Source organism: Sulfurospirillum sp. SCADC (assembly GCF_000743525.1).
Classification (GTDB): domain Bacteria; phylum Campylobacterota; class Campylobacteria; order Campylobacterales; family Sulfurospirillaceae; genus Sulfurospirillum.
On sequence record NZ_JQGK01000001.1, the window covers coordinates 230,687 to 286,506 of the forward strand.

63 protein-coding genes and 1 other RNA gene (2 of these 64 running past the window's edge) are annotated in these 55,820 nt (G+C 42.3%); 31 read left to right on the forward strand and 33 right to left on the reverse strand.

Annotated elements, in window-relative coordinates:
- Both JU57_RS01150 and JU57_RS01155 read left to right on the forward strand, forming a co-directional pair.
- A protein-coding gene (locus tag JU57_RS01150; RefSeq protein ID WP_037955832.1) for an ABC-F family ATP-binding cassette domain-containing protein crosses the window boundary here: on the forward strand, positions 1-117 show its final stretch. Its footprint begins 1,716 nt before the window's first position; 117 of the gene's 1,833 nt are visible here — the last part of the coding sequence; the start codon falls outside the window, past its left edge; its stop codon occupies positions 115-117.
- 34 nt (positions 118-151) lie between these two features.
- Positions 152-454 (forward strand): hypothetical protein, encoded by a 303-nt coding sequence (locus tag JU57_RS01155; protein ID WP_037955838.1) that lies wholly within the window; start codon positions 152-154, stop codon positions 452-454.
- A 3-nt stretch (positions 455-457) separates the two neighbouring features.
- Here JU57_RS01155 and JU57_RS01160 read toward each other — a convergent pair whose 3' ends face one another.
- From JU57_RS01160 to JU57_RS01170, 3 genes are all read right to left on the reverse strand, one after another.
- The gene (locus tag JU57_RS01160) at positions 458-1,198 is read right to left on the reverse strand and encodes an MBL fold metallo-hydrolase (RefSeq protein WP_037955840.1); all 741 of its coding nucleotides are present in this window, start codon (positions 1,196-1,198) and stop codon (positions 458-460) included.
- 9 nt (positions 1,199-1,207) lie between these two features.
- Positions 1,208-2,311, reverse strand: coding sequence for a methyl-accepting chemotaxis protein (locus JU57_RS01165; protein WP_037955842.1), 1,104 nt, complete (start codon positions 2,309-2,311; stop codon positions 1,208-1,210).
- A gap of 244 nt (positions 2,312-2,555) precedes the next feature.
- On the reverse strand, positions 2,556-3,626 hold the full coding sequence (locus JU57_RS01170) for an HD domain-containing phosphohydrolase (RefSeq protein WP_051906443.1): 1,071 nt from the start codon (positions 3,624-3,626) through the stop codon (positions 2,556-2,558).
- Positions 3,627-3,862: 236 nt separating this feature from the next.
- On the opposite strand from JU57_RS01170, the gene JU57_RS01175 reads away from it, so the two are divergent.
- Positions 3,863-4,135, forward strand: a complete 273-nt coding sequence (locus JU57_RS01175) for a helix-turn-helix transcriptional regulator (RefSeq protein WP_051906444.1) — start codon at positions 3,863-3,865, stop codon at positions 4,133-4,135.
- 123 nt (positions 4,136-4,258) lie between these two features.
- On the opposite strand, the gene zupT is transcribed toward JU57_RS01175, so the two are convergent.
- The 6 genes from zupT to JU57_RS01210 form a co-directional block, all read right to left on the reverse strand.
- The gene (zupT, locus tag JU57_RS01180; RefSeq protein ID WP_294875052.1) at positions 4,259-5,104 is read right to left on the reverse strand and encodes a zinc transporter ZupT; all 846 of its coding nucleotides are present in this window, start codon (positions 5,102-5,104) and stop codon (positions 4,259-4,261) included.
- 13 nt (positions 5,105-5,117) lie between these two features.
- Positions 5,118-5,633 carry a ferritin-like domain-containing protein gene (locus tag JU57_RS01185; RefSeq protein ID WP_037955844.1) on the reverse strand — a complete coding sequence of 172 codons (516 nt, stop codon included), beginning with the start codon at positions 5,631-5,633 and terminating at the stop codon, positions 5,118-5,120.
- Between the two features lie 73 nt (positions 5,634-5,706).
- Complete coding sequence (gene thiM, locus JU57_RS01190; protein ID WP_037955846.1) at positions 5,707-6,510, reverse strand: hydroxyethylthiazole kinase; 804 nt, start codon at positions 6,508-6,510, stop codon at positions 5,707-5,709.
- Positions 6,489-7,697, reverse strand: coding sequence for a putative hydroxymethylpyrimidine transporter CytX (gene cytX / locus JU57_RS01195; RefSeq protein WP_294875057.1), 1,209 nt, complete (start codon positions 7,695-7,697; stop codon positions 6,489-6,491). Before cytX ends, thiM begins: the two co-directional genes overlap by 22 nt.
- Positions 7,697-8,500 (reverse strand): bifunctional hydroxymethylpyrimidine kinase/phosphomethylpyrimidine kinase, encoded by an 804-nt coding sequence (gene thiD / locus JU57_RS01200; protein ID WP_037955850.1) that lies wholly within the window; start codon positions 8,498-8,500, stop codon positions 7,697-7,699. The genes cytX and thiD overlap by 1 nt, the downstream gene beginning before the upstream one ends.
- 486 nt (positions 8,501-8,986) lie before the next feature.
- Positions 8,987-9,592, reverse strand: coding sequence for a GGDEF domain-containing protein (locus tag JU57_RS01210; RefSeq protein ID WP_349678027.1), 606 nt, complete (start codon positions 9,590-9,592; stop codon positions 8,987-8,989).
- A 104-nt stretch (positions 9,593-9,696) separates the two neighbouring features.
- Here JU57_RS01210 and JU57_RS01215 point away from each other — a divergent pair, with 104 nt between their 5' ends.
- Positions 9,697-9,969 (forward strand): helix-turn-helix transcriptional regulator, encoded by a 273-nt coding sequence (locus JU57_RS01215; RefSeq protein ID WP_037955854.1) that lies wholly within the window; start codon positions 9,697-9,699, stop codon positions 9,967-9,969.
- Between the two features lie 2 nt (positions 9,970-9,971).
- Here the strand turns inward: JU57_RS01215 and JU57_RS13590 are convergent, their stop codons facing one another.
- From JU57_RS13590 to JU57_RS01235, 5 genes are all read right to left on the reverse strand, one after another.
- Positions 9,972-12,926, reverse strand: coding sequence for a cache domain-containing protein (locus tag JU57_RS13590; RefSeq protein WP_051906448.1), 2,955 nt, complete (start codon positions 12,924-12,926; stop codon positions 9,972-9,974).
- A 14-nt stretch (positions 12,927-12,940) separates the two neighbouring features.
- Positions 12,941-14,119, reverse strand: coding sequence for a cation:proton antiporter (locus tag JU57_RS01225; protein WP_051906451.1), 1,179 nt, complete (start codon positions 14,117-14,119; stop codon positions 12,941-12,943).
- 26 nt (positions 14,120-14,145) lie between these two features.
- An RNA gene (rnpB, locus tag JU57_RS13600) (RNase P RNA component class A) lies at positions 14,146-14,551 on the reverse strand.
- A gap of 12 nt (positions 14,552-14,563) precedes the next feature.
- Complete coding sequence (gene truD, locus JU57_RS01230) at positions 14,564-15,649, reverse strand: tRNA pseudouridine(13) synthase TruD (protein WP_037955856.1); 1,086 nt, start codon at positions 15,647-15,649, stop codon at positions 14,564-14,566.
- A gap of 19 nt (positions 15,650-15,668) precedes the next feature.
- Entirely contained in the window at positions 15,669-16,493 is an 825-nt protein-coding gene (locus JU57_RS01235; RefSeq protein ID WP_037955858.1) for a thiamine-phosphate kinase, read from the reverse strand.
- A gap of 156 nt (positions 16,494-16,649) precedes the next feature.
- Here JU57_RS01235 and JU57_RS01240 point away from each other — a divergent pair, with 156 nt between their 5' ends.
- The 3 genes from JU57_RS01240 to JU57_RS01250 all read left to right on the forward strand — a co-directional run bounded on the left by JU57_RS01240 (position 16,650) and on the right by JU57_RS01250 (position 18,711).
- Positions 16,650-17,327: a DUF5644 domain-containing protein gene (locus JU57_RS01240; protein WP_037955860.1), complete on the forward strand. Its 678-nt coding sequence runs from the start codon at positions 16,650-16,652 to the stop codon at positions 17,325-17,327.
- A gap of 9 nt (positions 17,328-17,336) precedes the next feature.
- Positions 17,337-18,182 carry a hypothetical protein gene (locus tag JU57_RS01245; RefSeq protein ID WP_037955862.1) on the forward strand — a complete coding sequence of 282 codons (846 nt, stop codon included), beginning with the start codon at positions 17,337-17,339 and terminating at the stop codon, positions 18,180-18,182.
- A 136-nt stretch (positions 18,183-18,318) separates the two neighbouring features.
- On the forward strand, positions 18,319-18,711 hold the full coding sequence (locus JU57_RS01250; RefSeq protein ID WP_037955864.1) for a class II SORL domain-containing protein: 393 nt from the start codon (positions 18,319-18,321) through the stop codon (positions 18,709-18,711).
- 43 nt (positions 18,712-18,754) lie between these two features.
- On the opposite strand, the gene JU57_RS01255 is transcribed toward JU57_RS01250, so the two are convergent.
- The 5 genes from JU57_RS01255 to JU57_RS01275 all read right to left on the reverse strand — a co-directional run bounded on the left by JU57_RS01255 (position 18,755) and on the right by JU57_RS01275 (position 24,038).
- Complete coding sequence (locus JU57_RS01255) at positions 18,755-19,585, reverse strand: SIR2 family protein (RefSeq protein ID WP_037955866.1); 831 nt, start codon at positions 19,583-19,585, stop codon at positions 18,755-18,757.
- On the reverse strand, positions 19,572-20,969 hold the full coding sequence (locus JU57_RS01260; RefSeq protein WP_037955868.1) for a sigma 54-interacting transcriptional regulator: 1,398 nt from the start codon (positions 20,967-20,969) through the stop codon (positions 19,572-19,574). The genes JU57_RS01255 and JU57_RS01260 overlap by 14 nt, the downstream gene beginning before the upstream one ends.
- 82 nt (positions 20,970-21,051) lie before the next feature.
- Positions 21,052-21,261, reverse strand: a complete 210-nt coding sequence (gene nifT / locus JU57_RS01265) for a putative nitrogen fixation protein NifT (RefSeq protein WP_025344469.1) — start codon at positions 21,259-21,261, stop codon at positions 21,052-21,054.
- 10 nt (positions 21,262-21,271) lie between these two features.
- Positions 21,272-22,909, reverse strand: coding sequence for an FAD-dependent oxidoreductase (locus tag JU57_RS01270; protein WP_037955871.1), 1,638 nt, complete (start codon positions 22,907-22,909; stop codon positions 21,272-21,274).
- Between the two features lies 1 nt (position 22,910).
- Complete coding sequence (locus JU57_RS01275) at positions 22,911-24,038, reverse strand: aldo/keto reductase (protein WP_037955874.1); 1,128 nt, start codon at positions 24,036-24,038, stop codon at positions 22,911-22,913.
- Positions 24,039-24,461: 423 nt separating this feature from the next.
- On the opposite strand from JU57_RS01275, the gene cstA reads away from it, so the two are divergent.
- The 5 genes from cstA (at position 24,462) to JU57_RS01300 (ending at position 29,610) form a co-directional block, all read left to right on the forward strand.
- Positions 24,462-26,585, forward strand: a complete 2,124-nt coding sequence (gene cstA / locus JU57_RS01280; RefSeq protein ID WP_037955875.1) for a pyruvate/proton symporter CstA — start codon at positions 24,462-24,464, stop codon at positions 26,583-26,585.
- Positions 26,586-26,637: 52 nt separating this feature from the next.
- The gene (locus JU57_RS01285) at positions 26,638-26,838 is read left to right on the forward strand and encodes a CstA-like transporter-associated (seleno)protein (protein WP_037955877.1); all 201 of its coding nucleotides are present in this window, start codon (positions 26,638-26,640) and stop codon (positions 26,836-26,838) included.
- A gap of 66 nt (positions 26,839-26,904) precedes the next feature.
- On the forward strand, positions 26,905-27,921 hold the full coding sequence (locus JU57_RS01290) for a GTP-binding protein (RefSeq protein WP_037955879.1): 1,017 nt from the start codon (positions 26,905-26,907) through the stop codon (positions 27,919-27,921).
- A 67-nt stretch (positions 27,922-27,988) separates the two neighbouring features.
- A complete protein-coding gene (locus JU57_RS01295) occupies positions 27,989-29,107 on the forward strand; it encodes an aminotransferase class I/II-fold pyridoxal phosphate-dependent enzyme (protein WP_037955881.1) in 1,119 nt (372 codons plus the stop codon).
- A gap of 29 nt (positions 29,108-29,136) precedes the next feature.
- Entirely contained in the window at positions 29,137-29,610 is a 474-nt protein-coding gene (locus JU57_RS01300) for an FKBP-type peptidyl-prolyl cis-trans isomerase (RefSeq protein ID WP_037955884.1), read from the forward strand.
- 42 nt (positions 29,611-29,652) lie between these two features.
- Here JU57_RS01300 and ldhH read toward each other — a convergent pair whose 3' ends face one another.
- The 4 genes from ldhH to JU57_RS01320 all read right to left on the reverse strand — a co-directional run bounded on the left by ldhH (position 29,653) and on the right by JU57_RS01320 (position 33,037).
- Positions 29,653-31,779 (reverse strand): L-lactate dehydrogenase (quinone) large subunit LdhH, encoded by a 2,127-nt coding sequence (gene ldhH / locus JU57_RS01305; RefSeq protein WP_037955887.1) that lies wholly within the window; start codon positions 31,777-31,779, stop codon positions 29,653-29,655.
- On the reverse strand, positions 31,776-32,339 hold the full coding sequence (locus tag JU57_RS01310; RefSeq protein WP_037955890.1) for a lactate utilization protein: 564 nt from the start codon (positions 32,337-32,339) through the stop codon (positions 31,776-31,778). Before JU57_RS01310 ends, ldhH begins: the two co-directional genes overlap by 4 nt.
- A 216-nt stretch (positions 32,340-32,555) precedes the next feature.
- On the reverse strand, positions 32,556-32,765 hold the full coding sequence (locus tag JU57_RS01315) for a hypothetical protein (protein WP_037955893.1): 210 nt from the start codon (positions 32,763-32,765) through the stop codon (positions 32,556-32,558).
- Positions 32,762-33,037 (reverse strand): BrnT family toxin, encoded by a 276-nt coding sequence (locus tag JU57_RS01320; RefSeq protein WP_037955895.1) that lies wholly within the window; start codon positions 33,035-33,037, stop codon positions 32,762-32,764. The genes JU57_RS01315 and JU57_RS01320 overlap by 4 nt, the downstream gene beginning before the upstream one ends.
- 192 nt (positions 33,038-33,229) lie before the next feature.
- Here JU57_RS01320 and JU57_RS01325 point away from each other — a divergent pair, with 192 nt between their 5' ends.
- Positions 33,230-33,580 (forward strand): YiiD C-terminal domain-containing protein, encoded by a 351-nt coding sequence (locus tag JU57_RS01325; protein WP_037956058.1) that lies wholly within the window; start codon positions 33,230-33,232, stop codon positions 33,578-33,580.
- Between the two features lie 218 nt (positions 33,581-33,798).
- Here JU57_RS01325 and JU57_RS01330 read toward each other — a convergent pair whose 3' ends face one another.
- Together JU57_RS01330 and JU57_RS01335 are read right to left on the reverse strand one after the other, a co-directional pair.
- Positions 33,799-34,074 (reverse strand): hypothetical protein, encoded by a 276-nt coding sequence (locus JU57_RS01330; protein WP_037955898.1) that lies wholly within the window; start codon positions 34,072-34,074, stop codon positions 33,799-33,801.
- A complete protein-coding gene (locus JU57_RS01335) occupies positions 34,067-34,348 on the reverse strand; it encodes a BrnT family toxin (protein WP_037955901.1) in 282 nt (93 codons plus the stop codon). The genes JU57_RS01330 and JU57_RS01335 overlap by 8 nt, the downstream gene beginning before the upstream one ends.
- A 122-nt stretch (positions 34,349-34,470) precedes the next feature.
- On the opposite strand from JU57_RS01335, the gene JU57_RS01340 reads away from it, so the two are divergent.
- Both JU57_RS01340 and JU57_RS01345 read left to right on the forward strand, forming a co-directional pair.
- Positions 34,471-35,694 carry an MFS transporter gene (locus JU57_RS01340; protein ID WP_037955904.1) on the forward strand — a complete coding sequence of 408 codons (1,224 nt, stop codon included), beginning with the start codon at positions 34,471-34,473 and terminating at the stop codon, positions 35,692-35,694.
- A 45-nt stretch (positions 35,695-35,739) separates the two neighbouring features.
- On the forward strand, positions 35,740-36,516 hold the full coding sequence (locus tag JU57_RS01345) for an NYN domain-containing protein (protein WP_037955906.1): 777 nt from the start codon (positions 35,740-35,742) through the stop codon (positions 36,514-36,516).
- On the opposite strand, the gene JU57_RS01350 is transcribed toward JU57_RS01345, so the two are convergent.
- Entirely contained in the window at positions 36,513-37,076 is a 564-nt protein-coding gene (locus JU57_RS01350; RefSeq protein ID WP_037955908.1) for an HD domain-containing protein, read from the reverse strand. The two genes, JU57_RS01345 and JU57_RS01350, sit on opposite strands and share 4 nt — an antisense overlap.
- Positions 37,077-37,248: 172 nt before the next feature.
- On the opposite strand from JU57_RS01350, the gene JU57_RS13925 reads away from it, so the two are divergent.
- From JU57_RS13925 to JU57_RS01380, 6 genes are read left to right on the forward strand one after another with little or no spacing between them, the layout of a single operon-like run.
- The gene (locus JU57_RS13925) at positions 37,249-38,088 is read left to right on the forward strand and encodes a 4Fe-4S binding protein (RefSeq protein WP_294875095.1); all 840 of its coding nucleotides are present in this window, start codon (positions 37,249-37,251) and stop codon (positions 38,086-38,088) included.
- Positions 38,089-38,583, forward strand: coding sequence for an NADH-quinone oxidoreductase subunit C (locus JU57_RS01360; RefSeq protein ID WP_037955910.1), 495 nt, complete (start codon positions 38,089-38,091; stop codon positions 38,581-38,583).
- Positions 38,576-39,664: a nickel-dependent hydrogenase large subunit gene (locus JU57_RS01365; protein ID WP_037955913.1), complete on the forward strand. Its 1,089-nt coding sequence runs from the start codon at positions 38,576-38,578 to the stop codon at positions 39,662-39,664. Before JU57_RS01360 ends, JU57_RS01365 begins: the two co-directional genes overlap by 8 nt.
- A 1-nt stretch (position 39,665) precedes the next feature.
- Entirely contained in the window at positions 39,666-40,139 is a 474-nt protein-coding gene (locus tag JU57_RS01370) for a 4Fe-4S dicluster domain-containing protein (RefSeq protein ID WP_037955915.1), read from the forward strand.
- A gap of 5 nt (positions 40,140-40,144) precedes the next feature.
- Positions 40,145-40,492, forward strand: coding sequence for a hydrogenase maturation nickel metallochaperone HypA (gene hypA / locus JU57_RS01375; RefSeq protein WP_037955918.1), 348 nt, complete (start codon positions 40,145-40,147; stop codon positions 40,490-40,492).
- Position 40,493: 1 nt separating this feature from the next.
- On the forward strand, positions 40,494-41,918 hold the full coding sequence (locus tag JU57_RS01380; RefSeq protein WP_037955920.1) for a glutamate synthase subunit beta: 1,425 nt from the start codon (positions 40,494-40,496) through the stop codon (positions 41,916-41,918).
- Between the two features lie 41 nt (positions 41,919-41,959).
- On the opposite strand, the gene dinD is transcribed toward JU57_RS01380, so the two are convergent.
- On the reverse strand, positions 41,960-42,817 hold the full coding sequence (dinD, locus tag JU57_RS01385) for a DNA damage-inducible protein D (protein WP_037955923.1): 858 nt from the start codon (positions 42,815-42,817) through the stop codon (positions 41,960-41,962).
- A 506-nt stretch (positions 42,818-43,323) separates the two neighbouring features.
- Between dinD and JU57_RS01390 the strand changes: the two genes are divergently transcribed.
- Positions 43,324-43,620, forward strand: a complete 297-nt coding sequence (locus JU57_RS01390) for a hypothetical protein (protein ID WP_037955925.1) — start codon at positions 43,324-43,326, stop codon at positions 43,618-43,620.
- A gap of 50 nt (positions 43,621-43,670) precedes the next feature.
- Here JU57_RS01390 and JU57_RS01395 read toward each other — a convergent pair whose 3' ends face one another.
- A complete protein-coding gene (locus tag JU57_RS01395) occupies positions 43,671-45,716 on the reverse strand; it encodes an FIST N-terminal domain-containing protein (protein ID WP_037955927.1) in 2,046 nt (681 codons plus the stop codon).
- Positions 45,713-46,426, reverse strand: a complete 714-nt coding sequence (locus JU57_RS13595; RefSeq protein WP_051906453.1) for a response regulator — start codon at positions 46,424-46,426, stop codon at positions 45,713-45,715. Before JU57_RS13595 ends, JU57_RS01395 begins: the two co-directional genes overlap by 4 nt.
- 245 nt (positions 46,427-46,671) lie before the next feature.
- Here JU57_RS13595 and JU57_RS01405 point away from each other — a divergent pair, with 245 nt between their 5' ends.
- The 6 genes from JU57_RS01405 to JU57_RS01420 all read left to right on the forward strand — a co-directional run bounded on the left by JU57_RS01405 (position 46,672) and on the right by JU57_RS01420 (position 49,601).
- Positions 46,672-47,052 (forward strand): PA2779 family protein, encoded by a 381-nt coding sequence (locus JU57_RS01405; RefSeq protein ID WP_051906455.1) that lies wholly within the window; start codon positions 46,672-46,674, stop codon positions 47,050-47,052.
- Complete coding sequence (locus JU57_RS01410; protein ID WP_037955929.1) at positions 47,049-47,972, forward strand: PA2778 family cysteine peptidase; 924 nt, start codon at positions 47,049-47,051, stop codon at positions 47,970-47,972. Before JU57_RS01405 ends, JU57_RS01410 begins: the two co-directional genes overlap by 4 nt.
- Before the next feature lie 218 nt (positions 47,973-48,190).
- Positions 48,191-48,343: a hypothetical protein gene (locus JU57_RS13930; RefSeq protein WP_294875109.1), complete on the forward strand. Its 153-nt coding sequence runs from the start codon at positions 48,191-48,193 to the stop codon at positions 48,341-48,343.
- Positions 48,340-49,125 carry a BON domain-containing protein gene (locus JU57_RS01415; protein WP_051906457.1) on the forward strand — a complete coding sequence of 262 codons (786 nt, stop codon included), beginning with the start codon at positions 48,340-48,342 and terminating at the stop codon, positions 49,123-49,125. The genes JU57_RS13930 and JU57_RS01415 overlap by 4 nt, the downstream gene beginning before the upstream one ends.
- Positions 49,126-49,139: 14 nt before the next feature.
- Positions 49,140-49,289: a lmo0937 family membrane protein gene (locus tag JU57_RS13935; RefSeq protein WP_148295272.1), complete on the forward strand. Its 150-nt coding sequence runs from the start codon at positions 49,140-49,142 to the stop codon at positions 49,287-49,289.
- 21 nt (positions 49,290-49,310) lie between these two features.
- Entirely contained in the window at positions 49,311-49,601 is a 291-nt protein-coding gene (locus JU57_RS01420; protein ID WP_037955930.1) for a hypothetical protein, read from the forward strand.
- Positions 49,602-49,659: 58 nt separating this feature from the next.
- Here the strand turns inward: JU57_RS01420 and JU57_RS01425 are convergent, their stop codons facing one another.
- From JU57_RS01425 to JU57_RS01435, 3 genes are all read right to left on the reverse strand, one after another.
- Complete coding sequence (locus tag JU57_RS01425) at positions 49,660-50,124, reverse strand: RNase H family protein (RefSeq protein WP_037955933.1); 465 nt, start codon at positions 50,122-50,124, stop codon at positions 49,660-49,662.
- Positions 50,125-51,690 (reverse strand): bifunctional GNAT family N-acetyltransferase/carbon-nitrogen hydrolase family protein, encoded by a 1,566-nt coding sequence (locus JU57_RS01430; RefSeq protein ID WP_037955935.1) that lies wholly within the window; start codon positions 51,688-51,690, stop codon positions 50,125-50,127.
- Between the two features lie 124 nt (positions 51,691-51,814).
- The gene (locus JU57_RS01435; RefSeq protein WP_037955938.1) at positions 51,815-52,132 is read right to left on the reverse strand and encodes a DUF1104 domain-containing protein; all 318 of its coding nucleotides are present in this window, start codon (positions 52,130-52,132) and stop codon (positions 51,815-51,817) included.
- A 129-nt stretch (positions 52,133-52,261) separates the two neighbouring features.
- Here JU57_RS01435 and JU57_RS01440 point away from each other — a divergent pair, with 129 nt between their 5' ends.
- Genes JU57_RS01440 through JU57_RS01450 form a run of 3 tightly spaced genes read left to right on the forward strand, consistent with a single transcriptional unit; the run spans position 52,262 to position 54,298 of the window.
- Complete coding sequence (locus tag JU57_RS01440) at positions 52,262-52,897, forward strand: response regulator transcription factor (protein ID WP_037955939.1); 636 nt, start codon at positions 52,262-52,264, stop codon at positions 52,895-52,897.
- Complete coding sequence (locus JU57_RS01445) at positions 52,884-53,933, forward strand: HAMP domain-containing sensor histidine kinase (protein ID WP_037955941.1); 1,050 nt, start codon at positions 52,884-52,886, stop codon at positions 53,931-53,933. The genes JU57_RS01440 and JU57_RS01445 overlap by 14 nt, the downstream gene beginning before the upstream one ends.
- On the forward strand, positions 53,930-54,298 hold the full coding sequence (locus JU57_RS01450) for a hypothetical protein (protein ID WP_037955944.1): 369 nt from the start codon (positions 53,930-53,932) through the stop codon (positions 54,296-54,298). Before JU57_RS01445 ends, JU57_RS01450 begins: the two co-directional genes overlap by 4 nt.
- 34 nt (positions 54,299-54,332) lie before the next feature.
- Here the strand turns inward: JU57_RS01450 and nifK are convergent, their stop codons facing one another.
- Positions 54,333-55,820 carry the 3' portion of a nitrogenase molybdenum-iron protein subunit beta gene (gene nifK, locus JU57_RS01455; RefSeq protein ID WP_037955947.1) on the reverse strand. It continues 66 nt past the right edge of the window, so 1,488 of the gene's 1,554 nt are visible here — the last part of the coding sequence; its start codon lies off the right edge, out of view; its stop codon occupies positions 54,333-54,335.

The window sequence follows — 55,820 nt, forward strand, 5'->3', positions numbered from 1 at the left end:
TTAAAAGACGATGAAGCGCTGCTTGAAAAACTCTACGAGCAGTTTGAATGCTTACATGTAAACCATGACACACTCTTTGAAAGCTATGAAACGCAATTGAAAAACATTCAAAATTAGTGTAGAATTGCAAAAAAAGCAAAGGTGAAAAAGTATGCGTGACTTGAAAGAACTTCTTTTAGAGAGCGGTTGCTCTAGCGAATTTATCCTCGATGCGATGCGCTTTGAGCATCTCTTTACCGGAGATATTGATGCGTTTCTTGACAAAGTGGAAGATATTTTAATGAACGAAGAGGACTATGAAGAAGGGTTAAACGAAGACGAAGACGATTTTGATGAAGAGGAAGACGATCCGATTTATCAAAGTGATTATAACTACGATGGTAATGAAGACAACATCTACTTTGAAGACGAAGACGGTGAAGAAGCTTTTGAAGACGACGAGGATGAAGAGTAATCTTCACACCTCGATTGAAAAACCCTTCTTTATGTAAGGATATTTCAGCCTTATTTTTTTTACATGTAAAGGAAGTAAGGTTTTACAACTCGCATGAATCAAATAACCCTTTTTAGGGGAAATCTCATCAATATACGCCCCAGCACTCTCCCAGTTCAAATGCTTTTTCGACTCAAACCACAGTGTATATGCTGCGTCTAAAAAAAGATGATCAATGTTTTGCGTTTTTAAATACGCCAGCGATACCTCAGGAATGCTCTCACAATCGGTCAAATACGCCACAACACCTTTACATGTAACGATCATATATCCATGCGTTGGCTTGGAGTGAAAGAGCGGTACTGCAACGATTTTAACCCCCTCAATTTCAATGGATGAAAAGGGTTCAAGCACGAGGTAGTCAATGGAATCTTTATACAGGAAAAGATCGCCAAATCCCTGCTCGTCGTTGGGAATATAACACGTTATGGACTCTGTAGATTTGCGCAAACGCAGCAATCCCAAGCAGTGATCGGCATGAAAATGGGTGAGAAAAACCGCGCGAATTTTTGTCGTATTGAACCGCTCACACAACAGATCATAGCCTGCATCAAACAAAATGACACTGCCATCGTCTAGCTCTAAATAAGCACTCGTGGAGCGATTGCTCACCCCTTCAACACGTGCTGTTTCACAGATCGCACAATGACACTGATGCAATGGAATGCCGCCCGTATCGGCGGTTCCTAAAAATTCAAATTTCAAAAATGCTTCCTATGCGTTTTGTTGTTTTTCATTGAGCATTTGATTGAGCAAACCAAAGAGCGTTTTCGATGCCTCTTCGGCTTTGACAAAATGGTTAATGACGACACTGATATCGTTCAAACAGGTGCCCTCTTTAACGCATTTGATCGCTTGATTGATCTCACCATGAACAATTTTATGCGGTTCATCCAACGCTTTAAACGCAGATGTCGCGCTAAAATTCTCTTTGCCAACCCCTGCATACCATTTGCCCAAACGGCAATTGGTATGATCGCTCAGCTCTTTATGCTCTTTATCAAACACAGAGCCATACCCAGCAACTTTAAAAAGAACATGATCCAGTTTTGCCAAAGCCGTAAAGACTTCGAAACTGATATTTTGAGAGTCATCTTTAATGGTGGTCGCACTGTGTTGCAACGCGCCAAATTCAACTTTAAAATTTTCAATGTGTTGGTTAGACTCTACCGCAACACTTTCAACCTCTTCGTTTTGTTTAAACATCAAATTGGCATTTTGTTTGAGCACATTGATGTTCATCTCAACTTCAGCCGTTGCTTTTTGCGTTCGCTCAGCCAATTTGCGCACTTCATCTGCAACGACCGCAAAACCACGTCCATGCTCCCCTGCCCTAGCAGCTTCGATCGCGGCATTGAGCGCCAGCAGATTCGTTTGATCGGAAATATCTTTGATCAGATTGATCACACTGGCGATTTCATCGACACTGCGGTGAAGGTTTTCCGCCATATGACGTGATTCGACCGCAGAGTGTGAGATGTTTGACAGTGAGCCTAAAAGGTTGTTGGAGATCATATTAAGATTCGTGATGCTCTCTACGGTCGAAACACTGATCTGCACGATCTCTTTGGAAGCTTCAAGGTTTTGTTCGATGTCATGCTGAATCTCTTTCACACTGTTACCACAACCACTCAACATACTGTTAATAAGCTCGGTTTTTAGGCGATTTTCACTAAGAGTTCTGTGGGTGTTTTCTTCAGATTGTAGGAGTTTTTCCAGTTGAGCCTGTAAAGCCGTTGCTTCGTGTTTTAAGCGTTCATTTTCAGCGCGTAAACCTACATTTTCTTCATGAAGTAAGGCTTTATTTCGTCCAAACATATGATTCCTTTTTGTATAGATAGGTTAGATTTTACCGTAAGCTATCCCTAAGAATGCTTACATGTAAAGGTTACTTTTTACTGAAATTGCCCAAGTTTGATATTGAGATTTTCCGCCAGCTTCGAGAGATGATCGGCTGCACTTGCGATCTCTTCCACGCTTCTGGCATTCTCACTCTAATAGCTGTTTGGATAGACGCATATTCAACTCCTTTTGTTAATTTGATTTTTGTGTAATCCATACTTTAATTATGCTTATTATACTGATCTTCAATGGAGCATGGTTGTGAGTGCGTTAGAAAGTTTTCAAAATTTTCCCAGGCATCTAAGCTAAAATCTTTTAAAGCAAAATGCTTCATACTGACATCAATACCATTAAAGCCAACGCTAATTTTCTCCTTAACTTGCGATTCATCAATCTCTACATGTAAAGCATTGAGAACCACAAAATCATCACCAAAAATTCGAAAAACAAAAGGTGTGTGGAAGAGTATTTTTAAGCGTAGTGCAACTTCACTGAGCAGTTTATCACCTAGCTTCCAACCAAAATTTTGATTGTATGTGTGAACATGGTGCAGTTGAATAAAATAGCAACACCGAAATCGTTTGCTGGTATGATTGTCATGCAAAAAATGACTAAGATACTCTCCGCTGTATGCAGAGGTCAATGTGTCTTTGTAAAAGTAGGCAAATCGCTCTTCTTGAACATCTGTCTCTGGTAATTGATGAATAAAAGAGAGCTCTTGATAGGTGCTAAAAACGTTGATGGCACTGCTGATTATCAAAGGATCAAACTGCGTTCCACTGCATTTTTGCAACTCTTTAATGGCACTCGCGATACTTTTACGTGGTTTGTAAATGCGGTTCGTGGTCATTGCATCAAACGCATCGGCAATCGCAATAATGCGCGAGAGAAAAGGGATGCAGTCGCCTTTAAGACCATCGGGGTACCCAGATCCGTCGAAATACTCATGATGGTGGCGAACAAGAGGCATATACGGTTTAAACGCAGAGATAAAACTGAGCATTTTTTCACCATCCGTTGAATGATTTTTAATGATAGCATACTCAGTACGATTGAATTTTCGAGGTTTCAGTAAAATGGATTCAGGGGTTAGAAGTTTTCCAATATCATGCAACAGCCCTGCTTGATACACCAAACTTTGTTCATCTTCACTGCATCCCATCGCTTCAGCAATTTTAGTGCTGTACATTGCCACACGTTTGGAATGACCCGCAGTATAGGCATCTTTCTCTTCAATAATGGTTGTAAACATCTCAACAATTTCTTGCTCAATGATCGAAAAAGTATTCACATCAGACTCTTTTTTATGTTTTAAGCAGACGTAATAAGGGGTCAAATGAATCATACATGATTAAATATTAAAAAAAGATAATCTATTATAATAGAGTATTTAAAATGAAATGGTTTCATCAGAATACGATAAAAACGTTTCAGTAAGTATCTACTCTACGATAATAGATTGTAATGAAGTTTCAAGAATACTAGACTTCATCGTTCTTAAAAATCTATCATAATAGAGTAAATGGCATGAGAAAAAAATTTAATGATATTAATATTTCGGCAGTAGAGTGTAGCGTTGAAGAGACGAAACTCTTCTATCAAAAGATTGGGCGCACGGTTCAACAAATACGAAAAAAAAGGGGACTAAGCCAACTTGAACTCTCCTATCTTATAGGCTTTAAATCGACATCGCTTGTAGCAGGTGCAGAAGCGGGGTACAGCAATATCCGTTTCTCGTTAGAACACCTCTATAAAATTGCCAAAGTTTTGCAAGTAGATGTTAAAGAATTTTTCGAATAAAATTTTTAAAAACCAATGTTGCAAAACATAAAAGCACCAAGGGTGCGTGGGCTTTCTGCCTAAGAAAACCTAGTGTTAACGTAGTTTTTAAAGCTTTGCTTTAAAAACGTGTCAAAATTCAAATCAGATCAATTTCAAAACAACCAAACTCACTGCCATCACCATCATTCCAAGCACTATTCCTAAGATCGTCGTATGGGCATTTCCATAGACTCTCGCCGAAGGCAAGAGTTCATCAAACGAGATATACACCATAATACCTGCTACGATGCCAAAGGTAATGCCTAGTGTCAGTTCTCCCATGATGGGAAGCAGCAGAAAAAAACCGACCAAAGCACCAACAGGCTCTGCCAAACCTGAGATAAACGCATACCAAAACGCACTCTTGCGATTTCCTGTGGCGTGGTAAATAGGCAAAGAGACCGCCATCCCCTCTGGTATATTGTGAATAGCGATCGCAAGGGCGATGGTTAAACCAATGTGAATATTATCAAGTGCCGCAATAAATGTGGCAAAACCTTCGGGGAAATTGTGAATCCCAATCGCAAGTGCCGTAAAAATACCGGTACGTTTTAGAGCAGAGTCTTTCAGTAAAGAGTGTTGACTGCCCTCTTTGAGCACACTGAGTTCTTTGTTGGATTTTGGCTCATGAGGATTAACATCATCAGGGATAAGCCGATCAATCAGGGCACTGATACTAATACCTCCGAAAAAGCAGACTAACGCCAAAGATTCTCCGATGATGGGACTTTCATAGATTGTACTAAACGCTATTTTGGACTTAGAAAGAATCTCAACAAATGAGACGTAAACCATCACACCTGCTGAAAATCCTAGACCAATGGATAAAAACGTATGACTTTTATTTTTGGAGAAAAAGGCGATCAGAGCGCCAAATCCTGTGCTTAAACCTGCAAAAAGCGTGAGAAGAAACGCAGGTATGAACTGCTCTAGCGTGACATCGATCATACCTGTTTCCTTGTTACTTCATTGATTTTTTGAGATCACTGATAAATTCGGTAATGTCATCGTGTAAGTTTTGAAGATCCTCTTCGTGCATGACTTCATCGGCTAAGATTTGAGAGACCATATCATAGGTAACGATGTCTTTATTGCGTGTCAGATCAACAATGCTTGAATAGGTTGCAATCGCACACTGTTCACCTTTAATCGCATCGTTTAAGACTGCAACCACATCAAAATCAGTGGGTGCGTCGTAACCACAGTTGGTCTGTTTGAGCCAATCGGCTGGGTGTAAGAGTGGAGCGCCTCCTAATTGAATGATACGATCAGCAACCATCGTTGCATGGCGTAATTCATCGGCTGCATGTTGTACAAGCTCTGCAATGGCAGCGTCTTTCATCAACCCTTTCACAACTTTTGATTCAATAAAATATTGATAGTACGCCAACCACTCATCGGCATATGCACGATTTAGCGTTGTAATGATCTCTTGAACCTCGATACCTTTAATAATAGAATTTCCGACTCTTGCCATGATTGTCTCCTTATATGGTAATGAGTTATCTTACTCTATCAAAACTAAAGTCTATATTAAATAATAATTTTTATTATTTAATGAAGTCGATCTTGGCGCTACTCATGATACGTTTCGCATCCATTTGGCTTATCGCATCGATCAGTGACGTGCGAAAGGTTCCCATTCCTTGGCTTTTATCGGCTAGTTCACCTGCAATGGACATGGTTAAAATACCTGCAATCGCACTTGCAAGGGCATGGTTTGAAGCGCCTAAAAAACTGCCAATGAGTGAACTGCTCATGCACCCTGTTCCTGTCAGTTTAGTCAGAGCCACATCTCCATTGTCAAGCGCATACGTGCTGTCACCATCCGAGACAATGTCTATTTTGCCCGTAATCGCAATCACACAACCCAATTTTTTAGCTAAATTCAAAGCGATTTTAGCGCCATCACTCTCCTCTTCCAACGAATCAACCCCTGCACTTTTGGCTTCAAGCCCTGCGATGGTTTTGATCTCCGCCATATTGCCCCTAATAACGCTAAAAGAGATCGCCTCCATGAGTTTTGCAACGCTTTGGCGACGAAATGGTGTTGCACCCACACCAACAGGATCAAGTACTACGGGAATACCTTTGGCATTCGCTGCTTTTCCTGCTTTAAGCATCGAAACGATGGTGCGCTCATTCGCCGTTCCAATGTTTAAAACCAGCGCAGCGCAAATACCGACCATCTCTTCCACTTCGCTTTGTTCATCTGCCATAATCGGCGAAGCACCAATGGCTAAAACCACATTGGCGCAATCATTGACTGTGACATAATTCGTGATATGATGGATTAAAGCGCATTTGTTGTGTAAGGCTTCAAAAACTTCATTTAATTGCGCTTGAATGTCCATGATGCAATTGCCTTTTTTGAAATGATAAAAAGAATGCTCGTTGCAAGCATCGTCGGAAGGGTTGAACCTAAAGGAAGATCAAGCGTAATGAACTGATAATAAAGCACTACACCTATAGCCCAAACAAGGAGTGATCCTACATGTAAAATTAATGTAGGTTCTATCTGCTCTTTTTTGAAGATAAAATAATCGCTCAGCACAATCGCAAACAGTGGTCCAAAGACCGAACCTATCGCATACAGAAAATTCTCATACTGTTCTATGGGTGTAAACAGCGCGACCAAAAGACCAACCACCGCCATCGCAAATGCGATCTTTCGCTCATTGATCTGTGGGAAAATATTGGTAAACGTCACGCCTGCAGAATACGCATCTAAAAACGTCGTCGTAATGGTGGAAAGCAACACAATGCCAAGTGCTACAAAGCCCAAATGCAGTGCCATCATCATCGTTCCCAAACTCGCATCTTTGGCATAAAGCGCGATGGCAAGACCAATGGCATACATCAAAGAACTACCAACAAAATAACCCGTAAAACTGCCGATGAGTCCGCCTTTTTTACTCTTCGCAAAACGGGTATAATCCGAAATCAACGGCAACCACGAAAGTGGCATAATGATGCTAAGCTCTAACGCTGAGCCAAAACTCATCTCACCCGTAGGCTTTACATGTAAAATGCTTCCTTCTTGAAACACCACGCCACACAACACCAACGTAAGCGCAAAAAGGAGGATGACGGCGATAAGATTGAGCTTTTGAAAGCCCACTTTTCCAAGCCAAATCCACAGCGCTATCAAGACACCAATGGCTATCGCCCACGTGTTGATACTATCAAATTCAAAAAGATTGATGCCAAGCTCATTGGCGGCGCGCCCACCAGAGATGATCATCACCGCCGTCCAACCGATGAGTTGGAGCACATTGAGAAGTGAAAAAAGATACGAGCCATAACGCCCAAAAGAGATGCGTGTGGACATGATGGCAGGAAGCTTGCTATGTGCGCCGATATAACCACCCAAAAGGAGAATAATGCCACCAATCAGATGCCCTAAAAGAATTGCTTTTAACCCTTCACTAAAGCCAAGGGGAGCTAAAAGCCCGCCTGTAAATATCTCTGCCATTGAGACTGCCGCACCAAACCAGAGTGCGAACAATCCAAAACTACTTAAACTCGTTTTTTCTTCCATCATGATTCCATTCCTGCTTTGGTGTAAAGTGCGTAAAAATGATGCACTGGACCCACGCCATGCCCCAGTTTAAATCCATGTGTAATCGCTTCGGTAATATACGCTTTGGCTTCCTCAACTGCACGCTTTACATGTAAACCTTTTGCGAGGTTGGCAGCAATGGCAGAAGAGAGCGTACAGCCCGTTCCATGCGTGTTTATCGTTTCTAGTCGTTTGGAGTGTAAAAGATGAAACGCTTTGCCATCGTAAAGTACATCGGTGGCATCATTTTCCAGATGCCCACCTTTGAGCAACACATACTTACACCCCAGTTTATGCAGATTAAGCGCGGCTTTTTGCATCAATTCAATCGTGTCGATCTTATAGCCTACGATCACTTCGGCTTCCGGAAGATTGGGCGTGATGAGTGTTGCCATCGGTAAAAGGATTTCGATGAGTGCTTTTTTGGCTTCGGGTTGCAACAGGTCATACCCACTTTTAGAGATCATCACAGGGTCGATGACAAGCGGTGGTAAGGGGTATTTTTTAAGGGTTTGAGCGATGATCTCAATCGTTTGAGGTCGCGAAACCATACCAATTTTAATGGCATCCACACGAATGTCATCAAAAATCGCTTCGATTTGATGCTCAATGACGGAAGAGTTAATGTCTTGTACATCAAAAACACCCTGTGTATTTTGTGCCGTAATCGCGGTAATAACGCTCATGCCATAGGTACCGTTCGCGCTAAACGCTTTAAGATCGGCTTGGATGCCAGCACCACCACAGCTGTCTGAGCCTGCTATGGTTAAACAATGTTTCATATATTGTCCTCGTAAAATGTATTTACATGTAAAGATGATAAAGGTCGTGTAAGGGGATCAAAAAGAGGAAAATGTGTGGGTTTGATTGAGCTTTCCTACGCTGGCATTACCCAGATCAGGTAGATACCAAGCGCATCTATCTATCACGTCAATAGAACTTTTTAAAAATTGTGTTTGGTAGGCAAAGATGCGCAACCTTGCTAAGTGCAAGGCAAGTATCTTTAACGCCCCAAAGATGATTTTTAAAAAGTTCTCATAGGGCTTGTCAATCACACGGCGTCTCATTTCGTTGACACTTTTGAGTGTAGTTTGACTACACTTTCAAAGTGTCGCCTCATGAGACTTGGTGCTTGACAAGCTATTGATGCGATAGATAGATGCGCTTGGTATAAGGATCAAAGAATCACCATTCTTTATCTCAGCTGGTTTACCAGCCCTCCTAGCACGAACTATTAAGGACAATTGTACTCTGATTTATTGGTTTTTTCAAGATGAATGAAATTCAATGCGATTACGCCCTTTACTCTTGGCTGCATAAAGAGCATTATCGGCATATTCAATGACATTTTGGAGTGTGAGTGAAGTGCTAAAAAGGCATATTCCTATGCTGAGTGTTACAGGTAAGGTATAGGTTGAATCTTCAAAAAGTTTTGATTGAATTCTTAACGCAATATTGTTAATATCTTTTTGTGAAATTGAGGGGAAAAATACGATAAACTCGTCGCCACCATAACGTGCAAAAATATCGCTTTCACGTAAATGTTCGCTGATGAGCTTCACAACATACTGCAAAACATCGTCGCCCAAAATATGCCCATGGGTATCGTTAATCTGTTTAAAATGATCAATATCAATCATCATAATGGCAGAAGGTTTTTGATAATGCGGTTTTGTAAAATGATACTGCACAATTTCGAGGAAATAACGTCGATTAAAAATTTGGGTCAAATCATCGTACCGACTTAGCAACTCTAATTGACCATTATGTAACTTTAATTCACATAGGCGTTTTTGATAGTAATAAAGCAATAGAAGTATGCCAACAATCAATATTACAATAACAAGCTTATAAAGTGTCTCTTGATCCATCATTACATTTTTGCCAGGAGTTTTATTTTTAGAATGTTCACTATAGGGAATTTAAAAATGATTCTAACCATTATAAACTTAAATCATACTTCACTATAGGGAAATATATGTTGCTGTACAAAGAGTTTTCAAATGCAGAAATTAAAGATTTTTATCGACGAATTGCATACAATGTATACTGTATTCGAAAGCTAAAAAGGATTACACAGCTGGATTTAGCACTGACCATTGGACACAAATCGGTCAGCACCATTGCAAAAATTGAAGCTGGATTGGAAAATAAGCATTATAACATCGAGCATCTTTATAAAATTGCGTCCGTTTTAGAAGTTGATATTTGTGAGTTTTTCAAGCCCAGTATTCTTCCAAATAGAGGTTAGATTTAAAATTTCTGAATCCATGTTTTAAGATTTTTTAGACTCATCGGCTTTGCGTACAAATACCCCTGCCCTTGCTCACATCCGTGTTCGGCAAGGTACGCTTCTTGGTCTTTGTGCTCAATGCCCTCTGCTAAGGTGGTGATTTTCATATTTTGGGCTAAATTAATAATGGAATTGACAATAGCGCATGCGTCTTCAAGTTTGGGGATGTCTTTGACAAAGGACATATCGATTTTCAGTTTGTTAATCGGCAGTTTACGCAAATAACTGAGCGAAGAGTAACCGGTACCAAAATCATCGATGGCAATGCTCATACCTAAATGTTGCATCTCTTTTAAAAGCACGATCCAACGCTCAGGATCGTGCATGATGAACGATTCAGTCACTTCAATCTCCAACATCGAAGGATCGACTTTCGTTTCAGCAATCGTCTCTTTGAGCGTGGTTAAAAAATCACTAAACTCAATCTGAACACCTGAAATGTTGACCGAAACCGTACCATGAAATAGTCCCTCTTGATGCAAGGAGACCAGATCAATGCAGGTCTGTTTGAGTATCCATGCACCGATTTCAACGATTAAGTGCGTCTCTTCTGAAAATGCGATAAACCGTCCAGGAGGCAAGATGCCCTCAAGGGGATGGTTCCATCGCAAAAGTGCTTCAAGTCCAATGAGTTTCGCCGTTTTAAGATCGATTTGAGGCTGATAATAGACCACAAATTGCTTCTCTTTAATCGCCTCTCTAAGCGCATTTTCCATACCGATGCGCTCATAGGAAGCTATCGTCATGTCGAGTGTGTAAAACGTATAGGTGTTTTTACCCGCCTCTTTGGCTTTATACATCGCCGTATCTGCATTTTTAATCAGAGTCTCTCCATCGGTACCATGATCGGGATAAACACTCACCCCAATGCTAGCAGAGAGAAAGAATTTTTGCGCCTTGTTGATAAATGGTTCCTCAAAAATCGCTTGAATTTTCGCAATGATAACTTCAATCTCGTGTTTCTCTTTGATGTTTTCCACCAATAAAATAAACTCATCACTCCCAATGCGAGAGAGTGTGTCACAATGGCGAATTCTTCCTTGCAGTCTGAGGGCAAGCTGTTTGAGAATCTCATCACCATACGAGTGACCGTAACTGTCGTTAATTTTTTTAAAGTTATCCAGATCAAGAAAACAGACGGCGATCATGCCGCCTTGGCGCTTACTGTTCTCAATTGCATGGGCGATACGATCCGTGAGCAGCAAACGATTGGGAAGTCCTGTGAGGGTGTCATTGTGCGCTAAAAACTCCAGCTCTTTCTCCGAAGCTAACAAACGCTCTTCGTTCGCCTTTTTCTCGGTATTATCACGTGCTGAAACCACATACGCCATCGGCAATGGATCATCTTCATTTTCATAATACGGAAAATATTTGGTATGTAAAAAACGCTTACCGAAAGACGCAAGCGCCCAAAATTCATGCTCAAAGGTCTCTCCAGAGAGTACGCGATCGCTAAGATGTTTTAAGTTTTCAACAAAATACTGCGCACCATACAGTTCTGGCATACTGTGCCCTAGAATCTCCTCTTTACGTTTATTAAAAAACTTTTGATACGCTTCGCTGATCGCCAAATAGATGTAGTTACGGTCAATCAAAGCTAAAAAATCATCGGAACTTGAGACAATTTTTTTATACTGCTCTAAATGTTTGTTGCTAAAAATTTTAGCCCTCAACATTGCATTGGCATGGTTAGCAAGCTCTTCAAACTCTTTAAATTTGACGTTTGACGTGTCGATGAGTTGATCTTGATTGACCAAAGAGTCAAAAAAAGTGATAAAAAGATCAAAATCCTTCCGAATTTTACGGCTAATGATAAGATAAAACCCTCCTACAACGACACTAAACATAAGCATCCAAAATAGAATCGAGTAGAGTGTTCGCTTTAACTCTTCATCAATGCTCATTTTTAATTCATAGAGCTCATGGTTGAGATCATCCAGATAAATTCCCGCACCTACATACCATTGCCAATCATCAATCGATTCGACATAGCTCATCTTAGGAAGTGCCTGCTGTCCTTTGAAGGAAGGCATCATATACTCCACAAAACCGCCACCTTTTTTTGCCTTCTCAATCAACTCTTGAACAATAAATTTACCATTGCTATCTTGCAGAGCATACATGTTTTTATTTTTAGCTGGGTAACTCAAAGAGATGCCATCCCACGTCCCAATAAAAAGATAAGTACCACTCTCCCTCTCAACCAAAAGACGTTTTTCATCGTTTAAAATCTTCTCTTGAACGTTGCGCTCTAGATCATCAAGGTAAAATCCTGTACCAATCATCCAATTTAAAGGTTCAAAGAGCTTCACATACGCAACTTTTTTAAAGGTATCTTTGCTCTCAAATGGTTTACTCCATGCGTAGTCGTAAAATCCCTCTTTGGTCGATTGAATCACATCCAACATCCCTTTAACGATATACGCACCTTCACTGTTCGCCATTGTGAGCATATTTTGCCCTTCCAGTTCAGGACGATCTGCAAAAAGAATCTCCGTTCCATCAAGATGGGTGATAAAGTAGTAGCCTTGATTGTTTTCATAGCGCAATAGTCGCAATGTATCAACGATCATCGTCGCAATTTGGGCATCACTGTGTGTTCTATGATAGGTTTGGTAGAGTTTATTGGCGATTTCATAAGCTTCGTAAACACGCGCTTTCACCAGTTGTTGTCTCTGTGCATAGGCTTCTTGACGTTTCTCTTCGATATGTTCAATAAACCGATCCACTTCAGTAATGAGCATCTTTTTTTTAGAACCGCTATACTCTTTTTGAAGTCGCTGTGACTCTTTTTCAAACTTAACCGTGGCGTTGTAGAAACTAAGCGCAACAAAGATACTCGCAAAGGTTAAAAAAAGAATAAAGGCTACGATGTGAAAATAATGGAAAAGGCTTAACTTTTTGTGCAAGTTCATACGCACTCCTTCATTTAGCGTTGTTCTTCACTCTTTCCATCGGCACGTTTAAAAAGAAACATCAAAAATTGAATCAATGTCATAATCACAATACCTTCCATCAAAGCTGCCACAATAAAGGAAGCGTACTCTTCTTGTCCAATCGCACCATTTTTAACCGCAATCGTTGCAATGGCAACCAAAAAGGTCAGTGGCATCGAATCACCCAAACTAAAAAGAATCGTTCCGCGAAAGCCTAGATAGCTGTGGTATGCAGCAAAAGAGCTCGCCATTCGTGCACTTACCATCGCGATCACAATCCAAAGCGCATGCGTTAAAATTTGCGTTGTAAAGATCAAATTGAGATCAAGGGTTGTGCCTACAAAGATAAAAAAGAGCGGTACCAAAAAGCCAAAACCAAACATAGAGAGTTGATGCGGAAGCTCTTTTTTATGCGCAAAAAAGTTCGAGATGAAAATACCGGCGATAAAAGCACCCAAAACCATATCGATCTCAAGCCATTGCATGGTTGCAATCAGTACAAAAAAGAGTGCCATACTAAATCGTAAACTTTGGTGCATTGTATCGTTATGTGGCATAATAATGCGTTTTAAATTTGGGTACCACCAAAAAATAATTTTGAGTAAGCGGTAGAGAAAATAGGACGAGAAAAGAACTGCGATCAGCATGACAATACTTTTAGCAAACTGCCACCCCAAACCATGCGTAATCGCCCCATCAAAAATAACCAGAGCACCTATGCTAATGAGCTCTCCAATCACACCAATAATCAAAGAGAGCTCTAACCATTTGTGCTCACGACCGTGTTGATTAATCAGTGCCATAATCATCCCCAAAGAGACGATAGGAATCGCGACGATATACACAGGTGAGAGTCCAAATACAATGTAGAGAATAAAAGAGATGCTGTACAAGCAGAGAAAATACAATAATGCTTTTTTTAAAAAACGATCACGGTAATGTAAAAAACGTTGAATGTCGATCTCTAAACCAGCTAAGAACATGAGGTAGAAAAAGCCTATTTTTGCGAGGTTTCGAAAGACTTCATTGTCTACATGTAACAGTCCAAGCCAAACCGCAAACGAGCCTAATAAAATTTCAACAACGGGCGTAGGCACACGAAAAAGGCGCGAAAGAATCGGAGAGAGAACCATCAAAAGCACAACATGCGCTAAAAAGATAAGATTTTCCAAAAACATCCTTTTTTTAGGCTTTGTTGACAAAAGGTACAGCGATAAGCCGGGTTCTGTCGTGGGTGATTATTTATCTACGATCTATCTTACGATAGACCTCTAGCGAAGGGTTTATCGTGTGTGAGACCAAAACCATCCCTTCTTGCTGCAGGTTGGGTTTACATAGCTGCCTTAATTACTTAAAGCACTGGTGGGCTCTTACCCCACCGTTTCACCTTTTCCATTAAACTGTCTTCTTGGAGACAAGCAAAGCTCGTCACCAATTCCTCTCACTAAAGCTATGCTTTCGCAAGAGAGGCATAATGGTAGTTTACTCTCTGTTGCACTAATCCCTTAGGTTACCCTAGCCGTCCGTTAGACGGAACCATGTCTCACATGCAGCCCGGACTTTCCTCTTAAGCGAAACGCTCAAGCAATCACCTACTGTACCTTTTGAAGGAGAGATTATAGCGAAACTTTTATTAGCTCTTCTATAATTACCGTTGCATACGAGCCTTTAGGCAAAGAAAAGTGCATTTCAAACCATGCCTCTTCCTCTTTATAAACGCCCTCAACCTCTTCCGCAAAGCTCCATGCAAAACGTCGGCTTCCATTGAGTTTGTCCAAAAAAGGTTCACACTCTTCAAAGATTTGCTTTTCAATGACACCTGCTTCATACTCTGCTCGAATGTTTTTACCACCCAGCAACCAACCGGCAATCGTAATGCCATGTTCTAAAAAGCGCGCTAACTCTTCTGCCACATCTTCACAGACAAACGCTTTTCCTGCAGGGTAATGATGCAACACATCGCCATGAAGGAGTTTGAAAAATTGCGGCTGTTTTTTAAGGCTATCGACCATCTCTTTAGGTAAGTTGGTTGCGCGTGTTGCATCCGCTAAGTTAAACTCTTCGATTAAACGGCTGATTTCGATGCGTTTAGAGAGCCAGTTATTAAAAAGATAACTTTGATAAGCATTGATATAAAACTCTTTCATTTTAGGATTGCGCTCTTTTCGTTTTCCCTCTAAGATGGCTTTTCCTTTAATATAATTATCGCCATCGATACCAAAGCGTTGATACCCAAAAAAGTTTGGAAAACCCTCTTTGCTGATTTTTTTAAGTCCATCTTGCAGTTTTTTGGCGTCAATCGGGTTGACTTTTTTCAGACGCACAAAAAAGCGGTTGCCTTTGAGATGTCCTGTGCGAATTTTGTTGTTATGGTACGTTGTGTCCAGTATTTTGATCTTTTCATGTGTAAAATTAGCAAGCTTTGGCTCAAAATTTTTATGCAATGAAATGTACTGTGTCGTCATGCCGTCTTTATCTTTAAGCCCTGCATAACCAAAATCACGCACTTTACACCCTGTGACTTCGCTTAAGTACTGCAACATATCCCAGGTTGTCATATCTTTTTTCCTTACATGTAAAACGAGATGCTCGCCCTCACCGCTGAAAGGATAGAGTGGAATTTCGCTGACGACGAAGTCACTGCTGTTTTTGGTAAACATCACATTAATCGGCGAATGGGTGAGAAAAAATTGTCGAGTCATAAAATATCCTTAAATATGGTTAAAAGTGGTGTTCTTTGCAACGGCATTTATAATGCTTACGTACCGTTTTTCCTACAATCGTTATCTTCGTGCGTGTCTGCTTGGCAATGCGCTCTATCACCTTTTTTTTATGGGCATCAAAGCTAAACAGCATTTCATACTCTTCGCCACTGCAAAGCGTTCGTTTGGGCATTTGATGCTTTACATGTAAACCTAAATTGCCACTGGATTTGAGCAGTCTTGAAAGATCTTTTGACAGACCATCGGAGATGTCCATACCTGCATGTAAATGTTTAGCGGCTTTGGAGACAAACGCTACTTTTAACACGGGCTTCATAAAGCGTGCGTTTTGACTAACACGTCCGCCACGCATGAGCCGTGTCAACTCTTTGTGTGAATTTCCAAGCGTTCCCGTATACGCAACCCAATCCCCCAACTTTGCGCCACTTCGGTAAAGCACTTTGGAAGGGCGTTTGGCGATGATCGTGATGGAGATCATCAGCTTTTCGCCTGCAGTGGTATCGCCACCGATGATCTCGACACCGTAATCCTGTGCTACTTTTTGAAACCCAACGCCTAATTCGCGCAATTGTTCATACGAAAACGATTTGGGTATCACGACGCCAATGAGAGCTAACGTCGGTTTGGCATTCATCGCAATCGCATCGGAGATGTTAACCAACATGCTTTTGTGCGCGATCTGCGTTAAACTCATCCACGAACGCTTAAAGTGAATACCTTCGCAAAACAGATCTTTTGAATAGACAAAATCCCCCATAACCGCACCATCATCGCCAATACGCTTACTAGAAAATTCTGAGATAAAAAATGCCTCTTTTGACATGGTGCCTCGCTCATTGAATTACTCTATTGTATGATGTTGTGCATTAAGAAGCCATTAGAGGGCTTAATAGTGGGCAAAATCACTTTAAAATTGAGAGTTACACTTAAGTAAAGATGCGCTAGAATAGATTCATAATCTCATAAGGAGTCCCCAATTATGGAGTGTAAGCTTGAATTGAGCGTCTTTCGATTTGACGCTAAAACGGATTTTTTGCCTTACTATACAAAACATTTTATTACCATCGACCGAAACCTGAATCTCAACGATCTTTTAGCACAGATCAAAGCCGAAGATGTCAGTTTTGACTACCCAAAAGGGGATTTGGCTGCTTTGAAAATTAATGGAAAAGCACTTTTTAGCAACGTCTCTTTGGACGGACTTATCAACTCCTTTGGAAAATCACTCACCCTAGAGCCACTCTCAACCAAGCGTGCTATCAAAGATATGATCATCAATACGGACGATTTTTACCAACGTTTTGATCTTTTGGATGCCTTTGTGGATGGCAAAGACAGACCGCTTTATGAGCACTACATCATCTACCACTACGCGTCAAGTGTGCTTGATTTATGTGAAAATTATCAAGGCGATGCCCTGTTTGCGTTTGCCTACGACATGATTCAAAAACACCCTGAGCGTAAACGTGAAATTTTGGAAGTCATTGCAAACGATCAAACCGGAATCTTTTTACATGTAAGATTGTGCAAGAAAATTTACCCGTGTGGCGCGGATGTCGAAAAGAAAATCACCGAGCTTAAAAACGACGTGATGAAACACCGACCCTTTGCGAACCCTCTTGTGGAAAAATTTTCACACCACATCGATCTTTTGTAAGGAGAAACCATGAAAAACTATTTTCTTTTTGAATCCCTCGTTGAGCGTGAAAAAACAGCCCCGATGATCACGGCTGCGCGTAAACTCATAGAATTTTTAGGCATAGATGCACCCTCATTTAAAGGGGCAAAAAATGATCTTGGAAGCGAATTTATGGGACTGAATCGTCTTAAATTTTTAGAGCATTATGCCTACAATCTTACCCTTGCTTCGACGCAAAAGCGTGACATTCTCTGCATCGAGCAGAGCTCCTTCATTTGCCATGCACACACCAAAGAGATCCTTTTAGGCGATGACAAACTCCGATTTGAGATCGCTGAGCGCTTAGCAAAACAGAATCTTTCTCTTAATTTGGATGTCAATGTTCTATCCTTAGAGCAACTGCTGCTTGAAGAAATTGGTGCGCAAAGGCTAGCAAGTTTGGTGAAAAATCCTTTTTCAAACTTCCAAACAGCCCTTTTCTTCGGCTCAAACGCATGCCGTGCTCAAAAATATTGTAAAGATGAGCTGGTTTTAACCCTGCTTGATCTTATCACACTAAAAAGGGTTCAATACGAAAGTGCCTATGAGAGCGATGGCTTTGAAGTCTATCCTGCTTCGCCTTTACTTGCAAAAAGACTCGCCTCCAAAACAATGCTAGATATGTTCGATAATGCTGCAGATTTTGTACTGACCAGTGATGCACGAAGCTTTATCATGTTTGATTTTTACCAAAAAGAGCTTGAAAAAATTGCAGGGCGTGAGATTGGGCTGAGTGTGCTAAGCCTTGCAGAACTACTCCTCTTAGCCTTTGGAGAGACGAATAAAAAAAGTATTGGACTGGATCAGCACAAAGTCGCGATTACCCTTCTTTAAATACCCCATCATGTAGGAGCAACACCGTTTGCTCCTTAAATCAATCTAAATCAGACTTATTTTATCCCTTTCTTAAGAGAGCTTTGCGTGAGAATGTAATATCATTTCAAAACTTAATATTAAAAAGGAGTTCTAAATGCCAAAAATCAATCGTTATGTTGATATTGACACTGTTGAGAGAGAAGCGAAAAAAGATTATATCGATAGACACTCTCCGTTTATCACCTGTGCTGATACGGCAAAACAAAATGCGCCGTTTAAAGTGACTGTAAAAGTCGGTAATGCCTATACGCATCCTGATGATTTTGACCACTATATCGCCAATATCCAACTCTATACCGGTGATGCCCTTTTAGCACGTGCTGATTTTGTCTCAGGTACGCTTGGTGGACAAGATAAAAAAGGACAAGCAGAAGTCACATTTACCATCGTTCCAACGGGTAAAAAACTGAACCTCGTGGCGCAAAGTTACTGTACAAAACACGGTGTTTGGGAAAGTGATCCTGTTGAAGTGAGTGTCGAAGAGTAGATTTTTAAACAGCTCAGAGCTTTAGCTCTGAGCCTTTACATACTTATTCTGTTCCCTTTATAAAACCCTCAAGCGACATTTCAAGTTTTTCAATCTTATGACCACTTAAAAACTTCTCCTCTTTCTTGCTGATCTTCTCTTTATCGTTGACCAAATAGCCATCTTTTAATCCTAACGTCACTTCATTCGCCACCATTCGGTACGTATCGCGATCAAAATCAATCCCTAAGAAGAGATAACTTTTCTCATTTTTAAATGTTTTCAAAAAGGGAGGAAGCGCGTAACCACCCATCGCTTCGGTCAACCAATCGACAAAATCGGCATCACTGATGATAAAGCTTTTTTCAGGCACCGTACAGCCTAGAGGCTTAAAAAGAATCGGCAACATTGGGCTTAAAAGCTCTTTTTCCACACGCTGATATTCACCCGTCGAAACGGTGTACATGTAAACAAGAAAACGATCATACCCTGCCATAATACGGCTCACACCTGTGATCAGAAAATGGTCCTGATCGGCATAAAGATTTAAGAGCGAATCGTCCAAATTGAGATCAACCACGTAACGAGGCATTAATGTTTTAAGCCACGTATACACCTTCGGCATGGGGTAAGGCTTTGCCATAAAAATATGGTTGGTCATCTGCTCGATAAACGGTCTTCCTTTGCGCTGTTCCAAACTCATCGCAGCTCTGGAATACTCATACATCAACCGAGGCGACATAGCGCGACCACCGTTGAGTGCCAAGATCATGGAGTCACTATCAAACGGAATCTGCTCGCCATCTTCTGTTTTTGTCTCTTTAAAAACACCCATTCCAAGAAATGGAACTAAACGACCCTCTTTAATCTCTTGTTCAAAATCACTCTTCTTCACTCATGATCCTTCTTCGACACATCAATTTTTGATTAAATGCTGGAAGCAAAAGCAGCATTTCATCGGCACTAATGCCGTCCTCACTGCCCATTAATACAATACGCTCAACTGTATTTTCAAGCTCCCTGACATTCCCAGGCCATGTGTATTGACAGAGTATCTCCATCGCCTCATCGGTAATCACCACACGTTTTTTGTGGTTGCTCATCGATTTTTGTAAAAAGAAATTCACCAAAAGGGCAATATCATCACCACGCTCACGAAGTGGCGGTAAATCAATCGGTATAACATTCAAACGATAATAAAGATCTTCCCTAAACGTACCATTTTTAACCATCTCTTCAAGGTTTCGGTTCGTTGCTGCTACCAAGCGAACATTGACTTTAACGGTCTTACTTCCACCCACACGTTCAAACTCACGCTCTTGCAAAACACGCAGTAATTTCACCTGCGCGGAGGCTGAAATATCGCCAATTTCATCCAAAAAGAGTGTGCCACCGTCTGCCAGTTCAAAGCGACCTTTTCGTGCCTCTTTCGCATCCGTAAACGCCCCTTTTTCATGGCCAAAAAGTTCACTCTCGATAAGCGTATCGGTGATGGCGGCACAGTTGAGCTTTACAAAAGGCTCTTCACGACGTTTAGAACGCTTGTGAATGGCAGCGGCTACGAGCTCTTTTCCCGTACCCGTCTCACCCCGCACCAAAACCGTGACATTGCTCTCCGCAATGCGCTCGACCACGTTGTAAACCATTTTCATCTTGGGACTCTCCCCAATGATGTCGCCAAAATTGTGCACTTTTGAGTCCCACTCCATTTTATAGTAGAGTTTAAGCTCTTTGAGACGCTCTTTTTCTTTCAAGTTAATATCGTGTGAGCGAATAGACTGTGCAAAAATAGAGCTTAAAATGGTCAAAACACGAATCGTACTCTCAAAGTCAATCGCCGTTGTTTTGGTGATATTTGCCCCTAAAACGCCGATCACTTCTTGATCTACGAGCATCGGAACGGCGATATACGAGATCGCATTTTGGTCACGATTGCCTGATTTATTGAGAAAGAGCATATCGTTGTGCAGATTTTCAATCACAACGGGCTCTTTACTTTGTGCCGCAAAGCCTGTAGCACCCTCTCCCAATTTGTACGTCGCAAGCTCTTTTTGATGTCGGCTAAAATCGATACAGGCGTAAATCGTTAAAATATTTTCTTCATTTAAGGTATGAATCACGCATTTTTCAAGATGCAATCTATTTTTTAAAATCATTAATGCTTTTTCAAGCGATGCAACTAAATCAAGTGAATTAGAGACAACCATCGCTGTCTCATAGAGTGTCATTAGTTCTCTGGTGGTGAGGCAATCCCCACACTTAGCATCAAATGCAACCATTTGCACTCCTTTATCTGTTTAAAATATTATAGTTGAAAATGAGCAATTAATGCCCATATTTTATGTTTATATTTTAACCAAATCAGTCCGATAATTTCTTACAGACTTCCTCTTTTGGAAGCTTCTTGGGACCTGGTTGAATCCACCATGTTTCACCGTTACTAAGCGTAACTTCACCACCCCACATCTCTTCGGTTTCAAACTCTATTTTGGTGATCGTCTCTTCCATATCTTTTTTTGCGATATAAAAGCAGATCTCGTTATTCTCTTCTCGTAGCATTACTTTAGCCATTACACAATCCTTATGTTAAAATTTTTTTGAGCCATTTGGTCAATCCGCCCTCTTCATAGTGCACTTTAAAAAACCCTTTTTGGAGCTCTTTAATGAGCACATGACGATTTCCCTCTTTACATGTAAAGGCAAAATCTTCCCTAAAATGCGCACCTCTACTCTCTGAGCGCTGCATTGCAGAGAGGATGATCGCTTCAGAGAGTTCCAGCGCATTGCGCAGTTCTAAAATCGAAATCAGCTCAACGTTATTGTGCTTACTTTTATCAATGCAGTGAAGCGTATTGGACTCCAAGCGAAGGTATTTCATATAGTCAAATGCTTCTTGCAAAGAGCTTTCATTGCGAAAAATGCCTGCTTTATCAAACATGATTTTTCCCACTGAAATACGCATCGCGTTGAAGTTTTTGGAGCAATCTCCATCAAAAATGCGTTGCACCAGATCCATATTTTTAATAACCACATTGTAGTCAATCGGTAAAAACTCTTTATTGAACGCATACTCTTTGGCTTTTTTACCAGCCAATTCACCAAAAACAGCCCCTTCTAAGAGTGAATTTCCCCCCAATCGATTCGCGCCATGCACGCCAAGCGCAGCACTTTCACCGCAGATAAACAGACCTTTGACTTCACTGGAAGTCATCGAAGAGGCGATACCTCCCATGCTGTAGTGTGCAACAGGTTTGATCTCTAAAAGCTCTTCGGAGAGGTCGATGCCGACTTGATTGTACGCATTTTTATACAAAGAGGGAACGCGTGTTTCCAAAATCTCTTTGGCGATATGACGCATATCAAGGTAGACTTTTTTACCGCTTCGCATCTGCTCAAAAATGGCGCGTGCAAGGACATCGCGCGTGCCTAGTTCGTTGACAAAACGCTCTCCATCGGCATTGACAAGGTATCCACCCTCCCCACGTGCCGCTTCAGAGACCAAATAACTGGTCTTCGCAAATCCTGTGGGATGAAACTGCACAAACTCCATATCTTTAAGACTCATGCCAGCTCTGAGAGCCACGCTTATCAGATCTCCCGTGCAGTCTTGTGCATTGGTGCTAAACCCTCGGTAAATGCCAGCATACCCACCACCGGCAAACACAACCGCTTTCGCGGGATAAACAATGACCGTTGAGTCCAATTTTTTAAGGGCAACCACACCGCTGATGTACGCTTCTATCTTGGTAATGTCCATCACAAAGTGGTTGACTAAAAAATCAACACCGACCAGTTTTGCTTTTTTAATCAGTGCTTGCGTGATGGAAGAACCCGTACTATCGCCTACAAAACAGGTACGTTTGGAGCTTCCTCCTCCAAAACTGCGTTGTAAAATCTTCCCGTTATCATCGCGATCAAAGGCAACGCCGTACTCGACTAATTTTTTCATAATCAAAGGCGCTTGATGGCACAGGTAGCTGATCGCTTTTTTATCGCCCAAATCCTTGGAGCTTTTCATCGTGTCATCGATGTGTTTTTGAATCTCGACCTCATCCTTTTCATCTAAAACGGCGTTAATACCACCACTCGCAACCGCGCTATTGGATTTAAAGATATTGCTTTTGGTAATGATCGCAACACTATTGGTTTCGCTCTTGGCTTCAATCGCTGCCATCAGACCTGCGATGCCTGAGCCTATGATGAGGACGTCGTATGTCATATTATCGCTCCACTGTGTAAAGAAGGTTGTATTTGGCACTGTTGGTCGCAGGAACCGTAGCAATACTCAGATTGCTACTGACATGCTCACTTTTACTGGAACTAAACAAGGAGGTGACAATGCCTCTGGTCGAGCGTACAAATTGAAGGGCGAGTTGAATATCGCTTTGAAGCTCCATGTTTGAATCAAGCAAGTAACCGACTTCGGGTTTAAACGGTTTTTGAAACAGGTGCATTTGTAACAACGATGAGCTACTCATGACACCAAGCCCCAGTTTGTGCGCCACTTGCAGTGGTGTGTAGTAATTGCCATCGCGCATTTTTTGATTGGGGATGCTGTACGCATGGGTTTTAGCGATGTTAAACGGAAACTGAATGTACTTAAAGTGATGGTTAGCGCCACCTACTTTACAGGCAACATCATAGACATCTTCGAGGCGAATGTACTCGCTATTACCCTCTTCATACGTAAACGCATTCCACACCGCAATGCCATACGATTTGATCTTTCCCTCATTGACACGCTCTTCAAAACTGGCAAAAATTGCTTCCAGTTGTTTCAAAAAATGGGTATACCCTATTTTGGTCAGTTGCGTCTCGGGATTGTGTAAAAAATAGATGTCTAAACACGTTACATGTAAATTAGCCAAAGAACGATCCAGCGAGTCTTTGAGAAAAGCAGGCGTCATACAGTGCTGATCTAACTCAATGTCTTCGGTTGAAGCTAACCCTTTTTGAATAATATGCTCACTGATCCACTCGTAAGGATTTTCAGGAAACGGAAAATCAAGCGGAACAAAGCCCCCTTTGGAGCAGATAATGAGCTCTTCACGTTTGACTTCATCCTTTGCAAAGAGTTCTTCAAGCACTTCGCCGATTTCGCGTTCGCTTTGTTGATAGCGGTAGTTGATGGCGGTGTCGATGACATTGATACCACTTTTAATAGCCGTTTTAAGTGCCTCTTTATAATCAAAGGTATAATTTTCTTCTTTATACGGCTCTTTTTTAAAGGTTCCAAACCCAAGCTTTGAGAAGATCAGTCCATCATGTCTGGCATAAAAATCTTTATAGTTCGCAAAACGTTTAGCAAAGCTATACGTCGCTTCTGCTGTTGCATATGTTAAACGCATTCTTTCCCTCTCTTTAAAAATGAACTTTAGTATAACCCCTTCTTTCATATACAAGAAACGTTCCGTATAGCGCTTGCAACGCTGGGAAAGCATTTTGAATGTGGTGCTACAAAACTACATAATTTACGTAAAAAATTGCAAAAGATTACAGCATCATTACATATTATTTTGAATAATATTCATAGATTTTTTTGTGATAAAATATCAAGTATCGCCTATTTGAAGGCTATCGTATCAAAAAAATAATAAAAAATTGTGCTCGTAAAGCACATCAATTTACCCATTGAAACTAAAAAATCTTAATCCAAAACTAAAGGAATATATGATAGCTTTTACGCATCTAAGGGATTTTCGTGTTCTGTGCGATTTCTCCATGGTAAAGTTCTCTACGTTAGCGTTGCACATTTTATACGGAGGTAAGTTATGTCAGGAAGCAATACCAGCGCATCTTCAAAGATTGCTTGGTTATTTGTAGCCATTTTAGGTGCTTTTGCATTTGGTTACATTGCGTTGAACAGAGGTGAATCGATTAATGCTATGTGGGTATTAACCGCGTCTGTATGTGTCTATTTGATTGGATACCGCTTTTACAGCCTTTACATTGCAGATAAGGTTCTAAAGGTGGATGCCACACGTATGACACCCGCGTTTCGTCATAATGATGGACTGGATTATGTCCCAACCAACAAAGTCATTCTCTTTGGTCACCACTTTGCTGCCATTGCAGGAGCAGGTCCGCTTGTTGGTCCTGTTTTAGCCGCGCAAATGGGTTATTTGCCAAGTATGCTTTGGATCTTAATCGGTGTTGTGATCGCCGGTGCGGTGCAAGATTATATGGTACTCTTTGTCTCTACCAGACGCGATGGTAGATCATTGGGTGATCTTGTTAAGACAGAGATGGGCACTATCCCTGGTGTCATTGCGCTCATTGCGTGCTTTATGATCATGATCATTATCCTAGCGGTTCTTGCGATGGTCGTTGTTAAAGCTTTAACACACAGCCCTTGGGGAACTTTTACGGTTGCCTTTACCATTCCACTGGCTTTCATTATGGGTATTTACCTCCGATTTATTCGTCCTGGTCGTATTCTTGAAGCTTCTGTCTTTGGTATTGCTGGTCTTATCTTTGGCATTATCCTTGGAGGTCAAGTTGCGGTAAGTCCAACATGGGCACCTTACTTTGATCTTGATGGTGTTGCGCTCACATGGGCATTGGTCATCTACGGTTTCGTAGCGTCTGTCCTTCCTGTATGGTTGCTTTTAGCCCCGCGTGATTACCTCTCCACGTTCTTAAAAATTGGTGCTATTGTAGGCTTAGCGATTGGTATTATTGTAATGATGCCTATGATGCAAATGCCTGCCGTTACCAAATACGCTTTTGGCAGTCATGGACCAGTATGGGCAGGAACACTCTTCCCATTCTTGTTTATTACGATTGCGTGCGGCGCCGTTTCTGGTTTCCACGCTCTTATCTCTTCAGGTACCACACCTAAGATGCTTGCCAATGAAACTCAAGCACGTATGATTGGGTATGGCGGTATGTTGATGGAATCGTTCGTTGCGATGATGGCACTGATTTCAGCCTCTATCATTGATCCGGGTGTTTATTTTGCGATGAACTCTCCTATGGGTGCACTCAACCCAACAGGTTTAGCTGACATCGCTGCCGCTGCTTCTGCAACGGTGAGTAGCTGGGGCTTTGTTATTACCCCTGATATTTTGACGCAAATTGCAGCCGATGTCGGTGAAAAAAGCATTATTTCTCGTGCAGGTGGTGCTCCTACCCTTGCGGTGGGTATGGCACACATCATCCACAGTGCGCTTGGCGGTCTTGGCTCAATGTCGTTTTGGTACCACTTTGCGATTTTATTTGAAGCGCTCTTTATCTTGACAGCCGTTGATGCGGGTACACGTGCCGCTCGCTTTATGTTGCAAGATTTACTCGGTCTCATCAATCCAAATCTTAAACGTACCAACTCGTTGTTTGCCAATCTACTGGCTACCGCACTCGTTGTTGCGTCATGGGGTTACTTCCTCTATGTCGGCGTTGTCGATCCATTGGGTGGCATTAACACCTTGTGGCCACTCTTTGGTATTACCAACCAAATGCTAGCGGCGATTGCTTTGATGCTCTGCACCGTGGTTCTTTTCAAAATGAAACAACAAATGTATGCGTGGGTTTCCATTGTTCCTGCAACATGGCTTGTCATTTGTACGATGAGTGCTGGTTGGTTGAAAGCATTTGACTCTGATCCAGCGGTTAGCTTTTTTGCGAAAGCAAACCAACTGAAAGATTTACTAGCAAGTGGTAACTTTAAACCAGGTGCGGTCTTTAAATCACAAGAAGCGGTTGAGCGCGTTATTTTCAACAACCAACTCGATGGTTTCTTAATTGTTGGATTTATGATTGTTGTCGTTGTGATGATCGGCTTTACGGTTCAAGCATGCCTTAAAGCACTCAAATCTGATAAACCAACAACTGTTGAAGTGCCGTATGCTCCAATGCCTGCCAATGCAGAAGATATTGTACGAGGTATCGCACATTAAAAGATAAGTCTCAAGAGGTGGCAACACCTCTTGGCTCTTAAAGGAAAACGTAATGTTTGACAAGATTGTAAAAGCAGGCAAGTATTTGGGAAAGGTTGCTAGTCAAATAGCCGGTGTGCCTGATTATGATCTGTATGTACAGCACATGAAATTAACCCACCCCGATGAAAAACCCATGAGTTATGAAGAATTTTACAAAGACCGTGTTGAAGCCCGATATGGAGGCAAAAACGGTATGACAAGTTGTTGTTAACACCTCTGAGGCTAAAGTTTTAGCACACATGTATCGATGGTGACACAAAATTTTAAAGGCACATCAATGGATCAAAATCCTCCACTTCCTGTCACAATTTTAACAGGATTTTTAGGAGCGGGTAAAACCACGCTCATCAACTATCTTTTAGAACACAATCACGGTGAGCGCATAGCCATTATTGAAAATGAATTTGGTGCAGTGAATGTCGATGGAGCACTCTTGAAAAGCACCGAAGATGTCGAAATCGTCGAACTCAGTAACGGCTGCGTCTGTTGCAGCATCAGGGGCGAATTAACCAAAGCGCTTCATGATTTACTGGCAAAAATGGATTCTGGTGCATTCAAAGCAGACCGTCTTTTGTTGGAAACCACAGGGTTGGCTGATCCTGCACCGATTGTTCAAGCGTTTTTTAGTGATGAGATTATTTGCGAACGTATCATGCTCGATGCGGTGATTACGCTTGTTGATGCCATTCACATCATCAAACAGCTCGATGAGCACAGAGTTGCCGCTTCTCAAATTGGTTTTGCAGACAGAATTATTCTCACAAAAACCGACAGTGTCGATGAGGCACAAAAAGAACATGTGCTTTCACGCATCCATGCCATCAACTCGAAAGCAGAAATTTTTGAGGCGTTTAGAGGCGAACTACCCAAAGAAGTCTGGATCGGTATAGGCGCATTTGAGCTTAGTGATTCTTTACATGTAAACCAAGGTTTCTACCAAGCTAAAGATGTTCAAACCATCCAGTTTAAAAGCTTCAGTGCTCAAAAGCCTACACACTCATGGAACGATGACATCACCTCTTACGTCTTTGAAGCAGGTGAGCTTGACATCAAAAAAATTGGTACTTTTATGGAAAACCTTGTCGAAGTGTATGGCAATGACATGCTGCGTTACAAAGGTGTTCTCGCCGTCAATAGCGATGAACGTCGTTTAATTGTGCAAGGTGTTCATAAAGTGGTTGGGTTTGATTTTGGCTCACCCTTTGAGAACGAACGTAAATCCTTATTGGTGGTGATTAGTCGACCACTGCCTTACGAAGAGCTCAAAGTTCAATTTCTCCAAACCGTAGCGTAAGGGAAGCAATCGCTTCTCTGCTTTCAAATGAGCTATAATATCCGCTTTAAAACCCAAAGGTCACTGTATGCGTTGCAAGCAAATGAGTTCTTTTATTGTCATGGACATCGTCAAAGAGGCTGAAAAATTTTCGGATAGCATCCATTTTGAGATCGGACAGCCCGATCTTCCACCCTCCCCTAATGTCAAAAAAGCGTTACATGTAAGCATTGATGAAAACCGCTTTTCTTATACGCAAAGTCACGGTTTAATTGCTTTGCGTGAAAAAATTGCACAGCATTACGCAACAACCTACAACGTCAAAACAGAAATCGACCAAATCTTTTTAACACCGGGAACCAGCGGTGCTTTTTTGATCGCCTATGCGCTGACTCTAAAAAATGGAGCGACCTTGGGACTAAGTGATCCATCCTACCCCTGTTACAAAAACTTCGCACATCTTCTTGACATCCAACCGCTGGTTATGCCCATCGGTAAAGAGGATGATTTTGAATTACATGTAAAAGATTTGACACCGCACCAGCTTGACGCACTTCAAATCTCTTCGCCTGCCAATCCCACGGGAAATATCTACCAAAAAGAGAATCTTAAAGAACTTGTTGAGTACTGTGAGGCGCATCAAATCGCCTTTATCTCCGATGAGCTGTATCATGGTTTAACCTATGAAGAAAACGCCCACAGTGCGCTCGAATTTGGCAAAAATGTCTTGGTGATTAATGGTTTTTCCAAATACTACTGCATGCCTGGTCAGCGTTTGGGTTGGGTCATTGTCCCTAAAGAAAAAATACGCCATGCCGAAATCATCGCGCAAAATCTTTTTATCTCAGCACCCACGCTCAGCCAATACGGAGCGCTTAAAGCGTTTGATGAAGCCTATCTTTTAGAAATAAAAGCCGAATTCAAAGCTAGGCGTGATTTTTTATACACCGAACTCTCACAACTTTTCGAGATCGACGTGAAACCTGAAGGGGCGTTTTACATCTGGGCGAATATCTCAAAATACTCAGATGACAGCTTTGCTTTTGCCACAGAGCTTTTAGAAAACATCCATGTCGCAACGACCCCTGGCATCGACTTTGGAAGTAATGGAACACACCGATACCTTCGCTTTGCTTACACCAGAAGCATTGAGCATATGAGCGAGGGCATAACACGACTCAGGGATTATTTGTCCAAAAGAAGATAAAATCCAAAAAACAGACACAAGGAAACACCATGACCATCTCTAAAAATTCTGTCGTCACCCTCGAATACACCATCACCGATACCGCTAAAAACGTTCTTGATTCAGGCGCTGATTCGCTCATTTACCTTCACGGTGGCTATAACGACATCTTTGAGAAAATCGAAAAAGCGCTAGAGGGTAAAACCGTAGGCGATAGCATCACGGTACAACTGACCCCCAAAGAGTCCTTTGGCGAATACGATGACTCACTCGTAACCATCGAAGAGCGTGGCGAGTTTGATGATAATATCTATGTCGGAGAGCAATTTGTGGAAATGATTGAAGATGAAGACGATGCAATAGAAGATCAAAAAATATCGTACACCATCAAAGAGATCACCAAAGACAACGTCACATTAGATGGCAATCACCCACTTGCAGGCATTGATGTCATCTTTACCGCCACGGTTTTAGCCGTTCGTAAAGCCACTGCCAAAGAGATCAAAGAAGAGCACGCGAGATAAAAATTGTTACATGTAAGGAGGAAAACCTCCTTACATGTAAACTTATTTGAACTTATCGACCATGAGTTCCGCAGGGTGAATCGCTTTAACTTTAGAGCCTGATTTATCCAAACCTCCCCTTAATTGAATCAAACAGCCTGGACACTCAGCCGAGACAAATTCTGCACCCGTTGCTTCGATGTTTTCGAGCTTTCGTTTGAGCATTTGCATCGAAATCTCTGGTTGTTTAAGGGTATACGAACCGCCCATGCCACAACACGTATCGCACTCATTCATCTCTTTAATCTCATAACCTGCCGCACTGAGCGCAGCGCGAGGCTCCTTAAAGACACCCACATGGCGTTTAGCGTGACACGAGTCATGGTACGTCAAAGTATGAAGCTCGATGCCCTCTTTTGGGGTCAATCGTTTTTCTTTAATGAGCTTATCGACCAACTCCGTGAACATATAGGTTCTCGATGCGACTTTGTTCGCCGCTGGAATCAATGTCTCTCTGTGTTGCTCTTTGAGTATTTTCGCCCACTCTTTTTTCAACGCAGTCGTACAACTCGCACAACTGACCACGATATACTTAGGATCGCCCTCTAGCAGTGGCAAGATGTTACGCTCTGCGGCGTCTGCTGCCATATCAAACGAGCCACTTCCCCAGTGAGGAATACCACAGCAGGATTGCTCTTCTGGGAAAAGCACTTCAATGCCCGCTTTATTTAAAATCTTCACAATCGCCACACCTGCGTCTGGATAGACAAAATCAAGCGCACACCCTGCGTAAAAGGCTGCTTTTTCATCGCATTTAGGTTGTTTAAGCGTTTTGAAAATATCTCTAAAAGGAGACGGTGCGACGGATGGTAAACTTCGGTACTCGGACAAACCTGAGAGGAACATCGGAAGATGGCGGATAAAACCCTCTTTGACAAACGGTTTTTGAAGCACAGAAGCAGTGCGAAGCATCGTGTGGAAAACCTTACGGTTATTGATGACTTGAAGCGCACTTTTATAAATAAATGGCAAACCCTCTTTGGTTGCAGCACGACGACGAATCTCTAAGATGAGCCCTGGGATGTCAATTTTCGCGGCACAAATATCTTTACATTTATCACATCCGATGCAGAGTGCTTGTATATCTTCAGCCGATTTAAGTTCATTAAACCATGCCGTCAAAATCGTCCCGATACCTCCCGTATAGATGTCACCAAAAACATGTCCTGTAACAAGACGATATACAGGACACACATTAAGACACGCCGCACAGCGAATGCACTGAAGCGCTTCTTTAAATTTCGGATCTTCTGCCATCTTTAGGCGGTTGTTGTCCATTAAAACGATATGCACCTCTTTCATCGTTCCATCATCATTAAGCGTGGGTGCTGAGATAAACGAAGCGTAACTGGTGAGCAACTGACTGGTTGCATTGCGTGGCAGAGCGGCTAAAATAGGTGCGGCATCTGTGTAGTTGGGTACGAGTTTTTCAAGACCGACTAAGGCGACATGAACTTTTGGAAGCGTTGTGACAAGGCGCGCATTGCCTTCATTCGTACAGATGACGATGGAACCCGTTTCTGCAATGGCGATGTTAGCGCCTGAAATGCCCATATCGGCTTCAAAAAACTTCTCACGAATCGCTTTTCGTGCCACTTTAACCAGCTTTTGGATGTCATTATCCAAAGGTTGTTTGGTCTCTTCCGCAAACAGGTCTGAAATCTCTTCCTTCGTTAAGTGAAGGGCTGGCATAACCATGTGGGAAGGTGTTTGGTGTGCAAGTTGGCAGATCCATTCACCCAAATCGGTTTCGTCGGATTGGATGCCAAATTCATCAAGGAAATGGTTGAGATGAATCTCTTCGGTTGCCATGGATTTTGATTTGACGATTTTTTTGACACCTTTTTCTTTACACAAATTGGCGATGTATTGTCGTGCAGCTTCTGCGCTATTGGCACGAAACACTTTGATGCCATTGGCTTCTGCATTTTTCTTAAACGTTTCGGCTAACTCATCAAGACGACCTGCCGCTTCACCTTTAATGTCTGCGATTTTGCTTCTCAACGCTTCAAAATCAACCCCTTCAAACGCTTTGGCTCTCGTTGCTGGGTAATTCCACCTGTCTAAAATACCTGCAAGGTTTTGATTTTCAAGGGCTTTATGGATAGATGCTGACATACCTTCTTTCATGACGCTGCTCCTTCTAATTCTAAATCATCGACACACACAATCACCAGTCGTTCTGGCCCATGCACCCCAATGGCAAGCACACGTTCAATATCTGCTGTTTTACTCGCCCCCGTGATAAGCGTGATGTATTTGTCATTTTTGGGGTGCATTTTGGTCATGAGTGCTGGAATATCCGCAATAATTTTTGACGTCGGAAGAATTGCCACATGAATCCACGCCAGTGCGGAAGCCAAGCGTTGTTCCACATCGGTCGAGTCTTGCGCCATACTGCCCGTCTCTGCCAGCCCCCATTTTAACTGGGTAATCCCCACTTTGGCACCTTTTGCCAATTCACGTGTCACGTGAAAATAAAGACCCGGAAATTTCTCAGCCATCGCCTGGTTGTCAAATTGCTTCAAGATGGGACTATTCGCCCAAACAGCGTAAGAGCCTGACGCATCTTTGACCTCCTCTGTTTCGAGGAACGCTTCGATAAATACCAGTGCCTCATTCGTCGTCGCAAAACGCTTTACTTCGGTATTTCCCGATGTTTCAGCCCTCGCTTTAAAATTTTCAAACATACGTATGTCTCCTTTTTATGTGAGCTAATTTTCTTTACATGTAACGATAAAACTTAATAAAGTATAAATTATTATACTTAATATAAAGATACAACTATTCTAGCTTGGACGAATGACGAATGTATGAGATTTAGGAGATTTTACAAAGGAGAGAATATGAGGTTTACTTTCTGATACACACTAACAAGAGGGAAACCTAAGAACGATTAAACCGATTTAATTCATTCCTAGGTTTGGTCTATTTTGAGCAATAAGTTTTATCATCGTACGCAATGCTTCATTGACAGATTTTGCATCGGAAAATACACTTGATACATCATCGTCTAGTTTGATGACATTCACGCCTTTATGATATGCTTCCGCGTATTTTCCACGCACTCCCTTACTAAAATCATATTCAGGTAGCATCTCAGTTTTTGTTTTCATTTTTGTTCCTCATAAGCTTTTTGCTCATTCTTAGTTGCTTTTCGTGCAGAAATAATACGAATCACATCGCTTTTTTCAATATGCACAACAACTAACGTATTGGCTTCAATAGATCGTCCTATTAAAATAAATCTATTTTCATTTTTTGAATGCGCTGGGTCTTCAATAACAAGAGATAAAAAATCCCCAAATGCCGTACTCGCTTCTTCAAAAGAAATTCCATGTTTTTTGATGTTTGACAATGCTTTTTGATTGTCCCACTCAAATTTCATCGGTTTCCTTTGATTTGTATTGTTAAATTATATCACAAATCATGCCATTGATTTTGACACAATGCAGTATATTCGCATCATGTCTATATAAAATTTAAATTACCATTAATTTCTTTACATGTAAAGGTTTTATAAACTTTTAGCTAGCATTACCACATATTTTTTCAAGAACAAATATAAAGGAACGCACCAGTGAATGTTTTAGAAATTCCGTTTGTTCAAAAAGTTGGACTCGCTCGTACGCAGGATGGACATCTTGTATTGCCTGTAGATAAAAGCAATGAAAACCACATCCAAACCGTTCATGCAAGTGCTCAATTTACACTAGCCGAGACTCTTAGCGGTGAGGCATTGCAAAAGATGTTTCCTCATCTTGATGGAAATGTAGTACCCATTTTAAGAGAATCAGAAATCAAGTTTAAAAAACCAGCGACAGGTGTGATTTATGGTTTGACACATATCGATGATACCATGAGAGAAAAATTTGAAGAACAATTGGCAAAAAAAGGTCGAGCTTCCATCAGCGTTGAAGTAGAAATATAAGATGGTAATGCACTCACCACCTGCTTAGGACGATTTGAGTGGTTTGTGCAAAAAATACAATAGCACCTTAACACCTTCAACCAGATGGCATGATACTAACTATCAAGTCATCTAAATTGGAGAATTGTTCAATATCACCAAATGATTTGTGTTATAAAGTCTTAATATATAACACCCCCGCAACTGCTAGTTAACCAATAAGGTTTTTTCAAAAATATTTACGAACTCTTCAACTCAATTTTCCCACTTGCATATTGATGTGCGATGGAGCTTAAAAGCGTTTGGTAGGGCATCCCTTGCGCCAAGGCTTTTGCTTTTAGCGCTTCTATATCGCTCTCTAAAAGTCGAATGCTGATCGCTTTTTTCTTGGTTGTTTGCTTCAGGGCAATGGCTTTGTACCGCGCTATCTCGTCTTTGACATTCTCAACACTTGAAGTAGCTCCTGATTCGATGTATTCTACGATTTTAGTCTCTTCTTTGGTTAATTTATCCATTTGATTTCTCCTGTGTATAGTGCTTTTGGTATTTTCGAGAAGGAATGATATTTTTTAAAAATATTTTCTCATCATCTTCTACAAACGGTACATAATAGACGTAAGCGCGAATTTTGACGATAAAAAGTTTTTGATGCGCATAGCGTTCTTGATTGTGATGAGGCACAATATCTAAGAGTCTATCTTCGCTCATCGCCACTAAAACATCTTCAAAGCAGACATTTCGCGTCTTTTTCAGTGCGCTATTTTTTGCTTCATCCCATTCAAATTTCAAGTAAATCCTTTAAAATCTGTATATACAAAGCATATCTATTTCTATTTAAAATTACTCTTAAATCTTCTCTCACTCTTTACATGTAAATCCATTTCAAACCTTAACTCCGCTATAATCTCACCATGAACATCCACACCTTCAGGGCTTTTCGGAGTCTTAATTACCGACTTTTTTTTGCAGGTCAATCCGTTTCACTTATGGGCACGTGGATGCAGCGGACGGCTGTTTACTGGGTTATTTACGTGCAGACGAACTCTGCTTTTATCTTGGGGCTGAGTGTGTTTGCTTCTCAGTTTCCTTCCTTTTTATTTTCACTTTTGGGTGGCGCTATCGCTGATCGGTACAATCGTTTTAAGGTGCTTCTTTTCACGCAGATTGCTTCGATGATTCAAGCGATTGTGATGGCATTGATCGTTTTTTTGACCGATTATTCGGTTGTGGAGTTGATTGTGCTGAGTGTCATACTGGGCATCATAAACGCATTTGATGTGCCTGCGCGTCAGTCTTTGATGCACATTATGGTGAGCCAAAAAGAGGATGTGGGCAATGCCATCGCACTCAATTCGTCCATGGTCAATCTCGCCCGTCTCATCGGTCCTGCCTTTGCAGGTCTGATCCTTGAAAGCTTTGGTGCTGGCATCTGTTTTATGCTCAATGCGCTCAGCTTCATCGCCGTGATCGCCTCACTGCTTCTGTTAAAATTGCCGACCTATATTCCCCAAGCGCACACGCAAAAGGTTCTGAGCGATCTTAAAGATGGTCTGCGCTACCTCCAATCAACCCCAAGGTTGGGCGTTTTGGTTTTACTGCTCGCGTTGATGAGCCTGCTTGTACTTCCCTACACAACGCTGTTTCCGATTATTGCCAAAGAGACGTTGACGGGGGATGCGATGATTTATGGGTATTTGAACAGTTTTGTGGGGGTGGGCGCACTCAGTGGAGCGCTTTTACTTGCTTCGCTTAAAACCAGTAGTAACCTTAGAAAATTACTAATTTTTGCCACCGTGCTTCTGGGTCTTGGGTTGGTCTTTTTTGCACTTTCCCACACTTTGGCGTTTGCCTTTTTCTTTTGCACCATCGCAGGATTTGGCATGATGCTTCAAACGACCATCATCAACACGCTGCTTCAAACCACCTCTTCAAGCGAAATGCGAGGGCGCGTCATCAGCTATTTTGCGATGGCTTTTTTTGGTACACAACCCATTGGAGCGCTCTTAATTGGTACGATTTCGCACTATTGTGGAGCGGCGGAGACCTTGCTGTTTGAGGGATGTATTGCCCTTTTTATCATTGCACTTTTTTCGCGCTATTTGTGGAGAAGCGCACAAAGTGTTAAGCCATCATAACTAAGCTATAATGTTTCCATGAGACCACTTTGCAAAGGCATATATATGAAAAATATCAATGAAGAGAAACGAATCGTTGTCTTAATAGATGCCGACAATGCGCAACAAAGCAAACTAGAACTCATTTTAGCTGAACTTTCAACACACGGGCATATCATCGTCAAGCGCGCTTACGGCGACTGGTCGAGCAGTTATCTCAAAAATTGGAAAGAGAGCTTGAATGAGTTGGCGGTTCAGCCGATTCAGCAGTTTGCGTACACGACGGGGAAAAATTCGACCGATGCTTCGATGATTATTGATGCGATGGATCTACTTTATACACAAAAATTTGACGCGTTTGCACTGGTTTCCAGTGACAGCGACTTTACCAAACTGGCTTCGCGCCTGAAAGAATCGGAGATATATGTTTTTGGATTTGGCGAGCATAAAACGCCGATTTCCTTTCGTAATGCCTGCGATGACTTCATCTTCACCGAAAATCTGAGCGTTAACACCGAAACACTCGAAGGCACGCCTGAGCAAAAACCTTCCAAAGTCTCCAATGATGATGCACTCAAAGAGCTTGCTAAGATTTTACATGTAGGCTGGGAAAAGACCCAAGATGATGAGGGTTGGGCAAGCGTTTCGGCGGCTGGTGCGTACATCAAACGCCAGTCTCCTGACTTTGACCCACGCACCTACGGCTCCAGCAAGATCACCTCACTGCTTGCGAAACTTGGCGAACACTTTGAGATGAAACGCTACCCAGGCAAAGGAACCACGACCATCGTGGACTACCGTCCTGTGGCAAAAAAAGTCGCCGCCCCTAAAAGACGACGCTAGTTTTTAAGCTCCAGCCCAAGCGTTGGAGCGATCTCTCTCATCGCAGCGATCACATCGGTGATCAGCTCATCCAAACTCACGCCTAACATCTCCGCCCCTTTTGAAATGACTTCCCTGCTCGCCCCTGCGGCGAATGCTTTGTCTTTGAACTTCTTTTTCGCCGATGAGAGCTCCAAATCCATGACCGAACGGCTTGGTCGAACCAATGCACACGCGGTGATAAGCCCTGTGAGTTCATCCACAGCATAGAGAGTTTTCTCCATCAAACTAAGAGGCTCGACATCGGAGCAAATGCCCCAACCATGCGAAACAATCGCGCGTATAATCTCCTCACTGTAGCCCTTTTCACGCATAATTTCTGCGGTTTTAACACAATGTTGATCGGGGAATTTTTCATAATCCAAATCGTGTAATAGTCCTACGATGCCCCATTTTTCTTCATCTTCGCCTGCTTTTCGTGCAAAGTAACGCATCGTTCCCTCAACAGCTAATCCATGTGTGGTGAGTGCCGCGCCATTGTAGGTTTTTAACAAGGCAAACGCCTCTTCTCGTATTGGCATTTTTATCCTTTACATGTAAATGAGCCATTTTACCGTTTTACATGTAAAGATCTCACTAAAGCCTCTTTTTGCACCGTCATACTGAGAATATTGTGTTAGAATACCAACTTTAAAACAATCTTTATTGATTGAATTAATATTAATAAAAATCTATAAACTAAAGAGACTCTTTATGGTAGATAATATTAACGTTTATCGCATCAACGCAGGTTCCTGTAATGGCTGTGATGTCGAGCTTTTGGCAAGCATCCTTGTTCCCAAATTTGGTTTTGACACGCTTCATTGCACCTACACCAACACTCCTGAAGAGGCAAATATTGTCATCGTTACAGGTTCCATCACCACACGTTTCAAACCTTTTTTAGAGGCTACGCTCAAACGTTTGCCCGATGAAAAAGTGGTCGTAGCCATGGGAATTTGCCCGATCACGGGTGGCGTATTTCGCGATAGCTACTCCATCGAAGACCCACTGGATCGCTTTGTCCATGTCGATGTCAACATCGCTGGCTGTCCGCCCTCGCCTCAAACTATTGTCGATGGACTGATTAAAGCCTGTGCACTTTGGAAAGAGAAGGTGAGTGAGTGCATGAATGCCTACAAAGGAAAAATCACGTTTGATAAAGAGCAGTGTGTTCTGTGCCAAACCTGTGCATTTGTCTGCCCTGCTGGAGCGATAAACATCTCGTGTGTTGAGCCGCAAAAGAACTATGACTTCATCATCTGGCACAACACCTGTACCGTGTGTGGTAACTGTACCTACTTCTGCCCAACGGGTGCGATTACGTTAAGCAACACACTGGCCGAAGCGACACCGCAAAGTGAAAAATACACCTCCATCACCGCCAATATGGTCGAATATACGCAGTGTCCCAACTGTCATGAACCGATGATAAACGTTCCTTTAACGATGTTTAAACGTGGGTTTAAAAACGTGAGTCAACCCATTACCTCTCTCTTTAAACTCTGCCCCAAATGCAGGCGTGAGCATACTTTCAAACAAAGAGTCCTCTAAATGAAATCTTTACATGTAAAACTCAATGACACTCTGAGTACTTTAAAATTGTGCTGCCATTTTGACGCTCGGGGTGATAGCCTTTGGTGCGAAATAGACGATAAAAATTTGCTTTTACAGCTTGCCGAAATCCTTCAAACGATGAATGCTCGGGTCTGTATGATCACCGCGCATCAAAAAGAAGATGCACATGAACTGGTCTATCACTTCGACCTTGATGGCATGATGCTCAATGTCAAACTGCACATCACCGACAAAAGCGTTCCCTCCATCACGCCACTGTTTAAAAGTGCGGACTGGACGGAGAGAGAACTTTCCGAAATCTATGGCATAGCTATCCTCAATCACCCCAACCCCAAACGCCTTTTTCTCGATGAAGCGATTAAAGAGGCTGTTTTAAGCGAGTACTATTCACTCTCTTCCGCCATGAGTGGCAAAGTGAGCCAAGCACTTTGGAGCAGAGTTAAAGCAGCAGAAGGAAGCAACCGTGGATAACACCAAAGTCATTTTAGGACCGTTTGATGTGGCACTTGAAGAGCCCGTCTATTTCAAAATCGAACCCAACAGTGATGGCAAAACGATCAAAACGGTTGATATGATCAACGGTTTTGTTCACCGTGGCATCGAGGCTATCGTACTTCAACGAAACTTTTTGCAAAATCTCATCATCACCGAAAAAGTCTGTGCGCTCTGTTCCAACAACCACCCGTTTACCTACTGCATGGCGGTGGAAAAAATCGCAGGACTCAGCCTTCCTGAACGTGCCCTTTACCTTCGTGTTGTTGCCGATGAGATCAAGCGCATTGCAAGCCATCTTTTCAACCTTGGCATGCTCAGCCATCTTATTCACAACAAAACGTTGATGACACAGTTTTTGGAGGCGCGTGAGGATTTTCAAGACCTCAAAGAGTCCATTTGGGGCAATCGCATGGACTTAAGTGCCAACACCATTGGTGGCGTGAAGTTTGATCTGGACGCCAAACTGATCGCTTCCATCCAAACGACACTGGATAAAAACAAACGCAAAATCGAAGCGTTTATCGCTCTGTTTGAAACCGATGCAACGCTTATTACACGCCTTCGCGGTGTGAGAGTTTTAGGCTACGAAGATGCACTCAGACTGGGCGTTGTAGGCCCTGTGGCACGTGCAAGCGGTGTCAATAACGATGTGCGAAAACGCTCCCCGTATGCCGCGTATGACCAACTTTCGTTTGATGTCGTGCTTCAACAAGATGGCGATGTGCTCTCCCGCGCCAAAGTGAGACTGTATGAAATCCTAGAGTCCATGAAACTGCTTCACCAAGCACTGGATACCCTGCCAAAAGGCGATGTCGTGCTTCCAACACGCACACTCATTCCAGAAGGCGAAGCCGTCTCTCGTACCGAAGCGCCTCGTGGAGAGCTCGTTTATTACCTCAAAACCAATGGAACGCAAAAGCCTGAGCGGATGAAGTGGCGCGTGCCAACGTACATGAACTGGGAAGCGCTCAAAGTGATGATGCCCAACAATAGCATTGACGATGTTGCTCTGATCTTTAACAGCATCGATCCTTGTATCTCCTGTACCGAGCGTTAAGATGAGACATCGATTTATTTTAGCCGATAGCACCAAATGTGTGGGGTGTTTGAGTTGCGAGTTAGCCTGTGCTGCTAGTTACCAAGGGATTGCCTTTGAGGAAGCCTACACCACGAAGTTACCGCTTATTTCACGCAATCGTGTGGTAAAGATGGAGAGCAAAACCGCTCCCCTTCAGTGCATGCACTGCGAAGATGCACCGTGTGCGATTATTTGTCCGCATGGTGTCATTGAGCGGATGGATGGGTTTATCAAACTGCATGAGGAAGCGTGTGTCGGGTGTGGATGCTGTTCACTCGTCTGTCCGTATGGCGCGATTAGCATGATTCAAAAAGAAGACCGCAGGGTCGCTGTGAAATGCAACCTCTGCTTTAGCCATCCGCAAGGGCCTTCGTGCGTGCGCGTCTGCACCACCGATGCGATTCGTCTGGTTGATTACGATACGTTTGAAACGCTGATGGCAGACAAAGGCTAAGGGCGATGCACGAGTATTCCATCGTCGCTTCACTCATTGATGTGTGTGAAAAAGAGGCAAAAAAGCACCATGCCAAGGCGATTAAACGTCTTGAAATTCGTGTGGGAAGACTCAGCGGCATTGAGATTCATTTTTTGAAACAGTGTTTTGACACCTTTAAAGAAGGGACCATCTGCCACGATGCCACGCTTGTTGTTGAGCTGTGCGACGTGGTGCTTCTGTGCGCTTCGTGTCATGAGCAAAGTGTCGTGAGTGAGAACCATTTTATCTGCCCCAAATGTCACAGCGAGGACGTCTCGATGATAGGCGGGCAAGAGTTACATGTAAAGAGTATAGAGATCATAGAGGAATAACATGAGAGACTATAAAACAATCGCAAAAGCCTATCCAAAAAAACGCCCAGCAGTTGAGCGCGTTGAGGATTATTACCCGATTTATCATAATTTTGAAGAGAGCGAAGCCAAGGCACAGGCGAGTCGTTGTCTGCAGTGCCCCATCGATCTTTTGCGTGGACTTGAAAGTGAGTTTAAATTCTGTCGCACAGGCTGTCCACTCAATAACAACATTCCAAGATGGCTTAAAAAAACCTATGAAAATGACTACTTAGGGGCGTTTGAGCTCTCCAATGCACGTTCTCCTTTTCCTGAAATACTTGGTCGTGTTTGCCCCAAAAAAGGGCTCTGTGAAAGCTCGTGTACATTAGAGAAAACAGACTACCACGCGGTTTCCATCGGCAATGTGGAAGTCTTTCTCAATGAAAAAGCATACGAGCAAGGCGCCATTCCCGATTATGGACAAGCAGGGAGTCGAAAGTTCAAAGTTGCCGTTGTGGGCAGTGGTCCTGCAAGTTTGAGCTGTGCGACCTTTTTGCTTCGCTCCAACATCGAAGTCGAACTGTATGAGCGCGAAAACCGTGTAGGTGGGCTTTTGATGTACGGCATTCCCAACTTTAAACTGCCTAAAAGTGTCATCTTGCGACGTTTTGAGTGGATGAAAAAAGCAGGTATGAAAGTCCACCTTAACACCGAAGTGGGCAAAGATGTGAGCCTCAGTGAGCTTCAAGAGAAATTTGATGCCGTCTTTTTGGGACTGGGTGTGCCCAAAGGTCGCAGTGCAGACATGGAAAATGAAGATGCGAATGGTGTGCATCAAGTCATGACCCTGCTTACCCAAACACAAAAAAACCTTTTCGATCATGCCCTTCAAAAATCGATCTTACGCAACAAACACGTCGTCGTCATCGGTGGTGGCGACTCCGCGATGGATGCCCTTCGTACCGCCATTCGTCATCATGCTAAAAGTGTAACCTGTGTCTACCGCAGGGGCGAAGAGAGCATGCCCGGAAGTCGCGCCGAGGTCATTAACGCCAAAGAAGAAGGGGTGCAATTTATCTTTAACGCCCTACCCAAAAAAGCGCTCGTGGATGAGGAGCATCGTGTTGTGGGGCTTGAAATCATGGAAACGCATCTCGATGAAAACAACAAATTGCAAACCAAACCGCACAGTCTTCAAACCTTGCCAGCCGATAGTATCATTCTAGCACTTGGGTTTGAAGCAAAACATTTTAGCTTTTACGATGAACTCAACCTCGCTGTCGGACGCGCAAACACCCTCATCGTCGATGAAAACAAAGAGACCTCCCATCCATTCATCTTTGCTGGTGGTGATGTGGTACGTGGAGCAAACTTGGTTGTCAATGCCGCGTTAGATGGCAGAACGGCTGCTGTGGCGATCGCTCGAAAATTGGGTGTTGTTGAGGATCAAATGCTTTACATGTAAGAACCATGAGGAGCTAAAATACGATCTCCTCAAGATTCATTTCATTTTGCGCCTTTTTTGGGTAAAGCACTCCTTTTAATGAGCTTTCTTTCGTCCGATTTTACTTTACGCTCAAGCTTTTGCAAGTCTTGAGAAGGTGGTAATTCTTCAGGTTTAATACCACTTTCTACCAGTAGTTTTCTTACATTGCTATTATTGGTGACATGTTCATGGGTAATGGAGTTTTCTCCGTAAAGATTGTTTTGTTTGACATTGTGATTGGTTATCTCTGTGGCGAGATTTTTTGCGGTGATGGTCACTGTGGGTAAAAAATCAGCCAAAACTCTGCTACTTGGAACACTTAATTTATCTTTCATCTCTTGCGTATTAAAACCGCCAAACAATGCACCATCACCCTTTGAGCGAATGCGCCCAAAGCCTTTGTCGTCAACATCACGCTCATAAATATTTTTAGAGAGTTCTGTTTCGCTATTTTTGAGTTTATTGCGTGCTTTGAGTCTATCTTCAAGCTCAATGCGTTGTTCTATCAGCTCTTGTTTTCGTGTCTGCAAAGCAAAATAGGTTTGTGCAAACGCTATTGGCTCTTTTGAACTATCGCCATTTTGAGCTATGAGGTAACACGCATACCGCGTTAAAACGATCTCTTTTATCTCTCGTTGTGCATTTGAGCCTATCTCGACCATTTTCCTGACATCAAGAAAATGGTCTGAAATCTCTATTTGAGAATTTTCACACGATATTTTTGCTTTTTCTATAACCTTAAAAAAATTTTCCCATTTATCATAACCCAATACACCTTGCAAATCTCGTGCATACCAAAACTCAACATTTTCATCAGCTGTAGTGTGAGCGATGGCGTTGAATTGAGACTGCAAATCCGCTATAAGTTCTTGTTTCATGTGGCTACCTTGGTATTTTTGAACATTGTAACAATTTTCTGTGAAATGATGTCAAAATATAGCAATTTGAAATATAAAAAAACCTTTGCAAAAAAAAGTTAAAAATTTAGCCTAAAACCTTTTTCTTCTGTTATCCTATTTTTTGCGTTATGGTACTTAGTGGCGTATTGATGCTCTATTTATTCTAGGAAAAATACTTTACATGTAAAGATATTTAACCCAAAATATTGCATAAAGAGGCACTAGGGAACTGTATGTGTGAAGCGAATCCTGATTTTAGGGAATTTGGCGAAAAATTGATTGCATGTTGGCAGGAAAGTCTCTAATATGGGTACTTCGGTAAGGAATGAAGCTATCTTCTCGTTCCTTTTGCAAAACACAGCACAATGGCTCAAATAAGAGTATAGTGAAAGCGGTAAGTAGCGTCCCATATTCTGTGCATTTTAATCTCTTTGTGTCACTTCACATGTATCTGCCAACCAACGATAGACCCAAAAGGAAATCCTATGAACGATAAAGAACTTTACCAACACAAAAAACAGACCCAACTCAATGAGTGGAAAACGGGGATGATTCAGTTTCGTACCCAAGCATTTGCGGCGCGTACGCATATGCAACTCGAATTAAACAAACACGTTAAATTGCTTGAAGGCAAACTGGAAGAGGGAAAAATAAAACTGGCGGAATTGGTCAAAATGACAGGACACAGTTTTGAATCTGCCAAGAAAAATTTTGAAATCATTTGGGATAGCATCATTGTGGCATTTGCCGATACTGCGACCAAATTTAAAGCGCTTACCTAACCCAAAGAGGAGAGAAAACCTCTCTTCTTGTTCTTTACATGTAAAGCTTCTTAGGAGAGCAATTTAGACTCAAGTAAGAGGAGCGGTTCTTTGACTATCATCGGGAAATCGATAATAATACACGCTCCACCTTCAATATTTTTACCGCTGATCGTTCCTCTAAAATGCTTTTCAATGATCGTCTTCGCCATATAAAGCCCCAGTCCCGTTCCTGTAATGCCTTTGCTAGAGACGTAAGGCTCGAACATCACCTTAATCATATCTGCAGCGATGCTTCCACCGTTGTCCGAAATCGTGAAACGGTAGATGGATTTAAGCGGTTTGTATTCACAAACGATGCTGATTTTTCCATTCTCTTTTTGTTGCTCAAAGATCGCATCTTTGGCGTTTGAGACGATGGAGAGCAACACTTGCACCAGCTCACTTCCATAGATAAAAAACTGTTTATCATCATTCAAAGTGATCTCTAACTCAATTTTATACATTTTAAGAATCGGATCGGCAAGGGAGCGCAGTTGCTCACAAATCTTTGAAGCGGTATGCCACTCTTTTTTCACCTCAGGTTTAAAAAAGTTTTTAAAATCTTCAATGGTATTGGAGAGGTAACTTACATTGCGATCCACGACGTCGATGTCGGTTATAAGCGCTTCATCTTTGGTTGGATTACTCATGGTAGAGAGGCGTATTTTGTTGATGACCATCCCGATGATCGAGAGAGGTTGGCGCCATTGATGAGCGATCATACTGAGCATCTCACCGATAATGGCAGAACGTGCTTGGATAATGATGAGCTCCTCCGAAGCCTGATAACGTTTGACCGCCTCTTCGACTTTGGTGTTGAGCGTTGAATTCAGCGCTCCAAGCTCCAAGGCTGTTTGTCTGCCAATATGCAAAAGTGCATCAAACGTCTCAGAGTAGCGATGATGACGTGAAATCTTCTTGTGAGGAAGGTTTTTTTTCTGCTGCATATTGGCTTTGGAAACTGCAGATGCTTCTTTAAGTCCCAAGACGGTCATGGTTTCATTGAGCAGAAAATTGCATTTGTGATCGGAATCGTGAAAAAACTCTCCATAGGTAAAAAATCCCGTCGTGGGTGCTATGGACGCGAGTCCTTCAAAGTCGTTATGTGCATCTTCCCCTAAAAAGTTTTTGCGTGTCATACACGAAAAGATCATCACTTTTTCAGGTCCAAATTCGGCTAAATCGGAGATAATTTCTCTCGCGTCCGATAAAATGGCATCGATGTCGCCAAAGCCAAACTGAATGATTTCGCCTTCATTGATATTGCCCGCAAAAACGACCGAACCATCATTGTTGAGGCGAATAGGTGCCCGCCCGATCAGATGCCCCTCTTTGTAAAAAACAAATGGAAATTCGATGCCGCCAAGAGGAAGTTTTTGCGCTAACGCGGAGCCTAAATACTTTCGGTAAAGCTCCAATACCGAGATGTCATCGACCGTGTAGATACAGTTTTTATCGGCGCGCGTGACCTTAAACTTGGGTCCCATGGGTGCCCAGTTAAAGCTTTTGGTGTGATAGACTTCAAGCGTGTCGCTGATGAGATAGCCCACCACGATGGATTTGGAATGAATCTGTGTGTCGCAAAAGATGAAACTCTCTTCATGCCGTCCGTTATCTCCCGCAAGTCCTCCTGCGACGACTAAAGAAGGGGCAATGGAGTTCACACCATCCATCAAATAATCACCATTGGTGACAATGCCATCCGCGACGATAATCGCCACTTTCGCCCCTAATTTCACCCCTTCATTGGCGATCATCTGCCCTGATCTGAAAGAGTCTTGATCGCACGGGAAAAGCTCAATCTGCAAGTTTGTGCTCTCAAACGTCGTGAGGGAGAGGACAAAGGAGTGCACCATCACCTCGGTTTCAAAGATCTCCCCATCGGTGGTGGAACCCATGATGGACGCTTGGGGCAGAAGCGTTTTGATGCTAGAAAGTATCTCTTGGTTGATCGCTTGATCGTCGATGCCAGAGTAGCACATCACAAAAATATTGGGGGCAAGATTGAGCTCTTTAAGGGCGATAAACAGGGCAAAATCTTCGTGTGAGACAAAACGATAGGTGTATATTTTCATACTGTAAGCTCCTCAAGAGCGATAGAATATCCAATCGTGCTGTGCGTGATAATAGCGTCACTGCCGATCTTCTTTCTGAGTTTGTTGATTAATGTCTTCACGGAACTATCCGCAGCGGATTCAAATTCCCACAAATAGCTCTCAATGACACTTTTGCTTAAAATCGTATGCTGGTTTTTAAGAAGCAGACTGAGCAGTGCAAGCTCTTTTTGAGTCACATCGATCAGCTTACGACTCGCCGTTTCATACGCCACCTGATCGCACAAATCAAACGAAATACCACCTTTGATCGTGTACGTTTTTGAAGAACGTTTTTCAATGTGCTCGATGGTACGCTGCAATGTTTCAAAAAGCTTTTCAAGCGAGACAGGCTTGACAAGATAGGCATCAAGCTCCAAAGGAATCGCCGCATGCAAATAATCTTTTTCAAAGCACGCCGTTAAAAAAATAGCTGCGATAGCAGAGCGCTCACTTCGAATTTTTTTAATAAAATCAATGCCATTGGTCTTTGGCATATACAAATCGGTGATAATAATATCTATCGTCTGCTCTTCTATAATTTTATATGCCTCGTTGACAGAAGCTACAGAGTAGACCTTTAAAAAGTAACGTTCAAGAATGGAAGAGAGATACGCTAAAAACTCCTCTTCGTCATCGACGCATAAAACCGTGTAACGATTGCAGCAGGACATAACACCGAGATCTAACATTGTGCATCCTTTGCCGTGGTGGATTAGTATTTACTTTACTATAGCGAAGTATTGACTCTTTTCTCGCATGGGTACCTCCAAGCCCTACCCAGACACATCAAACGAAAATAACTGAAAAATAACCTTGAAGATTTACAATAAATCGTGTGTGAAGAAACGGGTTTAAGGCTCAAACCTTAAATCCGAACCGTCATTTCTGTGCTTGTCATAAGCTTATCGATCCCTTTACATGTAAGGAGTTCATTATGAACATTGCAAAATTCGTTATTGCCTTTATCGTATCTCTGAGCCTTTTTAGTAGTACGATGTTCGCGGGAGTCATCAGTACTAAAGATGTGTTGCATGAGTCTCATTCAAGTGTTACCATCGATAATTTTCTTGCGAAACAAGAGGTACAATCTAAACTCTTAGAGTTTGGTGTCAGTGCTGAAAATGTCCAAGCAAGAATCGCGACACTCACCGATGAAGAAATCGCGCAAATCAACGAACAAATAGAATCAATGCCTGCAGGGGGTAGTGCAGGTGGAGCTATCTTAGGTGTTTTAGTTTTCATTTTTATCGTTCTTTTAATTACCGATATTTTAGGCTTTACCAAAGTGTTTAACTTCACAAGAAGTGTTCAATGAAACGCTTACTTCTCTGCGCAGCTCTTTTACTTTTTACGGGGTGTGTTTCTAAAAATTACGACTATTTATCTGCGGATAAATCGATCGCACAATCTAAAAAGCTTTCATTAACCATCTACCCGCAAGAGGCATACTTTTGTGGACCTGCGTCTTTAGCAACCTTGCTAACCCATCAAAATGTTGAGTTTGTCTATGGCGATGTGGTTGGAACAACCTTTACCCCAGAGCTTGCAGGAACACTCCAAATGGAGATGAAAGCAACGGCAAGACGTTATGGACTGATTCCGTATGCACTCAATGCTGGTCTCGCACCCGTTTTAAGTGAAGTCTCTAACAACACGCCTGTTTTGGTTCTGTTCAATCTAGGTCTTACCCCGCTTCCTGCATGGCACTACGCGGTGGTCACAGGTTTTGATACAGCAGACAAAAAAGTATTTCTCTCAGCACCTAAGGGAGATCAAACATGGATGAGTTTTGATGACTTTGAAATGTTCTCAAAGCGTGGTGGAAGCTGGGCGGTTGTGGCACTGAAACCGCCACTGTTACCCATTGCCTCCAACGAGACAGCTATGATACGTGCGATTACTGATATGTACGATGTTGGCTACAAAGAGCAAGCGAAACTCTCCGCCATTAACTACGTGGCAACCTATCCTAGCTCAACTTTGGGCTCGGTGATGTTGGCAAATATGTATATGGAGATGCAAGATTATCTTAATGCAACGACAGAGTACAAACGTGCACTTGCGCTTAAACCACATGATCCTGTGCTCTTAAATAACCTTGCGCAATCGCTGATGCGAGAAAACAAATTGCGTGAAGCAAAACAGTATGCGCTTGAAGCCGTTGATATTGGTGGCGTCTTTTCGGTGGAATACCAAAAAACCCTCGAAGAGATCAAACGAAGACTGCAAGAGTAAACCATCAAAACTCTTTTACATGTAAAACGTTTTACATGTAAAGAGTTTGATAATAACCAAAAAATAACCAAGGGTCTGTAAGATGTTTACATGTAAGAAAGAGTTCAAGAGTCTTTTCAACAATGAAAATACTTTTATAGCTTCATATTACATACCCATACTATCGACTGAATACGTGTGTATTTCAATATCTACCGACCAAAACATAAGGACTTATCATGTTTAACGACAAAAATAAAACCAATACCCATACCGATCCTAAAAAAGATGCTGCATGCGTCGATCCTAAAAAAGATTCTTCTAAAGTAACTGAGCCAACAAAAGACGGCGTAAAAGCTGATCCTAAAAAAGACGAAACGATCAAACATTGAAAACCGCAATGAATCAGTATCCTGTGATTATAAAATATTCATTTATCGCAGCAGCGATTGTTGCGCTTATCCTTTTGATGAGTATCTCAGCGTACGCATCTGATCTGGATAACCAAATTGAGTCATCGTTTAAAAAGAGTTTTGTTTACAAGACCTACTTAAAAGATGAGCCCATTAAAATTGCTTCGAAAGACGGTGTGGTGACACTCTCAGGCGAAGTCTTTGATGATGTACATAAACCAATGGCAGGCAATACAGCAGAAGCGATCTCTGGTGTTAAAAGTGTTGACAATCAGATCGTTATACGAGAAGATCGTCTTCCTGAAAACTCCGATACATGGATCAGGATGAAAGTACAAACGGCGCTTGTGTTTCACAGCAACGTGAGTGCGAGTAAAACGGAAGTCACTGTTAAAAACGGTGTTGTTACCCTAAAAGGCGAAGCTAGCAGTTCTGCTAAAAAAGAGCTGACAACCCAATATGCCAAAAATGTGGAAGGGGTTAAAAGTGTCATCAACAACATGAAACTTGCAAAACCTGAAACCATGGGTGAAAAAATGGATGATGCTTCCATCACGGCTCAAGTTAAAATGACACTTCTTCTTCATGCTTCAACGAGTGCGATTCGTACCAATGTGACCACCAAAGACGGTGTTGTCATGGTAAGCGGAAAAGCACAAAATGCGGCTGAAGTCGACTTGGTTACGAAACTCGTCGAAGATGTTGATGGTGTTATCAGTGTTGTCAATACCATGAGTATTGATCCCACTTCTAAAAATTAAACAAGAAGACTCACATGCTCTATACAATCGCTCTTTTATTGATTATCATGTGGGCACTCGGTCTGGTTTCGAGTTATACCATGGGAGGGTTTATACACCTTCTCTTGGTCATCGCTCTGATCGTAGTGCTCGTTCGAATTATCCAAGGCAGACGTGTTCTCTAAACTACTCAAAAAGGATCTACCATGAGTGATAAAAAACTTTACGAACAAAAAATCCAAGCAGAATTTGATACCTGCAAAGCTCAAGTGGCTAAGTTTAAAGCAGAAGCCTCAGGTGCAAGGGCTGATGTTCAGATAGAAATGCACAAACAGATCAAACAACTTGAAGAAAAAATGGATGAAGGTAAAACAAAACTTAAAGAGCTTGTAGAAGCAAGCGAAGAAAAATTTGATGAGATGAAAAAAGGGGTTGAATCCATTTGGCAATCCACCAAATCTACCCTACATCACGCCACAAAACACTTCGGCAAATAAGCTTTGCCACGTAAAGCGAGAAGGAATTCCTTCTCCTCTTTTCTTTACATGTAAAGCTTCATAGACCACTTTTTCGAAGCGCTTCCCTTGAGGCGCGATCCATTAACGTGAAATAATCATCATTCATATCTTTATCACGCTCCAGCTTATGTCCTTTCACCTTCACCAACGAACAGTTCACTTCCTCCATCATAGTATAAAACGCTTGGTACAACGCCACATGTTCGTGAATTTTCTTGTGGTTAGTCCTATAACCCATGCGTTCAAACCGCTCTTTTCGACTAGGAAGGCTAATGATATTTTGCGAATCGGTGTAAATCACAATCTCATCGTTAAGGCTTCTGCACTCTTCCACCGCCCACAAAAGTGTTTGCAATTCAAGCTTGGTGGACGAGGTGTCATGAAAGGCTTTGAGCTTTACATGTAAAGAATCAAACGCAGCATTTTGGAAAACTACGACATACGCGCCAAAGCCCACATGGGTCTGCGCATTGACACTGCCATCGCAAAAAAGTCGTATCACCTAGCCTTTAACCACAACAAAATCTTCTTTATCGCCTTTCCATTTCAAACTGTACAGATCATTGCGGCGTGAACGAAGATTGCGGACACTGCCTCGCTCTCTTAGCTCTTTTAAAAGACTGAGATCCAGATCGGCAACCAAGGTCATCTCGGTGTTTGGCGTGGCTTCGGCGATGGTGGCATCGTGCGGAAAGGCAAAATCTGATGGGCTAAAGACAGCCGATTGGGAGTACTGAATGTCCATATTTTCAACTTTGGGAAGCGTCCCCACACTGCCAGAGATGGCGACATAACACTCATTTTCAATCGCTCTAGCTTGCGCGCAACGACGCACACGTAAGTAACTGTTTTTGGTGTCCGTCCAATACGGCACAAAGAGAATATCGATGCCCTGATCGGCTAAGAGCCGCGGAAGTTCGGGGTACTCAACATCGTAACAGACGAGAATTCCCACACGACCTACATCGGTTTCAAACACACACAATTTGTCCCCTCCGTGCATGCCCCAGTACGCCTCTTCATCGGGTGTAATGTGCAGTTTTTTCTGCGCATCTTTCGTACCATCACGTCGGCACAAGTAACTCGCGTTATAGAGCGTATTGCCATCGTATTCGGGCATACTGCCTGCGATGATGTTGATGTTGTAGCGCACGGCAAATTGACCCATTTTCTCCACCAATGTGTCGGTGTGCGCCGCAACGGTGCGAATCGCCGTTTCAGGATTTTCATCGGAGCGCAACGCCATCAGTGGCGCATTGAAAAATTCTGGGAAAAGGACAAAATCAGCGTTATACCCTGCCATCGCATCCACAAAAAACTCGACTTGGTCTAAAAATTCCTCCACACTTTTAACACTGCGCATCTGCCACTGCACGATGCCCACACGCACAATGCCACGATTGACCGTTGGATTGGTGTGAGGCTCTTCGTAGTCCACATTGCTCCACTCCAAAAGTGTGGCATATTCACGTGACGCAGCATCTCCTTTGAGATAGCCTTTTAAAACACGACGGACATGGAAGTCATTGGCAAGTTGAAACCCCAAAACATGATCACTGAGTTCTTTGTCTTTAACGAGTTCGATGTACTTAGAAGGAGTCATCTCATGCGCATGTTCTGCATACCCAGGGATACGCCCACCTGCGATGATGCGCTTAAGATTAAGGCGATAACAGAGCTCTTTACGCGCATCGTAAAGCCGTCTTCCTAGCCTCAAACCTCGGTAATCAGGATCGACAAAAATATCCAAGCCATACAAAGTATTGCCTTTAGGATCGTGCGTGGAGATAAGCCCATTACCCGTGATTTGATTGTAGGTATGGCGATCGCCAAAGGTGTCATAATCCACGATCAAACTCTGCGCCGCCGCGATCACTTTACCATCATCTTCGATGCAGATCTGCCCTTCAGGAAAGGTGGAGAGTTGCGCGCTAAACTCCTCAATCGTCCAACCGCCAAGAGTCGGATAGACTCTGTCCATAATTTTTTTAACTTGAGTATAATCTTTGAGTTCTAAATTGCGAAGCACGAGCTTATTGGTCTGTTTTAAATCATCACTACTTGCCATAAAATTTTCCCTTTTTTCTTACATGTAAACGGTAAAAATATAAGAATTATTTTATCATAGATTAGTAGTGTGGTTGATTGAAGAGTAAAGAAGAGAGCCGAAGCTCTCAACGTATCAAGAGGTGTTATCGCCCTCCTCGTCCACCGCCTTTGCCATTACCACCCATGCCTGAACCACTCGCATTGCCACTGCCGTTCGTACCTCCAGAATTTGCACCCATATTTCCAGTTGTTGGGTTGGAAGTACGTGATTGTGTCAAAGCTTGACGCTCTTCTTGACTCATGGTTTGTATTTTTGACTGCATTGCCGCTTGAAAAGCTGCTCTATCTTCTGCAGGAACCGTTCCTCTCATAGCACTTAGCTCTGTTGCACTCATGGCTGAATAGTCTGTTGCAAAAGCAACTACGCCTAAAAACACCCATGCTAAAAGACTCTTTTTCATCATTGACTCCTTGTTGATATGTATATTGAAACTATACGGAGAAAGTGTTAGCAAACTGTTAAGGACAAATTTTTTTACTTTAACACTTCATTAACAGATATTTGCTATTCTTTGAATAAGGAGCACTCCATGTCAAAAATCTTACTGCTTGAAGATGACTACCTCTTAAGTGAAACACTCAAAAGCTTGCTGATGGGTGAAGGGTATGAAGTTGTGCATGCCGATGATGGAGAAGAGGCGCTGAGTTATTCGTATGAAGATAGTTTTGATCTCTATCTTTTCGACATCAATGTTCCCCTACTCAATGGGCTTGATCTGCTCAAACTCCTGCGCGAGAGTGGCGATACAACGCCGGCTTTTTTTATCAGTGCGTATAAAGACATTCAAACGATTACCAAAGCGTTTGATAGCGCTTGCGATGATTACATCAAAAAACCTTTTGAGTTTGACGAGCTTTTAGTGCGCATTAAAGCGCATATGCTTAAAAAAAATCCCGTTCTCTCGTACGGCTCCATTGCCTACGATCTCTTAAACAAACGCATTTTTCACAATGAAAAAGAGGTTGATCTTGGCTTTGTGGAGAAAGAAATTTTTGATCTTCTGATGCGAAACATGGGTCAAACTATCTTCAAAGAGCATTTCTTTGATGTGATGGAAAAACCCAGTGATATTGCACTGCGTGTGCATATCACCAAACTCAAACAACGCTTTTCGTTACAGGTCATCAACGTCAAAGGCATAGGATACCGTCTTGAAAAAATATGAGAAAGAGGCTCTTTTTAAAACGTTTGGCATCTTCTTTGTCACCTTGATGCTGCTGACCACGCTTGTGGCATCGTTTTATTACAGCGAACAGAAGCATATAATGGAAGAGCAGATTTTCTCGCAGATGAAAGCGTTTACCTATGATTTTCAAGGTACGACCTTTGATGTGGACGTGATTCCTTATGATAAGAGTGTGGATGAGCTCAATTTACAACCCTGTGATCGTGGTATGTGTGGGTATTTTGCCCTTCCAAGCACGAAAAACTCTATGTTCAAAGTCATTATGCCACATGAAGAATACAATGCCCAGATTCATACTCTTTTTAACAAAGTGCTTTTGATCTATAGCATTCTTTTATGTGCCATCATTGCCTTTTCACTTTTGTACTCATTTTACGCGCTCTATCCGCTCAAACATGCCCTCTATCTTTTGGAAAGTTTCTTAAAAGATATGATTCATGATCTTAATACTCCCGTAACTTCCATACTTTTAAATACCAAATCTATGGCTAAAACGGCTCCATCTGAAGCCCTAGAGCGCATCGAATTAGCGGCAAAAACGATCGCTTCTTTGTACCGTAATCTTGAAGTCTTGCATCAAGGATTTATTCCCAAAAAAAGCGAAGTTGATCTTGAAAAACTTTTACATGTAAGAGCAAAACTGTATCAGAAGCTCTACCCAAAACTGACGTTTATCTTTGAAACAGAACCGTACATCATCCATAGCGATCCGGATTCTATTGCAAGGATTTTTGATAACCTTATCTCAAATGCGTGCAAATATAACCGCAAAAATGGCTCGGTAAAGCTGAGTAATTTAGAAAATGTTGTCACGATTAGCGATACAGGCATTGGCATCAAAAACTGCACGCTTGTCTATGAGCGGTACTATAAAGAGAGTGAAAAAGGGCTTGGACTTGGACTGAATATCGTTAAAACATTGTGCGATAGTTTAGCCATTCACATTACACTGGAAAGTAATGCTGAAATGGGAACATCCATCACACTCCTTTTTTCAAAAGAGGAAAAGGCATGAAATACGCAACACTTGCCATTTTGCTCATGGTTCACCTTTATGCTTTTGATGAAAAGGATGTCGCCCAAGAGATAGAGACGAGTAAGAGTATTGAAGAACTCACCACGCACATGATCTCAGCTCCTAGGCAGTTCCGTCAGCGTTATATTCAAGCGATTAAAGAGCGAGCAAGAATTGAAAATGAAGCCAAACGAGAGCAATTGATGTCTGATCTAAATGCTGAAAAAAGCGAAGATGTGCAAACGCAACAGATCAATACACTGACAGGCAGAAACTCCAATGCAAACAGTTCTACTGGCGCAGGCAAGGGCAAAGGAGGTAGTAGCGGTAATGGCAAAGGTGGTGGAGGAAAAGGTGGAAAATAGAAACGAAGAGAGCCGAAGCTCTCAACGTAAGTGACTATCTAACGCAGTCGAAGAAATAATCTGTTTTTGCGATCTCTTTTGTCTCTTCATCCAACGCGTCTAGGACGGAGTTGGTGATCCATGTTAAAAGATTGAGCGCACCTTCGTATCCGCTGATAGAATATCTATGCAAGTGGTGTCTATCAAAAATTGGGAAACCAATTCTGATCAAAGGAATTTTGGTATCTCTGTAAAGCTCTTTACCGTAAACGTTACCGATCATAAAATCAACGGGTTCGGTAAAGAGAAGGCTTCTTAAATGCCACAAGTCTTTACCTGCCCAGATATGACACTCTTCTTTAAACGTACATTTATCAAGGATGGCTTGCATCTCTTTTTCCCAGTTTTTACGAGGGGCATTATGGCAAAGAACGTGAACAGGAATCGCTCCCATTTCAACCAAGAAAGAGACAACACCTAACAAGAAGTCAGGATCGCCCCAGATGGCGAATTTTTTACCGTGCATATACGGGTAGCTGTCTTGCATCGCGTCCACAAGTTGACCACGAAGTTTCGTAAGTTCAGCAGGAACGGGTTTACCTGTAAGCTCGCTGAGTTTCATCACAAATTCATCGGTTCCACCAAGTCCAATTGGATTACATGTAACGTAGTTTTGTTTCCACTCACCCTTGATCGTCTTCGCAGTAGCCTGTGTAGAGTACTTTTGAAGAGAGATCGTCGTACCTGCACCTCGTGCTGTTTTAGCCACAGAAAGCGGTGTACCACCTGCGAAGAGTTTATACTCGCCTGCTGGTGTGTTCCACTGATCTTCATGATCACCGATCATTACGATTTTGTCGCTGAACATAGAAGCGATTTTTTTCACTTCTTTCAAACTTCCAAGGTATGACTCAAAACCTGGGATGATGTTGATGCGCTCAGCATCTTTAGGGGCTTCAACGCCCTCTTCAACCATGTTAAGCTCTTGAAGAATCGCGTTCATCATATTGTCATAACCTGTGATGTGGCTACCCACAAATGAAGGTGTGTGTGCCGCTGGGATTGGCGTATTGTCAAGCTCACCCTCAGCGTCTTTACGCGCACCGATCACAAACGCGTTCAAGTCATCACCGATAACTTCTGCCATACAAGTCGTCGAAACCGCGATCATGTCTGGTTTGTAAAGCGCTTTACAGTTACGTAAACCCTCTTTCATGTTTGAGAGACCACCAAATACCGCCGCACTCTCACTCATTGAGTCAGACACACACGGTGTTGGTTCTTTAAAGTGACGTGTAAAGTAGCTTCTAAAGTATGCCACACAACCGTGACTACCATGAACGTACGGCATGGTGTTCTCAAACCCAAGGGCTGCCATAACAGCGCCCAAAGGTTGACACGCTTTGGCTGGGTTGATCGTGATGTGCTCACGTGCTAAGTTTTTCTCACGGTATTCCCATGTGGTTGTCCACTTAGCAATTTCAATGACTTTTTCAGGATTCGTTGAACCTGTGTTACTTTCAAATTGCTTTTTGTTTTTGAA

Excerpts from the sequence above, each read along its gene's own strand:
- JU57_RS01155 (WP_037955838.1), top strand. The coding sequence starts at position 152 with ATGCGTGACTTGAAAGAACTTCTTTTAGAGAGCGGTTGCTCTAGCGAA.
- JU57_RS01165 (WP_037955842.1), bottom strand. The coding sequence starts at position 2,311 with ATGTTTGGACGAAATAAAGCCTTACTTCATGAAGAAAATGTAGGTTTA.
- JU57_RS01175 (WP_051906444.1), top strand. The coding sequence starts at position 3,863 with ATGAGAAAAAAATTTAATGATATTAATATTTCGGCAGTAGAGTGTAGC.
- zupT (WP_294875052.1), bottom strand. The coding sequence starts at position 5,104 with ATGATCGATGTCACGCTAGAGCAGTTCATACCTGCGTTTCTTCTCACG.
- JU57_RS01185 (WP_037955844.1), bottom strand. The coding sequence starts at position 5,633 with ATGGCAAGAGTCGGAAATTCTATTATTAAAGGTATCGAGGTTCAAGAG.
- thiM (WP_037955846.1), bottom strand. The coding sequence starts at position 6,510 with ATGGACATTCAAGCGCAATTAAATGAAGTTTTTGAAGCCTTACACAAC.
- cytX (WP_294875057.1), bottom strand. The coding sequence starts at position 7,697 with ATGGAAGAAAAAACGAGTTTAAGTAGTTTTGGATTGTTCGCACTCTGG.
- thiD (WP_037955850.1), bottom strand. The coding sequence starts at position 8,500 with ATGAAACATTGTTTAACCATAGCAGGCTCAGACAGCTGTGGTGGTGCT.
- JU57_RS01210 (WP_349678027.1), bottom strand. The coding sequence starts at position 9,592 with ATGATGGATCAAGAGACACTTTATAAGCTTGTTATTGTAATATTGATT.
- JU57_RS01215 (WP_037955854.1), top strand. The coding sequence starts at position 9,697 with ATGTTGCTGTACAAAGAGTTTTCAAATGCAGAAATTAAAGATTTTTAT.
- JU57_RS13590 (WP_051906448.1), bottom strand. The coding sequence starts at position 12,926 with ATGAACTTGCACAAAAAGTTAAGCCTTTTCCATTATTTTCACATCGTA.
- truD (WP_037955856.1), bottom strand. The coding sequence starts at position 15,649 with ATGACTCGACAATTTTTTCTCACCCATTCGCCGATTAATGTGATGTTT.
- JU57_RS01235 (WP_037955858.1), bottom strand. The coding sequence starts at position 16,493 with ATGTCAAAAGAGGCATTTTTTATCTCAGAATTTTCTAGTAAGCGTATT.
- JU57_RS01240 (WP_037955860.1), top strand. The coding sequence starts at position 16,650 with ATGGAGTGTAAGCTTGAATTGAGCGTCTTTCGATTTGACGCTAAAACG.
- JU57_RS01245 (WP_037955862.1), top strand. The coding sequence starts at position 17,337 with ATGAAAAACTATTTTCTTTTTGAATCCCTCGTTGAGCGTGAAAAAACA.
- JU57_RS01250 (WP_037955864.1), top strand. The coding sequence starts at position 18,319 with ATGCCAAAAATCAATCGTTATGTTGATATTGACACTGTTGAGAGAGAA.
- JU57_RS01260 (WP_037955868.1), bottom strand. The coding sequence starts at position 20,969 with ATGGTTGCATTTGATGCTAAGTGTGGGGATTGCCTCACCACCAGAGAA.
- nifT (WP_025344469.1), bottom strand. The coding sequence starts at position 21,261 with ATGGCTAAAGTAATGCTACGAGAAGAGAATAACGAGATCTGCTTTTAT.
- JU57_RS01270 (WP_037955871.1), bottom strand. The coding sequence starts at position 22,909 with ATGACATACGACGTCCTCATCATAGGCTCAGGCATCGCAGGTCTGATG.
- JU57_RS01275 (WP_037955874.1), bottom strand. The coding sequence starts at position 24,038 with ATGCGTTTAACATATGCAACAGCAGAAGCGACGTATAGCTTTGCTAAA.
- cstA (WP_037955875.1), top strand. The coding sequence starts at position 24,462 with ATGTCAGGAAGCAATACCAGCGCATCTTCAAAGATTGCTTGGTTATTT.
- JU57_RS01285 (WP_037955877.1), top strand. The coding sequence starts at position 26,638 with ATGTTTGACAAGATTGTAAAAGCAGGCAAGTATTTGGGAAAGGTTGCT.
- JU57_RS01290 (WP_037955879.1), top strand. The coding sequence starts at position 26,905 with ATGGATCAAAATCCTCCACTTCCTGTCACAATTTTAACAGGATTTTTA.
- JU57_RS01295 (WP_037955881.1), top strand. The coding sequence starts at position 27,989 with ATGCGTTGCAAGCAAATGAGTTCTTTTATTGTCATGGACATCGTCAAA.
- JU57_RS01300 (WP_037955884.1), top strand. The coding sequence starts at position 29,137 with ATGACCATCTCTAAAAATTCTGTCGTCACCCTCGAATACACCATCACC.
- ldhH (WP_037955887.1), bottom strand. The coding sequence starts at position 31,779 with ATGAAAGAAGGTATGTCAGCATCTATCCATAAAGCCCTTGAAAATCAA.
- JU57_RS01310 (WP_037955890.1), bottom strand. The coding sequence starts at position 32,339 with ATGTTTGAAAATTTTAAAGCGAGGGCTGAAACATCGGGAAATACCGAA.
- JU57_RS01315 (WP_037955893.1), bottom strand. The coding sequence starts at position 32,765 with ATGAAAACAAAAACTGAGATGCTACCTGAATATGATTTTAGTAAGGGA.
- JU57_RS01320 (WP_037955895.1), bottom strand. The coding sequence starts at position 33,037 with ATGAAATTTGAGTGGGACAATCAAAAAGCATTGTCAAACATCAAAAAA.
- JU57_RS01330 (WP_037955898.1), bottom strand. The coding sequence starts at position 34,074 with ATGGATAAATTAACCAAAGAAGAGACTAAAATCGTAGAATACATCGAA.
- JU57_RS01340 (WP_037955904.1), top strand. The coding sequence starts at position 34,471 with ATGAACATCCACACCTTCAGGGCTTTTCGGAGTCTTAATTACCGACTT.
- JU57_RS01345 (WP_037955906.1), top strand. The coding sequence starts at position 35,740 with ATGAAAAATATCAATGAAGAGAAACGAATCGTTGTCTTAATAGATGCC.
- JU57_RS01350 (WP_037955908.1), bottom strand. The coding sequence starts at position 37,076 with ATGCCAATACGAGAAGAGGCGTTTGCCTTGTTAAAAACCTACAATGGC.
- JU57_RS13925 (WP_294875095.1), top strand. The coding sequence starts at position 37,249 with ATGGTAGATAATATTAACGTTTATCGCATCAACGCAGGTTCCTGTAAT.
- JU57_RS01360 (WP_037955910.1), top strand. The coding sequence starts at position 38,089 with ATGAAATCTTTACATGTAAAACTCAATGACACTCTGAGTACTTTAAAA.
- JU57_RS01370 (WP_037955915.1), top strand. The coding sequence starts at position 39,666 with ATGAGACATCGATTTATTTTAGCCGATAGCACCAAATGTGTGGGGTGT.
- hypA (WP_037955918.1), top strand. The coding sequence starts at position 40,145 with ATGCACGAGTATTCCATCGTCGCTTCACTCATTGATGTGTGTGAAAAA.
- JU57_RS01380 (WP_037955920.1), top strand. The coding sequence starts at position 40,494 with ATGAGAGACTATAAAACAATCGCAAAAGCCTATCCAAAAAAACGCCCA.
- dinD (WP_037955923.1), bottom strand. The coding sequence starts at position 42,817 with ATGAAACAAGAACTTATAGCGGATTTGCAGTCTCAATTCAACGCCATC.
- JU57_RS01390 (WP_037955925.1), top strand. The coding sequence starts at position 43,324 with ATGAACGATAAAGAACTTTACCAACACAAAAAACAGACCCAACTCAAT.
- JU57_RS01395 (WP_037955927.1), bottom strand. The coding sequence starts at position 45,716 with ATGAAAATATACACCTATCGTTTTGTCTCACACGAAGATTTTGCCCTG.
- JU57_RS13595 (WP_051906453.1), bottom strand. The coding sequence starts at position 46,426 with ATGTTAGATCTCGGTGTTATGTCCTGCTGCAATCGTTACACGGTTTTA.
- JU57_RS01405 (WP_051906455.1), top strand. The coding sequence starts at position 46,672 with ATGAACATTGCAAAATTCGTTATTGCCTTTATCGTATCTCTGAGCCTT.
- JU57_RS01410 (WP_037955929.1), top strand. The coding sequence starts at position 47,049 with ATGAAACGCTTACTTCTCTGCGCAGCTCTTTTACTTTTTACGGGGTGT.
- JU57_RS13930 (WP_294875109.1), top strand. The coding sequence starts at position 48,191 with ATGTTTAACGACAAAAATAAAACCAATACCCATACCGATCCTAAAAAA.
- JU57_RS13935 (WP_148295272.1), top strand. The coding sequence starts at position 49,140 with ATGCTCTATACAATCGCTCTTTTATTGATTATCATGTGGGCACTCGGT.
- JU57_RS01420 (WP_037955930.1), top strand. The coding sequence starts at position 49,311 with ATGAGTGATAAAAAACTTTACGAACAAAAAATCCAAGCAGAATTTGAT.
- JU57_RS01430 (WP_037955935.1), bottom strand. The coding sequence starts at position 51,690 with ATGGCAAGTAGTGATGATTTAAAACAGACCAATAAGCTCGTGCTTCGC.
- JU57_RS01435 (WP_037955938.1), bottom strand. The coding sequence starts at position 52,132 with ATGAAAAAGAGTCTTTTAGCATGGGTGTTTTTAGGCGTAGTTGCTTTT.
- JU57_RS01440 (WP_037955939.1), top strand. The coding sequence starts at position 52,262 with ATGTCAAAAATCTTACTGCTTGAAGATGACTACCTCTTAAGTGAAACA.
- JU57_RS01450 (WP_037955944.1), top strand. The coding sequence starts at position 53,930 with ATGAAATACGCAACACTTGCCATTTTGCTCATGGTTCACCTTTATGCT.